General features: G+C 64.2%; 40 protein-coding genes and 1 tRNA gene. 14 read left to right on the plus strand and 27 right to left on the minus strand.

Features of this window, described 5'->3' with window-relative positions; genetic code table 11:
• Window positions 1-196: 196 nt before the first annotated feature.
• Both N5C88_RS29530 and N5C88_RS29535 read left to right on the plus strand, forming a co-directional pair.
• Window positions 197-376: a hypothetical protein gene (locus N5C88_RS29530; RefSeq protein WP_059375255.1), complete on the plus strand. Its 180-nt coding sequence runs from the start codon at window positions 197-199 to the stop codon at window positions 374-376.
• A 140-nt stretch (window positions 377-516) separates the two neighbouring features.
• Window positions 517-1,725 carry an FAD-dependent oxidoreductase gene (locus N5C88_RS29535; RefSeq protein ID WP_280016762.1) on the plus strand — a complete coding sequence of 403 codons (1,209 nt, stop codon included), beginning with the start codon at window positions 517-519 and terminating at the stop codon, window positions 1,723-1,725.
• 33 nt (window positions 1,726-1,758) lie between these two features.
• Here the strand turns inward: N5C88_RS29535 and N5C88_RS29540 are convergent, their stop codons facing one another.
• The 6 genes from N5C88_RS29540 to N5C88_RS29565 all read right to left on the minus strand — a co-directional run bounded on the left by N5C88_RS29540 (window position 1,759) and on the right by N5C88_RS29565 (window position 6,218).
• Window positions 1,759-2,325: a GrpB family protein gene (locus N5C88_RS29540; RefSeq protein WP_280016763.1), complete on the minus strand. Its 567-nt coding sequence runs from the start codon at window positions 2,323-2,325 to the stop codon at window positions 1,759-1,761.
• A gap of 41 nt (window positions 2,326-2,366) precedes the next feature.
• The gene (locus tag N5C88_RS29545; RefSeq protein WP_059375267.1) at window positions 2,367-2,636 is read right to left on the minus strand and encodes a hypothetical protein; all 270 of its coding nucleotides are present in this window, start codon (window positions 2,634-2,636) and stop codon (window positions 2,367-2,369) included.
• Window positions 2,637-2,752: 116 nt separating this feature from the next.
• Entirely contained in the window at window positions 2,753-3,928 is a 1,176-nt protein-coding gene (gene argE, locus N5C88_RS29550) for an acetylornithine deacetylase (protein WP_118931819.1), read from the minus strand.
• A gap of 42 nt (window positions 3,929-3,970) precedes the next feature.
• On the minus strand, window positions 3,971-4,936 hold the full coding sequence (locus N5C88_RS29555; RefSeq protein ID WP_059375270.1) for a LysR substrate-binding domain-containing protein: 966 nt from the start codon (window positions 4,934-4,936) through the stop codon (window positions 3,971-3,973).
• A 176-nt stretch (window positions 4,937-5,112) separates the two neighbouring features.
• Complete coding sequence (locus N5C88_RS29560; RefSeq protein WP_118931771.1) at window positions 5,113-5,784, minus strand: DUF1028 domain-containing protein; 672 nt, start codon at window positions 5,782-5,784, stop codon at window positions 5,113-5,115.
• Between the two features lie 20 nt (window positions 5,785-5,804).
• Window positions 5,805-6,218 carry a RidA family protein gene (locus N5C88_RS29565; protein WP_059375273.1) on the minus strand — a complete coding sequence of 138 codons (414 nt, stop codon included), beginning with the start codon at window positions 6,216-6,218 and terminating at the stop codon, window positions 5,805-5,807.
• Window positions 6,219-6,602: 384 nt separating this feature from the next.
• Here N5C88_RS29565 and N5C88_RS29570 point away from each other — a divergent pair, with 384 nt between their 5' ends.
• The 8 genes from N5C88_RS29570 to N5C88_RS29605 all read left to right on the plus strand — a co-directional run bounded on the left by N5C88_RS29570 (window position 6,603) and on the right by N5C88_RS29605 (window position 13,340).
• On the plus strand, window positions 6,603-7,400 hold the full coding sequence (locus tag N5C88_RS29570; protein WP_059375276.1) for an Asp/Glu racemase: 798 nt from the start codon (window positions 6,603-6,605) through the stop codon (window positions 7,398-7,400).
• A gap of 46 nt (window positions 7,401-7,446) precedes the next feature.
• The gene (locus N5C88_RS29575) at window positions 7,447-8,238 is read left to right on the plus strand and encodes a transporter substrate-binding domain-containing protein (RefSeq protein WP_059375279.1); all 792 of its coding nucleotides are present in this window, start codon (window positions 7,447-7,449) and stop codon (window positions 8,236-8,238) included.
• 84 nt (window positions 8,239-8,322) lie between these two features.
• Window positions 8,323-9,036 carry an ABC transporter permease subunit gene (locus N5C88_RS29580; RefSeq protein ID WP_280016765.1) on the plus strand — a complete coding sequence of 238 codons (714 nt, stop codon included), beginning with the start codon at window positions 8,323-8,325 and terminating at the stop codon, window positions 9,034-9,036.
• On the plus strand, window positions 9,026-9,715 hold the full coding sequence (locus N5C88_RS29585; protein WP_059375283.1) for an ABC transporter permease subunit: 690 nt from the start codon (window positions 9,026-9,028) through the stop codon (window positions 9,713-9,715). Before N5C88_RS29580 ends, N5C88_RS29585 begins: the two co-directional genes overlap by 11 nt.
• Window positions 9,716-9,753: 38 nt before the next feature.
• Entirely contained in the window at window positions 9,754-10,539 is a 786-nt protein-coding gene (locus N5C88_RS29590) for an amino acid ABC transporter ATP-binding protein (RefSeq protein WP_059375291.1), read from the plus strand.
• A gap of 25 nt (window positions 10,540-10,564) precedes the next feature.
• Window positions 10,565-11,590 carry a polyamine ABC transporter substrate-binding protein gene (locus tag N5C88_RS29595; protein ID WP_280016766.1) on the plus strand — a complete coding sequence of 342 codons (1,026 nt, stop codon included), beginning with the start codon at window positions 10,565-10,567 and terminating at the stop codon, window positions 11,588-11,590.
• Window positions 11,591-11,662: 72 nt separating this feature from the next.
• A complete protein-coding gene (locus tag N5C88_RS29600) occupies window positions 11,663-12,517 on the plus strand; it encodes an ABC transporter permease (protein ID WP_251877575.1) in 855 nt (284 codons plus the stop codon).
• Between the two features lies 1 nt (window position 12,518).
• A complete protein-coding gene (locus tag N5C88_RS29605; protein ID WP_118931768.1) occupies window positions 12,519-13,340 on the plus strand; it encodes an ABC transporter permease in 822 nt (273 codons plus the stop codon).
• Window positions 13,341-13,913: 573 nt separating this feature from the next.
• On the opposite strand, the gene N5C88_RS29610 is transcribed toward N5C88_RS29605, so the two are convergent.
• From N5C88_RS29610 to N5C88_RS29630, 5 genes are all read right to left on the minus strand, one after another.
• Window positions 13,914-14,873, minus strand: coding sequence for a glyoxylate/hydroxypyruvate reductase A (locus N5C88_RS29610; protein WP_280016768.1), 960 nt, complete (start codon window positions 14,871-14,873; stop codon window positions 13,914-13,916).
• A gap of 12 nt (window positions 14,874-14,885) precedes the next feature.
• On the minus strand, window positions 14,886-15,356 hold the full coding sequence (locus tag N5C88_RS29615) for a 3-dehydroquinate dehydratase (RefSeq protein ID WP_280016769.1): 471 nt from the start codon (window positions 15,354-15,356) through the stop codon (window positions 14,886-14,888).
• A 10-nt stretch (window positions 15,357-15,366) separates the two neighbouring features.
• Entirely contained in the window at window positions 15,367-15,981 is a 615-nt protein-coding gene (locus N5C88_RS29620) for a glutathione S-transferase (protein WP_118931764.1), read from the minus strand.
• Window positions 15,982-15,996: 15 nt separating this feature from the next.
• Window positions 15,997-16,995 carry an NAD(P)H-quinone oxidoreductase gene (locus tag N5C88_RS29625; RefSeq protein WP_280016770.1) on the minus strand — a complete coding sequence of 333 codons (999 nt, stop codon included), beginning with the start codon at window positions 16,993-16,995 and terminating at the stop codon, window positions 15,997-15,999.
• 86 nt (window positions 16,996-17,081) lie between these two features.
• Window positions 17,082-18,203, minus strand: coding sequence for an ABC transporter ATP-binding protein (locus N5C88_RS29630; protein WP_059375371.1), 1,122 nt, complete (start codon window positions 18,201-18,203; stop codon window positions 17,082-17,084).
• 409 nt (window positions 18,204-18,612) lie between these two features.
• Here N5C88_RS29630 and N5C88_RS29635 point away from each other — a divergent pair, with 409 nt between their 5' ends.
• Window positions 18,613-19,863, plus strand: a complete 1,251-nt coding sequence (locus N5C88_RS29635) for an NAD(P)/FAD-dependent oxidoreductase (RefSeq protein WP_059375379.1) — start codon at window positions 18,613-18,615, stop codon at window positions 19,861-19,863.
• Between the two features lie 110 nt (window positions 19,864-19,973).
• Here N5C88_RS29635 and N5C88_RS29640 read toward each other — a convergent pair whose 3' ends face one another.
• The 7 genes from N5C88_RS29640 to N5C88_RS29670 form a co-directional block, all read right to left on the minus strand.
• A complete protein-coding gene (locus N5C88_RS29640) occupies window positions 19,974-20,972 on the minus strand; it encodes a D-2-hydroxyacid dehydrogenase (RefSeq protein WP_280016771.1) in 999 nt (332 codons plus the stop codon).
• A 13-nt stretch (window positions 20,973-20,985) separates the two neighbouring features.
• Window positions 20,986-21,747, minus strand: a complete 762-nt coding sequence (locus tag N5C88_RS29645) for a class II aldolase/adducin family protein (RefSeq protein ID WP_059375472.1) — start codon at window positions 21,745-21,747, stop codon at window positions 20,986-20,988.
• 13 nt (window positions 21,748-21,760) lie between these two features.
• Window positions 21,761-22,723, minus strand: coding sequence for a tripartite tricarboxylate transporter substrate binding protein (locus N5C88_RS29650; RefSeq protein ID WP_280016772.1), 963 nt, complete (start codon window positions 22,721-22,723; stop codon window positions 21,761-21,763).
• A gap of 117 nt (window positions 22,724-22,840) precedes the next feature.
• Window positions 22,841-23,803 (minus strand): tripartite tricarboxylate transporter substrate binding protein, encoded by a 963-nt coding sequence (locus N5C88_RS29655; RefSeq protein ID WP_165867783.1) that lies wholly within the window; start codon window positions 23,801-23,803, stop codon window positions 22,841-22,843.
• 47 nt (window positions 23,804-23,850) lie between these two features.
• On the minus strand, window positions 23,851-24,342 hold the full coding sequence (locus N5C88_RS29660) for a 2,4'-dihydroxyacetophenone dioxygenase family protein (RefSeq protein WP_280016773.1): 492 nt from the start codon (window positions 24,340-24,342) through the stop codon (window positions 23,851-23,853).
• Between the two features lie 46 nt (window positions 24,343-24,388).
• Entirely contained in the window at window positions 24,389-25,519 is a 1,131-nt protein-coding gene (locus N5C88_RS29665) for a glycerol dehydrogenase (protein ID WP_118931760.1), read from the minus strand.
• Between the two features lie 32 nt (window positions 25,520-25,551).
• On the minus strand, window positions 25,552-26,445 hold the full coding sequence (locus N5C88_RS29670; protein ID WP_059375496.1) for an NAD(P)-dependent oxidoreductase: 894 nt from the start codon (window positions 26,443-26,445) through the stop codon (window positions 25,552-25,554).
• Between the two features lie 302 nt (window positions 26,446-26,747).
• Here N5C88_RS29670 and N5C88_RS29675 point away from each other — a divergent pair, with 302 nt between their 5' ends.
• The 3 genes from N5C88_RS29675 (at window position 26,748) to N5C88_RS29685 (ending at window position 31,540) form a co-directional block, all read left to right on the plus strand.
• Window positions 26,748-28,178, plus strand: coding sequence for an NAD-dependent succinate-semialdehyde dehydrogenase (locus N5C88_RS29675; protein ID WP_280016775.1), 1,431 nt, complete (start codon window positions 26,748-26,750; stop codon window positions 28,176-28,178).
• Window positions 28,179-28,283: 105 nt separating this feature from the next.
• The gene (locus tag N5C88_RS29680) at window positions 28,284-29,447 is read left to right on the plus strand and encodes an acyl-CoA dehydrogenase family protein (protein WP_059375500.1); all 1,164 of its coding nucleotides are present in this window, start codon (window positions 28,284-28,286) and stop codon (window positions 29,445-29,447) included.
• 8 nt (window positions 29,448-29,455) lie between these two features.
• Window positions 29,456-31,540, plus strand: a complete 2,085-nt coding sequence (locus N5C88_RS29685; RefSeq protein WP_280016776.1) for an acetate--CoA ligase family protein — start codon at window positions 29,456-29,458, stop codon at window positions 31,538-31,540.
• 16 nt (window positions 31,541-31,556) lie between these two features.
• Here N5C88_RS29685 and N5C88_RS29690 read toward each other — a convergent pair whose 3' ends face one another.
• The 9 genes from N5C88_RS29690 to N5C88_RS29730 all read right to left on the minus strand — a co-directional run.
• Window positions 31,557-32,456, minus strand: a complete 900-nt coding sequence (locus N5C88_RS29690; RefSeq protein WP_251877593.1) for a LysR family transcriptional regulator — start codon at window positions 32,454-32,456, stop codon at window positions 31,557-31,559.
• A 404-nt stretch (window positions 32,457-32,860) separates the two neighbouring features.
• Window positions 32,861-32,945: transfer RNA gene (locus N5C88_RS29695), tRNA-Leu, on the minus strand.
• A gap of 157 nt (window positions 32,946-33,102) precedes the next feature.
• Window positions 33,103-34,092, minus strand: a complete 990-nt coding sequence (locus tag N5C88_RS29700) for a tripartite tricarboxylate transporter substrate binding protein (protein WP_059375507.1) — start codon at window positions 34,090-34,092, stop codon at window positions 33,103-33,105.
• A gap of 100 nt (window positions 34,093-34,192) precedes the next feature.
• Window positions 34,193-35,368: an alpha-hydroxy acid oxidase gene (locus N5C88_RS29705; protein WP_280016777.1), complete on the minus strand. Its 1,176-nt coding sequence runs from the start codon at window positions 35,366-35,368 to the stop codon at window positions 34,193-34,195.
• The gene (locus N5C88_RS29710) at window positions 35,365-36,762 is read right to left on the minus strand and encodes a VOC family protein (protein ID WP_280016778.1); all 1,398 of its coding nucleotides are present in this window, start codon (window positions 36,760-36,762) and stop codon (window positions 35,365-35,367) included. Before N5C88_RS29710 ends, N5C88_RS29705 begins: the two co-directional genes overlap by 4 nt.
• Before the next feature lie 80 nt (window positions 36,763-36,842).
• Window positions 36,843-37,784, minus strand: coding sequence for a LysR substrate-binding domain-containing protein (locus N5C88_RS29715; RefSeq protein WP_059375512.1), 942 nt, complete (start codon window positions 37,782-37,784; stop codon window positions 36,843-36,845).
• Between the two features lie 86 nt (window positions 37,785-37,870).
• A complete protein-coding gene (locus N5C88_RS29720; RefSeq protein ID WP_280016779.1) occupies window positions 37,871-39,292 on the minus strand; it encodes a YadA-like family protein in 1,422 nt (473 codons plus the stop codon).
• 78 nt (window positions 39,293-39,370) lie between these two features.
• Window positions 39,371-41,626 carry a phospholipase C, phosphocholine-specific gene (locus N5C88_RS29725; RefSeq protein ID WP_280016780.1) on the minus strand — a complete coding sequence of 752 codons (2,256 nt, stop codon included), beginning with the start codon at window positions 41,624-41,626 and terminating at the stop codon, window positions 39,371-39,373.
• Between the two features lie 37 nt (window positions 41,627-41,663).
• Window positions 41,664-41,843: hypothetical protein (locus tag N5C88_RS29730; protein WP_280016781.1), on the minus strand; the 180-nt coding region annotated here is incomplete at its 5' end.

Raw genomic sequence — 41,843 nt, forward strand, 5'->3', positions numbered from 1 at the left:
CTGCCGGGCGGCCGCAAGCGCCGCTGGCATATGGCTGTCATACTCGCGGGCGATACTGGCGTTCGAATATCCGCCAGCCCCCGAATCCCGGGCGCGCGCCGGATATTCATATAAAAGGTAATTCGTTGGCCGCCACCCCCGGCCGCCTTACGATACCTGGCATCGACTGGGCCTGACGCCCGCAGGAATGCTCCACATGCAACGCTTGATATCCCCGATTCTTACCCGCCGCCCGGTGCTGCTGGCCGGTCCGCTCAGCGCGCGCCGCTACGACGCCGTGGTTTCCCTCAACGCCCACCGCGAAGCCCGCAGGCTGCGCGAATCCGCCCAGCGCATCCTGGCCGTTTCCGCCCGCTACATGCTGCCGGGCGCCTGAGCCCGTCCCCCAACGCCGCGGCCTGATCCTCTCCAGGCGCGCAGCGCCCTTCGCGTCCTGCATGCAGTTCCTCCAGCTGCCACCTGCGGTAGCATTGCCGATTCGGCCCGAGACCGGGCCAGGCAGAACAGGAGTCATGCATGCAGAAGGTGGTAATCGTCGGTGGCGGCCACGCGGCGGCGCAATTGTGCGCCAGCCTGATAGAAGGCGGCTTTCCCGGCAGCCTGACGCTGGTGTGCGAAGAGGCCTCGCTGCCCTACCATCGCCCGCCGCTCTCCAAGACCTACATCAAGGATCCGGAAGCTCCGATCCAGCTGCTGCGCCCCGAGGCGGTCTACGCCGACGCTGGCGTGCAGGTGCTGCTGGCCGATCCCGCGGTCGGCATAGACCGCGACGCGCGCACGCTCACGCTGGCTTCGGGCAAGCAGCTGGACTATGACGCGCTGGTGCTGGCCACCGGCACGCGCGCGCGGCGCCTGCCGGACGTGCCCGAAGAACTGCAGAACCTGATCTACCTGCGCAACGCCGACGACGCCGCGCGCCTGCGCGCCGCGATCGCCGACGCGCCGTCGGTCACGGTCGTGGGCGGCGGCTTCATCGGCCTGGAAATCGCGGCCACCGCGGGCGCCCTGGGACGCCCGGTCACCGTCTTCGAGTCCGCGCCGCGCCTGCTGGCGCGCTCCGTGTCGCCCGAGGCCTCGGAACACGTCGCCCGCGTGCTGCACGACTCCGGCGTCGACCTGCGCCTGTCCTCCGACCTGCAACACATCCGGACCGAGAACGGCCGCGTGCGCAGCGTAGTCGTCAACGAGGTGGAGCATCCGGTGGACCTGCTGGTCGCCGGCATCGGCGCCGTGCCCGAGATCACGCTGGCGCAGGCCGCCGGCCTGGACTGCCTGAACGGCATCGTGGTGGACGGGCTGATGCAGACCTCCGCGCCCGGCATCTACGCCATCGGCGACTGCACCTCGTTTCCGTATGCGCGCTGGGGCAAGACCCTGCGCCTGGAATCGGTGCAGAACGCCAACGACCAGGCCCGCACCCTGGCCGGCGTGCTGCTGGGCACGAAAACACCGTATCACGCCCTGCCCTGGTTCTGGTCCGATCAGGGCGCCTTGCGCCTGCAGATCGCCGGCCTGGCGCCGCCGGACACCGAGCGCGTCCTGCGGCCCGGCGCCAAGCCCGGCAGCTTCTCGATCCTGCACTTTGCCGACGGCCATCTGGTCTGCGTCGAATCGATCAACGCCCCGATGGACCACCTGGCGGCGCGCAAGCTGCTGGAGCTGGGCCTGAACCCGCCCCGCGACGTGCTGGCCGACCCCGCCGTGCCGCTGAAAAGCCACTATTGAAGCGGATAGGGATGATATCCGCGCCGGCGTGCCTCAGATAAAGCCGGCGGCGCGGAACATGCGTTCGTAGATCTGGCGCAGGACCGCTTCCTTGCGCTTGTTGTAATCCATGACCTGCATCATGCCGTCCGCCGCCATACGCTTGGCCTGGGCATACAGATCGCGGTCGGCCGCGTGCTGGCGCAGCCAGTCGCGGAACATCCGGTGCCGGATATTCTCGGGACAATCGGGGCCGAATACATGCAGGTTCACGCGCGGCGCGGCCAGCTGCAAAAGACGGTGCTGATGCCAGGACGGCTCGCGCAAGACCAGCACGTAACCGGCGGCTTCCAGCGCGGGGACATAGGCGTCCTCCTGCACGGGGTCGGCCACCGTCAGATCGATATCGATTACCGGCTTGGCCGGCAAGCCCGGAACCGCGGTCGACCCCATGTGCTCGACCGCCAGCGCGGCCGGCCCCAAAGCCTCGCGCACCTGCGTTTCAAGCTGGGCATAACGGGCCGGCCAATCGGGGTCATAAGGTACTACCGCGACCTGCTCCGGCGCAGGCTTGCCGCGAACCCAGGGATCCTCGTCCGGGTCCGAGTCGTAGTGCCGCATGATTTCTTCAGGCGTGGGCGCGCGCCGGTTCCCTGCCGGGGTCAATTGCCGAAAGCGCGGCGCAGGCGCTCCAGTTCGGCGATGTTCAGGCGCTTGGCTTCGGCTTCGGCGTAGTTCCGTTCCCCTGATTCATACGCGCCCTTGTAGATGCACTTGCCGCGGCTCGCGCACTCGCCGCCGGCGCGGGCAGTGGAGGAATACGACTTGGCAGCACCCTGCTCCGAAGTCTTGGGACCGCTGGAGGAGCAGCCGGCCATCAGCGCAGCCGCAAAAATCGCCACACCATAGCGGCTCAACGTTTGAATGGACATTTCCTGGCCCTACAGAAAAGCTGTAGCCGCTGTTATAGCAGGCTCTCGCAGCCCCGGCTCAACAGGCGATTGCTTCAAAACGTTGCCACGTAGCCAGCGATCCCGCGCTCCGGCGCCTAAACCATCAAATACTGCGTCAACTTCTCCAGCATGGCGTCGCAGGCTTGCAGCTGCGAAAGTTCGACGTACTCGTCGGCCTTGTGCGCCACCTCGATGCTGCCGGGGCCGCAGATCAGCACCGAGGTCTGCGCCCACAGCTGCTGGAACAGCCCGCCTTCGGTGCCGAAGGCAGCCTTGGTGAGCGGCGTGTCCGGCGGCAGCCACGAGGCCAGCAGCGCCACGGCCGCCGAGCCGTCCGCCGTGGCCAGGCCGGGATAGCTGTTGACCACTTCGACCCGGGGCGGTTCGGCCTCGGGCCGGGCGCCCGCGGCGCGCATCTTCGTCCGGGTCAGCTCCAGCACCCGCTCCAGGATCTGGTTAGGGTCGTCCTGCGCGACGTTGCGGATCTCGAAATTGACTTCGCATTCCGCGGGCACGATGTTCAACGCCGTGCCGCCCTTGATGGTGCCGGCATGCACCGTGGTGTATGGCACGTCATAGCCGGCCTCGCGCGGTCCGTGTTCGGCCAGGTCGCGCTGCACGTCGCGCAGCGCGCCGATCAGATCGCTGGCCGTATGGATGGCGTTGACGAAATGCGGCGCCAGCCCGGAATGGCCCGCCTGGCCGCAGCACACGGCCCGGTAGGCCGCCTTGCCCTTGTTGCCGGTGCCGATCTTCATCAGCGTGGGCTCGCCCACCACGCACAGCAACGGTGCAGGCTCCATGTCTTGCAGCGCGCGCAGCAGGTGGCGCACGCCGACGCAGCCGATTTCTTCATCGAACGACAGCGCCAGATGCAGCGGGCGCGCCAGCGGCAGGCGAGCCGCGCGGATCATGGCCATCACGGCGCAGGCGACGAAGCCCTTCATGTCGGCGCTGCCCCGACCATAGATGCGACCATCGCGCTCGGTCGCCTGAAAGGGCGGCGTGGTCCAGGGCTGCCCCGTCACGGGCACCACATCGGTATGGCCCGAGAGCAGGATGCCGGGTACTTCCAAAGGGCCGACGGAAGCGAACAGATTGCTGCGCCTGGCGTCCTGCGGGTCCGCCGCCAGCGTGGATGCGATGCCCGCCTGCGCCAGCAATTCCCGCACCCGTTCTATGAGGTCGATATTGGGCGTCAGCGTGACGGATTCAAAGGCGAGCAGTTCGCGCAATAGGTCTGGACTGTTGTCCGGGGTCGGTGAGCTCATGGCATGGACCTGCAAAAGACGGACGGCGCGCGCGCCGTCCATTCACTTGTTTTCAGGAGGCACGTAGGGATCGAAGAAGCTGCCTTCGCTCATGCCCGGAATGTACTGGTCCGAAATGTAGGCGCGGCAGCGCTGCATGAACACTTCAGTCAGGCGCGATGGCTTCATCGGTTTGTAGGTGGTTAGCCCGAGCAGCATGGGCCGGTGTTCGCCCACCAGGCGCAGCCGCACCAGGCGCTTGCCGTCCAGGGCCTGGGTGGACTTCGGCCGCACGTTGAACAGGGCGTAGCCGATGCCGTTGGCCACCATGGACCGCACCACTTCCTCAGAGCGCGAGCGCGCCACGATGTTCGGCTCCAGGCCGAACTTCGCGAACAGGGACATGAAGTAGTCGCGGCTCAGGGGCAGGTCCAGCAACACCATGGGCAAGCGCGCCAGTTCTTCCAGCGTTACCGCGATCTGCTGCGACAGCGGATGCAGCTCGCTGACCACCACGTGCGGCGGCAGGCGCGCCAGCGCCTCGAACGATATCTCGTCGCCCAGCCTCAGGTCGTAGCTGAGCGCAACGTCGATCTCCAGCGTATGCAGCTTGTCGATCAGCAACTGCTGATCGCCTTCGACCATGTGCAGCTCGACCTTGTCGAATGCGCGCGAGAACCCGAAGATCACCTCGGGCGCGATCATGGCCGTGAGCGACTGGAAGCAGCCCACGCGCAAGGTGCCCTGGATGGTGTTGCTGGAAACGGATGCAATCTTGTAGAGGCGCGACGCGCGCTCGAGCAGATCTTCGCATTCGCTCATGACCTGCTGGCCTAGCACTGTCAGCGCCAGGCCCTTGGACGGATGCCGCACGAACAGCTGCACGTCCAATTCGGTTTCGACATGTGCGATGGCAGCCGAGATCGACGGCGCCGAAATGTGGATCTGGTTGGATGCCGCGGCGATACTGCCATGCTTGGCAGTGGCGACGAAGTACTCCATCTGGCGCAGCGAAATGCGATTGAGCATAGTCCGAAGTGAGAAAACTGGAGCAGGCTGGAAGGAGGCGGCGGTCCGCTGCGCAGGCCGCCGGCGCGGCCCGGCGCCAGCGTCAACCGCACCGTGCAAAAGTGTATCCACTATGCCCTGACAGCGGGGCATGGCGCTCCTCGGGTTTTCTCGCACTCGCCGCAAGCCGCAAGCGCTCACGGATTGCCTGGCACGCCAAAGCTCGGCGCGGCGCGCGGGTCCCTGGCGCGGGTGATGTAGGCCTCGATCTGCGGCTCGTAGACCTGCCAGGCCTCGTACAGCCGTTCGACGGGACCTTGCTCGACCCAGTCCATGCGCAAATCGACGATGGGCCAATCCAGGTCCGCCACCACCAGCAGCCCGGCCGAATGCACCGGCCCTTCTTCGCCGCCAGCCGCCTGGCCCGCCAGCATGGCCTGCATCAGGCGCTCGGCCAACGAACCCGAGGCCTGCTCGAACGCCGACAACATGGCCGCCGGCACTTCCAGCGACGCCAGCATATTGCCCGCGCATGCGGCATGCTCGCCTTGCGCGTCGGCCAGGCGACCCAGCGCGTTCGAGCCCGTGAATATGGCCGGCGCCTGGGTGGCATCGATGGCCATCAGCTGCCGGTAGCTGATGAAAGGACGTTCGGCCAGCGCCTGCAGCGCGCCTTCGGGCGTGCGGCCCTCGGCCATCGCGTCGAGGATGAGCGGCCCCAGGGCGGGGTCGGTGATGTTCTGGCTGACCGCCGCGCCTACGCCCGCACGCGCACGGATGCAGCGCGCCGCGACCGCGGGCGACGAGGACGAAACAGCCGCGCCGAATTGGCCGGTGGCCGGGCAGCGGGCAATGATGGAGAAAGTCATGAGCTGGGCCTCCTGCGGCGTCAATCCGGAATAACGGCAGTCGCGTCGATTTCCACCAGCCACTCGGGGCGCGCCAGCGCTGACACCACAATGCCGGTGGACACGGGGAACACGCCCTTGAGCCATTTTCCGACCACGCGGTAGACCGGCTCCCGATAACGCGGGTCGATGATGTAGATCGTGATCTTGCAAATATCCTGCAGCTCGCCGCCGGCCTCCTTGAGCAACATGTCGATGTTCTTCATCGCCTGTTCGGTCTGGCCCGCCGCATCGCCGATGCAGACGCTCTCCGAGGTGTCCAGATTCTGGCCAATCTGCCCGCGCAAGAAGACGGTGCTGCCGCGCGCGACGACGGCCTGGCACAGATCGTTATCGAGGTTCTGTTCAGGGTAGGTTGCCTTGGTATTGAAGGTGCGTATGCGCTTGTGCTTCATGGCTCGTATCTGCATTAGGGTTTATCCGGAGACCCCGCGCCCGCCTGGCTGGCGGCATCGCACAAGGCCGTGACCTGCCCGCTGATGGTCGGTCCAAGCGGGAACGCAGCCTATTTGTTTTTTCCGGCGTCCCGTCTCGGAAATCCTGACGCGGGCGGCGCCCGCCGCCATGCGCATGCGCTCTGCCTCGGCGGCCTCGCGGGGCCATCAGGAAAATCGATCCATGCCAACGGAAAAGGCGACTTGGTGCCTCGGATGGCCTCTCGCATCATTGGTTTTCGCTGGCGTGGCCGGTGCGGCGGGCGGCGGCAACGCCCGGTCCCGGATCGACGGCCGACGTCACCAGATGCAATCCGCAGCAACCTCACCTTACAAGGGATCCGGATGAACACCGCCTCAACGCCGGCGCAAGCCGCCTATCCCCGATTCCGCTACGACGGCTCGGGCGACCTGGCCCGCATCGGGCTGATCTACATCGCTTCCAGCGTCGTGATGGAAGAAGAAATGTGGGCCATGTCCGCCCCAGGGGTTTCCACCCATACCGCGCGCATCAAGCTGCCCAAGGTCACGGTGCAAGGCATCGAAGAGATGATGAACGCGCCTGAACTCGAACAGGCCGCGCGCCTGGCCGGCGCCGCTCCCATCGACGTGCTGCTGTTCGGCGGCACCAGCGCCTCGTTCCTGCATGGCACCGCCTACGACCAGGCGCTGATCCAGAAGCTGCGGCAGTGGGTGCCGGGGCCGCAGATCACCACCGCCTCCACCGCGACGCTCGCGGCGCTGAAGAAGGTCAAGGCCGGCAAGGTTGCGCTGGCCACGCCCTATCTTCCGGAGATCCACGAGCGCGCCATCCGCTTCCTGCAGGAAAACGGCCACGAGGTCGTCAAGAGCGCCTGCCTCGGCATCTCTGACGATCACGCGCTGGCCGAGGTCTCGCTGGAAAAGGTCTACGACCACGTGCTCTCGGTCGATCACCCCGACGCGACGGCCATCTTCGTCTCGTGCACCAACTTCCGCACCGTCGGCGCCATCGAGGCGCTGGAACAGAAACTCGGCAAGCCGGTGATCTCGGCCATCCAGGCTTCGTTCTGGCATTGCCTGGATCTCACCGGCGCGGCGGGCGCCAAGCCCGGCTACGGCTCGCTGTTCAACGGCAACCTGAGCAAGGCCGCAGCGATGTAGACCATTCAACGAAGTGCATGACCAATAAATAAGCAAGGGGAAAATAATGCATCTACACCAAACCATCACGGCGCTGACGCTCGCAGGCGCCTCGCTGTTCGCTGTGACGCCCGCCCAAGCCGAGAAGCTGGTGCTGGGCAACGAAGGCAGTTATCCGCCCTTCAGCATGGTCGACCCGTCAGGCCGCCTGACCGGCTTTGAACCCGACCTGGCGCGCGAGATGTGCAAGCGGATGAAGGTCGATTGCGAGATCGTCGTCATGGACTTCAAGGCCCTGATCCCGGCGCTGCTGCAGAAGAAACTGGATGCCGTGGTCAGCCAGACCAAGCCGCTGCCGGAGCGCAAGGAAAAAGTGCTGTTCGGCCGACCGGTGCTGTTCAACCCGGACTCCTATGTGGTGCCCGAGGCCAAGAACTACACCTTCACGCCGGAGGGCCTGAAGGGCGTGCGCATCGGCCTGCAACGCGGCTCGGCCCAAGCCAAGTACGTGGGCGAGACATTCGGCAACGCGGTGCAGATCGTGTTCTACGACAACCCCGACCAGATCCGTCTCGACCTGGCCAACGGCCGGCTCGACATGAGCCTGGGTCCCAAGATCAGCTGGACCAATGAGTTCCTGTCCAAGCCCCAGGGCAAGGGCTGGAAGTTCGCTGGCGGCGATCTGTGGACTGGCGGCGGTGAAGCCGGATCGAGCTGGATCGCCCGCAAGGACGGCGGCGAACTGCTCAACCGCATGAACGTCACGCTGGACACCATCATCAAGGACTGCACCTTCACCAAGCTGCGCAAGCCGTACATGGAAGTAGAGCTGCTGCCCGAGGAAGCGGCCTGCCGCTAGCAGGATTCGCGCGCGCCGCCCGAGTCCCCGGCACGAGCTTGCCGGACCGGGCGGAACTCCACCCACGCTTGCCAGGAAGACCTCATGCCTTCGATGGGTTTCGTGCAGCAACTCGCGACCGGCGCAATGATGACGATCCAGGTCGCCGTCTGCGCCTACCTGCTGGCGCTCGCGATCGGGACGTTCTTCGCCCTGATCACGCTGCGGCCGACATGGCTGGCCAAGATCGTCTGGATTCCGTATGCCTCCATCTTCACGGGCGTGCCTTCGCTGCTGGTCGGTTTCCTGTTCTATTACGGCGGCTCGCAGATCGTCGCCAGCCTGCTCGCGCCGTTCGGCATCGACCAGCAGATCGACGTAACGCCGTTCATGGCGGCGGTAGCGGCGCTGGGCATGGTGTATGGCGCCTATCTGGCCGACCTGATCCGCAGCGCGATCCAGAACGTTCCCCACGGCCAGTTCGAGGCCGCGCGGGTGCTGCTGGTGCCGCGCACCGCCATCTGGCTCAAGGTGATCCTGCCGCAGATGCTGCGGCTGGCCCTGCCCGGCATGACCAATATGTGGATCGTCGTGCTCAAGGACACCGCCCTCATCTCCCTGATCGGCCTGAAGGAAATCATGGCCTACGCCAAGCTTGCCTCCGGCGTGACCAAGGAGCCTTTCGTCTATTACATGCTTGCGGCCGGCTTCTTCCTGATGATGACCTGGCTCACCTACTACGTGGCGCGCCGTGTCGAAACATGGGCTGCGCGCGGCTTTCATCCCGTCGTGACCAAGGGAGCGTCGCATGCACTTTGACTTCCAGGTAGCCTGGGACAGCCTGCCCAAACTGCTGGCCGGCGCCGGCACCACCTTCGCCGTGCTGCTGCCGGTGCTGGTCATCGGCCTGCTGCTGGCGCTGCCGGTGGCGCTGGCAAGCTTCCGGCCCGGTGCGCGCGCGCTCTTCGCCAGCAGCTACATCGGCTTCTTCCGCGGCGTCCCCAGCCTGGTGCTGCTGTACCTGATCTACAGCGGACTGCCGCAGTTCTCCATCGTGCGCGACACCCCCTTGTGGAGCGTCTTCTCCAACGCCTATGTCTGCGCTTGGCTGGGCCTGGCGCTGACCCATTCCGGCTTCATGGCGGAGATCATCCGCGGCGGACTGGCGGCGATACCCCGGGGCACGATCGAAGCGGCGCAGACCCTGGGCCTGAAGCCTGCGCAGATCCTGTTCCGCCTGCGCCTGCCGCTGGTGGCGCGCTATGTGCTGCGCGCCTATCAGAATGAATTGCTGATCATGGTGAAAAGCACGGCGGCCGTCAGCGCCATCACGCTGGTCGACCTCACCGCGGCCGCCAACACCGTGTTCGACTACACCTATGACCCGTTCACGCCCCTGATCACGGCGGCGGCGATCTACTGGTGCATCACCAACTGCATACGACTTGGCTTCTCGATCGCGGACCGCAAGTTGAACCGCTATCTCGCCAGGGCCTGAACCGCCCGGCCGACCGAACTATCAGAGCGCGAACCATCATGACTGCCATCCTGTCCAGCATCACGCCGCCTGTCTCCGCCACCCTGTCCGAGTGCGCGCCCGCGGTCTCCATCTCGGGTTTGAACAAGTTCTACGGCGCCTTCCACGCCCTGCGGGATATCCACCTGGAGGTCTCCAACGGCGAGATCGTCATCCTCTGCGGTCCTTCCGGATCCGGCAAGTCGTCCCTCATCCGCTGCATCAATCATCTGGAACAGCATGACTCGGGCGACATCCGGGTCAACGGCGCCGAACTGACCCGGCGTCCCGAAGACGTGGAGAAAGTGCGGCGCCAGCTCGGCATGGTGTTCCAGAACTTCAACCTCTTTCCGCATATGACGGTGCTGGACAACTGCACCTTCGCGCTGAAGATCGCCTTGAAGGTTCCAGCCCGCGAGGCCGAACAGACGGCGCGCGAATACCTGGCCAAAGTCAATGTGATCGAGCAGGCCGACAAGTATCCGATCCAGCTTTCCGGTGGCCAGCAGCAACGCGTGGCCATTGCCCGCGCGCTCTGCCTGCGCCCGCGCATCATGCTCTTCGATGAGCCGACCTCGGCGCTCGATCCGGAATCGGTCGGCTCGGTGCTGCGCATCATGGAAAACCTGGCGCAGACCGGCATCACCATGATCTGCGTCACCCACGAAATCGGCTTCGCCCGCAGGGTAGCCGACCGCTGCGTCTTCATGGAGCGAGGCGAAATCATCGAGACCGCGCCCACTGAACAGTTTTTTGGGGCGCCCCGCAGCGAGCGCCTGAAGAATTTCCTCGAGCAGGTTCTGTAGTCAACCATATAGACAAGGGGTTGTCATGATCAAGAAACTCATAGGCGCCGGCATGCTTGCCGGCGCGGCTCTCTCCGCCACGGCGCAGGCGCAGGATGCGCTGGTGGTCAGCACCTGGGGCGGCAGCTTCCGCGATCTCATCGACGAGAACATCGGCCGCGAATTCACGCGGCAGACCGGCGTGCCGGTGAAGTACATCACGGGCGGCACCATAGACCGGCTGAACAAGGCCAAGCTCGCCACCAAGCCGGAAAGCGACATCACGTTCACCACGTCGCATATCGGCTGGCTCTATGTCAACGCCAACCTGTACGAAAAACTTGACCTGAGCAAGATCCCCAACTACTCGCACCTGGTCGACCGGGTCAAGATCAGCCCGTACCATATCGGCAGCTGGGCGTACGTGTACACCATCGGCTACCGCCCCGACCTGGTTCCCGCGGGCGTCACCTTCAACAGCTGGAACGATCTGTGGAGCCCGGCGCTGAAAGGCAAGCTGTCCGCGCCCGATTTCGACCCCAGCCACATCATCGACATTTCGGCCTTGCTGTCCGGCGGCGACGCCAGCACCTGGGAAAAGGGGCAGGAAAAACTCAAGGCCCTGAAACCCAATTTCAAGGCTTTCTACACCAACGACGCCAACAGCCAGCAACTGATCGCCGCCGGTGAAACGCCGGTGCAGGTCGTGCTATCCATGAACGCGTACTACATGATCGGCCAGGGCGTGCCCATCAAGGTGGCGATGCCCAAGGAAGGCGCGGTGCTGGGTGTCGATACCATGGCCATCATGAAAGGCAGCAGCAAGACCGACCTGGCCCACAAGTTCATGGACATTGCGCTATCGCCCGAGGTGCAGGCCAAGATCGTGGCCGCCAAGAAGGCCAGCCCCGTCGTCGACAACGCCAAGGTCTCGCCTGAAGACGCTGCCCTTCCTGGCGTCTTCACGACCAAACAGCAGTGGGACACCCAGGCCATCGTCATCGACGACAAGCTGCGCGCGGAAAAAACGGCCGAGTGGCGCAAGTGGTTTACCGAGAACATCATGAATTGATAGCGCAAGGCCGCGGCCCCTTGGGGCCGCGGCGCCGCCACGTCCTCAACGTAAACCAAGGATGGGTTCACCATGGATGCGCGTTCCACCCTGAGGGGATGGCTGATATCCCCGGCAAGCTTCATCGCCCTGTGCATCTGCGTCGCCATGGCGGCCGTGCTGCAGTACAGCTTGCGCACCTTCATTCCGGGTTCGCTGGACGTCGGCGGCCTGACGCTGACGAACTTTTCGGGCATGGGCAAGCAGATCTACATCGATGCCTTCACCAACACCTTGCGCCTGAGCGTGGAGACCACGGTCTGCTCCCTGCTCGTGGCCTATCCGCTGGCGTATGCCCTGGTCCGGGTGCGCAACCGCGCCATCAAATCCTTCATCCTGATCGTGTCCATCACGCCGCTGTTCCTGGGCGAGATCGTGCGCACCTATTCCTGGATCATCGTGCTGGGCAGCACGGGCTTCATCAATTCGATGCTGCTCAAGACGGGCCTGATCGATACGCCGCTCACACTGATGTTCAGCCATCTGGGCGTGCTGGTGGCGCTGGTGCACGTCACCATCCCCGTCGTGGTGCTGATGCTGGCCACGGCCATCTCGCACATCGACCGCGACTACGAAAAGGCTGCGGAAAGCCTGGGCGCGGGGCCGGTACGCACCTTTCTGACGATCACCCTGCCGCTGTCCATGCCCGGCATCCTGGCCAGCATCACCACCTCGTTCGCCTGGACCTTCAGCGCCTTCGCCACGCCGCAGATGATAGGCGGGGGCCGCGTGCCGACGGTCTCGACGCTGGTCTACCAGCTGGGATTCTCGTCGATGAACTTCCCCCTCGCCGCCAGCCTGAGCGTCATGGGCCTGGGCCTGACGGCGATCTCGCTGATGCTGCTCGGCCAGGTCACGCGCCGTCTCAAGGTCATCGGAGGACATTGACATGAGCATCCGCAAATCCCTGCCCCTGTGGCTGCGCATCGGCGCGCCGGTGCTGATCACGCTGATCCTCGCCTTCGTGCTGCTGCCGGTAGTCGTGGTGATGCTGGCCTCCTTCAACGACAAGGCCCTGCTCACTTTTCCGCCGCAGGCCTGGTCCTGGCGCTGGTTCGAGCGCGTCTTCACCTACGCCGATTTCCGCGATGGCTTTCGCGCCAGCATGGTGGTGACGCTCTGGTCCTCGCTGCTGGCGCTGGTCATCGGCACCGGCCTGGCGATCGCCGTCAAGCGCATGGCGTTTCCGGGCAAGAACATCCTGCAAGCCATCCTGCTCTCGCCGCTGGTGATTCCCCATTTCACGGTCGGGCTGGGCCTGCTGATCCTGGCGGCGCAGCTGAACGTGGACCGCGGCTACGGGATCGTGATTCTGTGCCACGTCATCCTGGTCCTGCCTTTCGTGCTGCGCAGCGTCTATGTCTCGATGGAGAACCTGGACGAACGCCTGGAGCAGAGCGCCGCCAGCCTGGGCGCCTCGCCCGTGCGGGTGCTGTTCACGATTACCGTGCCTCTGCTGGCGCCCGGGCTGTTCGGCGGCTGGCTGTTCGCGGCCATCATGTCATTCAGCGAATTCACCGCCTCGCTGTTCGTAACCACCCAGAGCACGCAGACCTTGCCAGTGACCATGTACAACTATGTGCGCGAGTTCGCCGACCCGACCCTGGCTGCGCTGTCGGTGGTGTACATCGTGGTGACGGCCGCGCTGTTGATCTTCGCCAACCGTTTCCTCGGGCTGAGCAGGATCCTCAATATCGAGGACAACCACTAGAGAATTCTGGGGTGGAATGTTGCTGATTGGTTTGGTGAGATCAGGTTCTTGAGCCGCCGGCGTCCGGACTGCGGGATTCCGATGCTCGCCCCGATGGGGCTGCGCTTCGGATCCCTCCGCCCGGCCACCGGCTCACAATATCTACCCATGAACGGGGTCCAAAGCCGACGCATCAGGCTACTGTCAGCCGAGGTGGTCCGGAGCCATCCGAAGCGCAGCCCCATTGGGGCGAGCATCGGAATGGCGCAGGGCTGCCTCGGCGGCTAAAGAACGCTGACATCTGAGAGCTCGAAGCCCTGCCGCTTCGGTTTTGTGAGGCTGGGTTCTTGAGTCGCCGGCGTCCGGACTGCGGGATTCCGATGCTCGCCCCGGTGGGGCTGCGCTTCGGATCCCTCCGTCCGGCCACCGGCTCACAATATCTACCCATGAACGGGGTCCAAAACCAACGCATTAGGCGACTGTCAGCCGAGGTGGTCCGGAGCCATCCGAAGCGCAGCCCCATTGGGGCGAGCATCGGAATGGCGCAGGGCTGCCTCGGCGGCTAAAGAACCCTGACATCCGCAAGACCCAACGTCAATAGCCGCGCGCGGGATCTACGCGGTTGGCGGGCTCCAGGCCCTGGTTGACGCGCAGTATGTTGTCGGCGATCTGTCCGGCGGCCGATGCTGGAATGGCCACCGAAGCCAGGTGCGGCGTGATCAGCACGTTGTCCATCGCCCAGAGCGGGTCGCCAGTGGGCAGGGGCTCGCGCTCGAACACGTCCAGCGTCGCGCCGCCCAGATGGCCGCTGCGCAGCAGATCGGTCAGGGCGGCCTGGTCCACCAGCGCGCCCCGGGCCACATTGATCAGGGCTGCTCCGCGGGGCAGACGCTGCAAACGTTCGCGATCCAGCAGGCCGCGAGTCTGCGGCGTCAGCGGCAACATCACCACCAGGATGTCCGCGCGCGACAGCACCGTGTCCAGCGACTCCATGCCGGCGTGGCACTCGACGCCTTCGATGCTGCGCGGGCTGCGCGACCAGCCCAGCACCGTCAACCCCTGGCGGCGCAGCTCCTGCGCCGCGCAGGCGCCCAGCTCGCCCAGGCCCAGCACCGCCACACGCACGCCCTCGGGCGAACGCGGATGGCGGTAGGCCCACTCGCCGCGCCGCTGCGCCGCCTCGAAATACGGAATATCGCGCGCATAGCGCAGGGTGGCGAACAGCACGTAGCCCGCCATCATGCGCGCCATGTTCGGATCCGTGATGCGCGTGATGGGTACGCCGGCCGGCAGGTCCTCGCGGCCCACCAGCGAATCCACTCCCGCGCCCAGGGTCACGATAAGGCGCAGGTTCTTCATGCGGTCGAAGAAGCCCTGCGGCGCCTTCCAGGCCAGTGCGTAATGGATGCTGGCCGGGTCGTGCGCCTCGCTGCCGTGCACCATGCGCAGGTCCGGCAGGCGCGCCTGCATGGCGTCGCGCCAGGCCGTGTAGTCGTCGAACTCGCTGTAGAAAACCATCGTGCCCGACACGGCCGGGCGGGAGGATGCATGCATGGCGGGGCGACCTCAGGCGCTGCGGTTGATCAGGCGGGACATGGCCTCGATGGCCAGCTCATAGCCATCGCCGCCCAGGCCCGCGATGACACCGTCGGCGGCCTTGGAAATGTAGGAATGATGGCGGAAGGCCTCGCGCCGCCAGATGTTGCTCATGTGGACCTCGATGATCCTGCCGGGAAAGGCTAGCAAGGCATCGAGGATGGGCACCGACGAATAGGTCAGGCCGGCCGCATTGATGATGACGCCCTGCGCGCTGCCGCGCGCCTCTTGTATCCAGTCGACCAATTGGCCTTCGTGGTTGGACTGGACGAAATTCAACCGGATGCCCAGCGAGGCGGCCTTGCTTTCGCAACGCTGCTGCAACACGGGAAAGCTGTCGGAACCATAGGTCTTGTTGGCGTCCAGTCCGTAGAGATTGGCGTTCGGCCCGTTGAGAAACCAGACCGTAGAGGAGGAGGAAGGTGCGCTCGGCGTCGTCATGGCGGCGGTCTCAGGCTTCGTTGGGAAGGGTGGCCTGCATGGCAGGCAATTGATTGAACACGGCGAACCAGGCTGTGGCGCGCGGATGCGCGGCGCGCCAGTCCAGCTCGGGAAAGCGGAAATCCAGATAGCCCAGGGCGCAGCCTATGGTCAGGCTGCCGATGTCCGGATGCGCTTGCGGCAGCTCGTCTGCCTGCGCCTCGATTTCCGCGAGACAGGCCCGTACCTTGACCAGCTGCGCCTCGCGCCATTGCGGCCATTGGATTTCGGCCGGCCGGGCCGTGTGTTCGTAGCGCGCCAACAGCGCGGCATCCAGCAGGCCGTCGCCCAGGGCCTGGCGCGTCAATGCCAGCCAGCGCGCCTCGCCCGCCGGAAACAGCTGCGCGTCGCCGGCGGCGCCGGCCAGGTATTCGCAGATCACGCGGCTGTCGTAAAGCGCCCTGCCGTCCGGCAGGATCAGGGTCGGCACCTTGGCCAGCGGATTATGGGCGGCGATGCGCGCATCGCGGTTGACCGGATGCGCCGCGCTGGGCAGCCATTCAATCCGTCCGGCCTGGCCGGTCAGGTGGGCGCAGATCATCACCTTGCGCACGAAAGGGGACGTCGGGGCGTAGAGGAGTTTCAATCCAGTCTCCGATTGTCAGGGTTTGAGGACCAGCTTGCCGAACACCTTGCCGCTTTCCAGCAACTGGTGCGCGCGCACGGCCTCGGCCAGCGGCAGGTTTTGCGCCATTCTGGGCCGGATGCGGCCGGCGGCCACCAGGGGCAGCACGTGGCGCCTGAGCGCGGCGGCCATGCGGGCCTTCTCGGCATCGGTCTGCGGCCGCATGGTCGAGGAATGCAGGCTCAGCTGCTTCTGCATCAGGGTCAACAGCTCGACATTGACGGCCGATCCCTGCAGGAAGGAAAGACTCACGTGACGCCCGCCGAAGGCCAGCGCCTGCAGATTGCGGCGCACGTAATCGCCGCCGACGATGTCCAGCACCACGTCCACGCCGCGGCCCTCGGTATAGGTCTCGCAGGCCTGCACGAAATCCGTGTCATGAAAGCAGATCACCTCGGACGCGCCGAGTTCGCGCAAGGCAGCGCCGCGGTCGCGCTCGCCATCCGTCACGATGACCTTCGCCCCGGCCGCATGCGCCATCTGGATCGCCAGCGTGCCGATGCCTCCGCCGCCGCCGTGAATCAGCACGGTCTCGCCCATGCGCAGGCGGCCCAGCTCGAACAGGTTGTGCCAGACGGTGTACAGGCCTTCCGGCAGGGCGCTCGCCTCGGCGTCGCCCAGCGCCGGAGGCACGGCCAGGGAATGATCCACGCGCGCCACGCACCACGGCGCATAGCCTCCGCCCGCCAGCAGGCTCATGAACCGCTGTCCGAGCAGGGACTCCGGCACGCCGGGGCCGCAGGCGGCCACCTCGCCGCAGGCCTCCAGCCCGAGCACGTCCGTCACGCCCAGCGCTGGCTTGCTCAGGCCCTGGCGCTGCATGATGTCGGGCCGGTTGATGCCGGCCGAAAGCACACGCAACAGCACTTCGCCGGGGCCTGGCGTGGGGACCGGGCGCTCGGCCAGCGCCAACACCGTGGCGTCGCCGGGCTCGCGGGCGATGATGGCTTGCATTTCAAGGGGGATCTGCTTCATGGAGTTTTGCCTCGCGAAAGAATGGAAGCTGGGCGGCTGCGCTGGCGCGGCCGCCGTGCAGGATGGAACAGCGCGGAACCCGTCTTTCAGGACGACGCGTTGAAGACGCTGACCCCGTGACCGGGCAGAGCAAGTCCCGCCACGGCGCCCACGGGCCATTCATGGATGCAGTTCAGGTCGGAGGTGCGCACCATCACGTGCTGGCGTCCCTCCACGGGAATGTGCACCTCCAGGTACAGATCCACGTGGTCGCCCTGGAATACGTGGTTGACGACCGTGCCGCTCAGCACCGACCCGCTATGCAGGGTTTCCAGCTTGATGTGTTCGGGCCGCACATAAAGATCGAGCCGGTGCCCCTCGTGCGAGCCGCCCACCAGGCGGTGGCGGGGAATATGCGTCAGCCCCGCGCCCAGGCGCAGCTGGATGGTCTCCGCGCCGGAGCCGTGATAGTGCGCGGGCAGGATGTTGACGTCGCCCAGGAACGAGGCCACGAACGGGTCCTGCGGATTGCGATACAGCTCGTCGGGCGCCGCGACCTGCCGGATCACGCCCTGGTTCATCACCGCAATGCGGTCCGACATGCTGAGGGCCTCGCCCTGGTCATGGGTGACAAAGATTGTCGTCACCCCGAGCTTGCGCTGGATATCCCGGATTTCCACCTGCATGGCGCCGCGCAGGCCCTTGTCCAAGGCGGAAAACGGCTCGTCGAGCAGCAGCACCTTGGGGCGGATCACCAGGGCCCGCGCCAGCGCCACCCGCTGCTGCTGGCCGCCGGACAACTCGCGCGGCTTGCGCTCGCCCAGTCCATCCAGCTTCACCAGGGCCATGGCTTCGCCCACCCTGCGCTCGATCTCGGCGGCCGGCACGCGCCGCATCCGCAGGCCATAAGCGATATTGCGCGCCACCGTCATGTGCGGGAACAGCGCGTAGTTCTGGAACACGATGCCGATCTGGCGCTGATACGGCGGCAAGGCCGTGACCGGGGTGTCATCGATGAAGATCTCGCCCTCGTCCGCGTCGGCAAAGCCCGCGATCAGGTTCAGCAAGGTGGTCTTGCCGCAACCGGACGGGCCCAGCAGCGTCAGGAACTCTCCGCTCTCGATCTTCAGGGAGACCTTTTGGAGCACCGCATGATCGCGGTATTTCTTGATCACGCCCTCCAATCGGAGCGCGCTGGGAGTATCGGAGGCAAAGGGGCGATTCGGCATGGCTGCTGCACTCACAAAGTTCGACTTCCCGGCGTGTATTGCTCGGGAAAAGCAGGCGGTGGCCGCATGGCACGCAAGAGAGCGTCCTCAGCGTTCTGGTGCGTTCAAGAATACGGCAAGGCCCTTTTCCCAGTGCGTTGCCGATGCTGATGGGGGCCATCGGAAAAAAGAAATCGCGGCATCCCGGACGCCCCGAAGCCCCCCTTTCCGCGCAAACCTGCTCCTTTGCTTTTTCCTAAGTCAGCCGTCCGAAAAACGAAGTTATCAACTCGGGGCTTCAGGGTCACACTGCGTGCCTATCGTTCAGCGCGCCCTTTGATCAAGCGCGCGGTTCGCCGGTCTTCTGTTGCTTGATCTTCGTGTCAGCCTCGAGACGCACCAGGGTCTCGGTAATTTTTAGGATCTTCAAATGTCAATTGAAAAAACCAATACGCTGGTGATCGGCGCCGGTCAGGCCGGCATCGCAATGAGCGAACACCTCGGCGCCATGGGCATTCCGCATATCGTGCTCGAGCGCAAGCGGATCGCCGAACGCTGGCGCTCCGAACGCTGGGACTCGCTGGTCGCCAACGGCCCCGCCTGGCACGACCGCTTTCCCGGCCTGAAGTTCGATGACGTCGGGCCCGACGTCTTCCCGCCCAAGGAGCGCATGGCCCAGTACTTCGAGGACTACGCCAAGATGCTCAAGGCGCCGGTGCGCACTGGCGTCGAAGTCCTGCGCGTGCAGCGCAACGACAAGCGCCCGGGCTTCACCGTCACCACCTCCGCGGGCACCATCGAAGCCCAGCACGTGGTCGCCGCGACCGGCCCCTTCCAGATCCCCACCTACCCGAAGATCGTGCCGCAGGACGCCGGCATCCAGCAGCTTCACTCCTCGGCCTATAAGAATCCAGGCCAGCTGGCCGAGGGCGCCGTGCTCGTCGTCGGCGCAGGCGCCTCCGGCTCGCAGATCGCCGAAGAACTCCGCCAGGCAGGTCGCACCGTCTACCTGTCGGTGGGCGAACACTATCGCCCGCCCCGCTCCTACCGCCAGCGCGACTACTGCTGGTGGCTGGGCGCGCTGGGCATGTGGGATGAGGTCAAGAAAAAGCCCAAGCGCGAACACGTCGCCTTCGCCGTGAGCGGCTACGAAAACGGCAAGACCGTCGACTTCCGCCGCCTGGCGCGCGACGGCATCCAGCTGGTGGGCATCACCACCTCCTATGAGAACGGCGTGCTGCATTTCGCCGACAACCTCGGCCGCGACGTCGCCCAGGGCGACGCCGACTACTTCGAGGTCCTGCGCGAAGCCGACGCCTACATCGAGCAGAACGGCCTGGACCTGCCGCCCGAGCCCGATGCCTGGAAACTGCTGCCCGACCCGGAATGCCTTACCTACCCCATCCTCAGCCTGAACCTGGCCGAGGCCGGCATCAAGACCATCCTCTGGGCGACCGGCTTCAAGGTCGACTTCAGCTGGATCGACGTCGACACCTTCGACGAAAACGGCTACCCCATCCACAAGCGCGGCATTTCCGCCGAAAAAGGCATTTACTTCCTCGGCCTGCCCAACCTCACCAACCGTAGTTCCTCGTTCATCTGGGGGGTTTGGCACGACGCCCGCTATATCGCGGACCATATCGGCATCCATCTGGATTACCTGGCGTACGAGAAGGAATGAGGGAGGCGGCGCATGGCCGGCTTCCAGGTCAGCCAGAAAAAACCCGCACGCTCGTGGGAGCTGCGGGTTTTTTGCGGTCCTGGCCGGCCTACCCCATTCGGGCACTGTAGCTAGGGCTGGCTAGCGCTGGCATACCATTGCAGCAAGCGCTGCCGAAAACGCTCGTCCAGTTTCCCGTATCGGGTCTGCGCATCGCCCGCCGCGTGCGGCGTGAGAATCACGTTGTGCATATTCCACAAAGGCGACGCCGGCGGCAGGGGTTCCACTTCGAAAACGTCCAGGTAAGCGCAGCGGACCTGCTCCCGTTGCAACGCCTCGATCAAGGCGTCCTCATCGGCCACCGGTCCCCGCGCAACGTTGATCAGTCCTGCCTCGGCCTTCATCTTGCCAAAGGCATCGGCATCCATGAGATGAAACGTCTCGGGCGTCAGCGGGCATGCAAGGAATACCCAGTCGGCGCGGGGCAATACCTCATCCTTCCTGTCCAGGGTGACGACACTGTCAAAATTCGGCAGGGGGCCGCTGGAAGTTCGCCTCACGCCTATGGTTTTCATGGACACGGCCTTGCATAGCCGGGCGATTTCAGCCCCGATACTGCCGACGCCCACGATCACGGCCGTATTGTTTTCAATTCCCCTCGGCTCCAGCGGGCCAAAGCGCACCGGAAACCATTCAGTTTCGTACTGCTTGCGAAAATGGACATGCATGTTCCGGGCAAGCATCAGCATGCCAGTGAATGCGCTCAGGGCAACCGTCGTCCCCGCGATCCCCCGCGCATCCCAGATTTGCACGCCACGGGCGCTCAATTCGTCGTAAAACGGCCGATCCAATCCGGCGGAGGGAACCTGCAGGAACCGCAATCCTCCGCATTTCCGCATCAGGTCGCAAAAATCCGACATCTTCCTTGTCAGCTCCGTTTTGGAGGACAGTTCCAGAATATCTGCTGACAGATACGCCCCCACGACCCGGGCCCTGTCCTCCTCCGCAACACTGTGCGCGCCCTCGTAAAGCAGCCAGTCGAATACCTCGCCACAACGGGACCTGAGCAGGGCGTACCCGTCCACATCGCGCGCATGCACCTCGCGGGACAAAACGATAAGCGGATTCATGCAATGCCCCGGGTCAATCTTTGTAGTCCGGACATTTCTTATCCAGGAGCCGCTTCAAGGCAGGCCATTCCAATATTCCGTAGGGCTTTTGCTTGCCAGGGCTGTCTGCGCTGGGTTGCAGCTTCAATTGCTGTCCCGTGCGACGTATCACCTCGTCATTTGGAAGGTTGATCTCGGCGCCGGACGACATGACGCGCAGCTGCACGGCGCACGATCTTTCTAGCCTGTAGATATTGTTGAAGGCTTCGGGGATGGTCCGGCCAGTGGCCAGCAAGCCGTGATTCCGGAGAATCATCACGTCGGCCTCCCCCAGGTCGTTCACGAGGCTTTCCTGTTCCTCGGTATCGACCACGACGCCTTGATAGTCGTGGTAAGCCACATTCACGAACCGCATCGACGTCTGCGTCAAAGGCAACAGCCCGCATTTCATTGCCGACACGGCCATGCCGTCCAACGTATGCGTATGGATGATGCATTCGACATCATGGCGAGCCTTGTGTATGGCGCTGTGGATGACGAACCCCGCTTTGTTCACACCATAGGTTTCATGGGGGTTGTAGAGAACATTGCCGTCAACGTCCACCTTTATCAGCGACGAGGCCGTAATCTCCGAATAATGATATCCAAACGGGTTGATGAGAAATGAATCCTCGCCCGGCACTCTGGCGGAAATGTGGTTGTAGATCATGTCCAGCATTCCGAACATGTCCACCAGGCGATAGCAGGCGGCCAGATCGACTCGCAGTGCCCACTCTTCATCAGAGAACGTATGCATTGTGCCTCTCCCTTTATCGAGCCACGTTCATCGTGGCCAACAACTTCTCGATGCGCACTTTCTCGCTGGCCTGCAGTGCCGCCATCTCCTGCGGAGTCGACCCGACCGGCTCGCTGCCCTGAGCGATCAGCCGCTCACTGACCTCCTTGTCCCGCAAGGCATCCTGGACCGCCCGGGACAGTACGGCCGTCCGTTCATCCGAGACATCGGCCCGCACCGCGATGCCGAACCACAGCGGCAACTGATAGCCCTTCAAAGATTCATTCATTGTGGGTACGTCGGGCAGCACGTCCGACCGGACATTGGTGGTCACGGCCAGTGGCCGGACATTGCCTTCCTTGACCTGGCCGACCACCTCATTGATGCGCGAAAAAACGAAGTCCAGCTGGCCGCCAAGAAGATCCGTCAGCGCCGCGGCGCCGCCTTTATAGGGAATGTGCGTCATCTCGACCGACGCCATATCGGCCAGCAGGCTCGCGGACATATGTTGAACGGTGCCGTTGCCGGCGGAGCCATAGTTCAGTTTTCCGGGATTCTTCCTGGCGAATGCGACGAGATCGTCGACCGACTTGAAATCCGATTTCGCATTCACGACCAGCACGATCGGAAGATTCGTCAGCTGCGATACGGGACGAAAATCGCGCTGCATATCGTAGTCCACGGATTTGTCCATGACTTTATTCACGATATGAGATGCCGACGTCACCAGCATGATATAGCCGTCGCTGGGCGCGCGCTTGACATACAGAGCCCCGATCCCGCCGCCGGCCCCTGGCTTATTCTCGACGATGACGGGCTGCCCGATCTTCTTGCTCATGCCTTCGGCAACGAGGCGCGCGGTGGCGTCCGTGCTGCCTCCCGCGGAATAAGGAACAACCAGCGTCAGCGGCTTTTCGGGGAAATTCTGAGCCTGGGCGCCGACGGAAACGCCAAGCATGGACACCATAAAAACAAGGGAAGAGAACGGCACTTCCATGGAGCTGTCTCCTATTTTCTATGTTCACTCGCAACGGAATCCGGTATTCCGGTAAGCGTGCGTCGACGTATCGGCTATTTCTTCCGACAGCTCTCCTTACGTCGAACCGCAGCCTGGTCAGTCCAGCTTCTCGAGTTCCGAGCTTTTTATGACCTCTGCCCAGTGGTCCTGCTGCGCCTTGATGTAGTTGCTGAAATCCTGGCCTGAACCCAGGAAGGGATACTGGCCGTGCCCCAGCAGGGTCTTCTGCGACTTTTCGGTTTTCAGGATTTCCTGGACGGCCGTCTCGATTTTCCCGGCAATCGCGGGATCCATGCCGGCCGGGCCCACGATGCCGTTCCATGGCCCGATGAGGAAATCAGCTTGGCCAGTGGCCTCGATGACCGTCGGGACCTCCGGCAGAAAAGACACGCGTTCCTTTGTTCCCACGCCGATGGCGCGCAGCTTGCCCACCTGCACCTGCGGCAGCGCCACGGCGCCGCTGATCAGGGCCATATCGATGCCTCCGCTCAGCATGCCATTCACCAGGGCGGCGTCTCCCCCGCTATATGGCACGTGCAGCAAGGGCACCCCCATTCTCTTGGCGAACCACTCCCCGGCCAGATGATTGTCCGCCCCCATGCCGGCGGAACCGAACGTCAGCGGCTGTTTGGCCGCCTTTCCGGCCGCGACAAGATCGGGGATGGATTTGACGCTCGACTGGGCATTCACCGCCATCACATACGGATACTGCGCGACGGGAGCAATGATCGTGAAGTCCTTGAAGACGTTGTAATCGATCGATTTGCGGTACATGGGTTCGATAGCCAGGGACCCGCTGCTCGCCAACAGCAGGGTGTAGCCATCCGGTTTGGCCTTTTTCACATACTGCAGGGCGATCAGGCCATTCGCGCCCGGCCGGTTCTCCACCACCACGGCCTGCCCCAGCTTGTCGCCAAGCTGCTGCGCCACATACCGGCCAATCACGTCCGTGGGGCCACCGGCGCCAAACCCGATGACGAGCGAAACGGGACGAGCGGGATAGTCAGCGGCCATGGCCTGGCCGCCGCACATGGCCACCGACATCGAGGCCAGCAGCAAGAAGTTTTTGATCTTTTTCATTTGTCTTCCTCACCCTGGGAATCGCATCAGCGGATGATGCTTTCGAGGTAGTCCTCGCTCAGGCCCACGCTCTTGTAATGGGCGCGACATTTCTCAACACGATCGAATACGTCCGTGTAACCGGTCTGCTTGCCGTTCTCGTCCACGTATATCAAGGCGCCATTGACCAGAAACCACGTCAGCATCTCGCCTTCCTCTTCCGATACCAGCGTATGGGTCTCGCCAGGTGGCTCGAAGACATAGCTTCCTTCCTTAGCCGTCCAGTCATGCTCCAGATAGCGCCACGACCCCTTCAGCACATATCCATGCACCGTCGCGGGATGGCGATGACAGCTGACGACGCCCTTGCGCCGCACTCGCAGGACGCTGGTCCAGTACCCGTGCGTGATGTTGAGCAACAGCGGCTTGAACCACACGTTGTCATGAATCGGAACCCACAACCGGTCATCGCCTTCCAGCACCGGCGTCACGATCTCCTGGCGTATGCCCTTGGGTTGAAGTTCTTTCGGGAATGGCAAAACTGAGTTCATGGTTTTTCCTTCGGTTTTCCGTTTGGATGAAATTTCAGGCGGTGCGACGCTCGAGTTCGAGCATCGCCTGCACGATGTCGTCTTGGAATATCTGCTGCGCTCCACCCGCCAGATAGGGCGCGGTCAATGTCTGCGCCGCCACCTCCGACAGCCGCTCCTTCGAGATGTCCGACACGCCGAAATCCCGCAGGCAGGAGGGCAAGCCGACTGCCTTGACCACTCCCAGCAGTTCGTCGAATTCGTCGCGCTGGCGCTGGCAGGCCAGCACCTGGACCAGGGAGCCATAGGCCACCAGTTCGCCGTGCAGGAAGCATTCGGTTTCCGGCATGCACGTGAGCCCACGAAGCAAGCCATGCGCCAGCGACAGGCCGCCTCCCTCGAATGCCAGTCCCGAGTACAGGACACAGGCCTCCACCAGTCGCTCGAAGTTCTCGCCCGGCCGTTGCGCCTCGCATTCGCCAATGGCGCTTATGGCGTGGATGCGGATCAGTTCATAGCATCTGTCGGCCAGCGTTCGCGAAAGCAGCAGGCTTTGCATGCCGAAGGTATTCGGGACGGAATTCGCCACCGAGCAATCCACTTCGAATTTCTTGGACAGGGCATCCCCGATACCAGCGACAAGCAGCCGCCTGGGCGCCTCGGCCAGGATCGACGTATCCACGAGCACCAAGTCCGGATTTCGCGCCAGCACCCTGGAATGCTTGAAGACATGTTCTTCGTAGATCGCAACCAGGCGGCTCGTCGGAGCATCGTTCGAAGCCGCCGACGGCATGATCACCATGGGCAGATTCAGGTTTGCCGCTACGGCCTTGGCGGTATCCAGCGTTTTCCCCCCGCCGAAACCGATCACGCAATCCACGGCGATATTCCGGGCAGCTGCGGTCAGGTCATCGATGGCAGCATCGGAACAGTTTCCCGGGAAGATGAAGGCATGGATCGCCACGCCGGACTGGTTGAAACGAGGCATGTATTGCTCAAGTGCCGCGTCGTAGATCAATAGCGCCGAGTCCGCGCCCAGGCAGTCCCGGAGTATGCCTTTCAGTTCGTGCAACGCGGCAGGCCCCTGCACATATCGCGCAGGAAAGCCCGTCCCATATAGATTTGAGTATGTATTGGCCATGAGTAACGGAAGCAATGGTGTTCCGGGGCGCCTGCGGCCCGGCATCCACTTGGCTCTAGGTTCGCGACGAGACGCGCCTAGCCGAGCCTGGGTTTGGGGCAGTCGTTGATTTCGGCCCAGAAGTCAGTCAGGCTGGACGTGTCCTGCCCTGCCTTGCCCGCCGCCAACGCCATTCTGAAGATGTTCCTGGTCGTGTCGCACACGGGCAGAGCCACCCGACTGCTGGCGCCCGCGTTGGAAGCCAAGGAGATGTCCTTGTATCCCAGCGCCAGATCGAAGCCCGGCGACAAATCTCCTTTCAGCACTTTGTTCGGCCATTTCTCTTTCAGTTGACCGTTGCTGGCAGTCGTGCTGGTGAGCACATTGAACGTATTGTTCAGATCCAGACCCAACGATTGCGCCAACACCAAGGCTTCGGAATTGATTTGGCAATAGCAAAGGACCATCATGTTGTTGATCAGCTTGGTACGCGTGCCGTGGCCCGCCGCACCGCAGTGATAAACGGTGGTCCCCATCTTGTACAGAACGGGCTCGACCTTTTCGAGATACCGCGCGTCGATGCCCAGCATGAACAGGGATTCTCCCTTGTCCGCATGTGCGGCCAGCCGACCCACGGGAGCATCGCCGAACACGATTCCCTTTGCCGTGAACGCCTGGAACAGCGCATCGACGGTATCGACATCGACAGTACTCATGTCGATGTAGATGGCTCCGGGGGCAAGGTTTTCGAGGATGCCGCCCGAGCCGAGCGCCACCTCCTTGACTTGCCTTGGGCCAGGCAGCATCGTGAAGACGATATCGGCATTTCTGCACAGATCGGCCACGTCCGCCGACATATGCGCACCTTCGGCCTGGAGTCTTTTCGCTACCTCTTCGTTCAGGTCGAAAACCCAAACCTGCTCGCCCTTGCCGACCAGCGAACGTGCCAGCGAAAGTCCCATCCTGCCCAAGCCAATAAAACCGATCCTCATAGCCCACTCCTTTAGACGGGCAAAGTATATCGACGATCAAAAATGCCAGAGGACGACATTTTTTCTGGCAGATAGTCGTTTTAGGCATACATCCGATCACGCTCCAGCCGCCTGAAAAACAGCCGCGTTGATAGTCGAAAAACGCATGTTTGCCAGAGAAAAAGTGGACGCTCCGCACAGTCGTTGGTTGATAGACTGCGACGAACTCCCGCCCCGCGTTCAACCAGCTGGCCTGCTCGCGCAGATTGCCGGTGCCGCGGCGGGCAATTCCAAAAACCATATCGAGACGCGGAGATTGAGACATGAAGTATTCGCAATACATAGACGGCGAGTTCCGCGCAGGCACCGGCCAGGCAGAGCTGGTCCTGGTGTCGCCTGCAACGGAAGAGGAACTCGGACGCTACCGCGCCGCTTCGCCAGACGACGTCGAACGGGCGATCGGCGGCGCGCACCGCGCGTACGGCACGTGGCGCAGGACCAGCCCCACGCTCAGGTCTGAACTGCTGCGCAAAGTGGCGCAGGAAATGCGCGGAGACAGCGACAACTTGTCTCGCCAGATCACCCTCGAGCTTGGCAAACCCCTGTCCGAGGCGCGAAAGGAGGTCGACACCGCCGCGGAAATGTTCGAATGGGCCGCGGAGGAAGCGCGGCGCCTGTATGGCCGCCTGATTCCGGCCAGGACGCAAGGCGTGCAGCAGCTGGTCAAACTGGAGCCATATGGCGTGGTGGCAGGGTTTGCAGGATGGAACGCGCCTGCCATCACCCCCGCTCGCAAGATCAGCGGAGCCCTCGCCGCCGGCTGCACGATCGTGCTCAAGCCCTCCGAGGAAACAGCCGGCGTCGCCTTGCTGATTGCGCAGGCCTGCGAACGCGCGGGCCTGCCGCAAGGCGCTGTGAACATGGTGTTTGGCGACCCCGCGTCCATTGCTGATCAGCTGTGCGCCTCGTCGCGGGTGTCCATGATCACTTTCACTGGCGGAACCGAGGTGGGCAAGCAGCTGGGCGCAAAGGCGGCCTTGCACATGAAGAAAGCAACGCTGGAGCTGGGCGGCCACGCCCCCGTCGTGGTCTGGCACGATGCCGATATCGACGAGGTAGCCGCGGCAGGCGTCGCAGCCAAGTTCCGCAACGCCGGCCAGGTATGCACTTCGCCCACGCGCTTCCTTGTGCACAAGAACATCTTCGATGACTTCTGCGAAAGATTCGTCGCGCACACCCGCGCCTTGGCCGTAAAGGACCCTTTCGATCCCCAGTCGAGGATGGGGCCGCTGAAGAACAAGCGCCGCCTGGCCGCCATCGATGCCCTCGTGCGCAACGCGGTCGAATGCGGCGCCACGCTGCTCGCCGGGGGCCGCGCAATCGAGGGGCGCGGCTATTTCTATCAACCCACCGTCCTGGCGCTGCGAGACAGGCGCGCGAAAGTCAGCCGCATGGAGCCTTTCGGTCCTGTGGCCCTGATGATGCCCGTGGAGGACGCCGACGAGGCCATTGCCGAGGCAAATGCGCTGCCCTTTGGGCTGGCCGCCTATGCGTTCACCAACGACATGAAACTGGCGCACCGGCTGGTCAACGAGATAGAGAGTGGCGTCGTCTGCATCAATGATCTGCAGGCCTCGCTGCCGGAAACGCCATTTGGCGGCTTCAAGGACAGTGGATTGGGATCTGAAGGCGGCGAGGAAGGACTGCGGGAATTCCTGCGCGTGAAGTGCGTGCGTCAAGGCGGGTTGGCCTGACGCCTGATATGTTTTTTTGGCATGTTTGTCGGCGCGATTGGAAAAACTGCGCGTACATGCCCCGACTTAAGATCCCCGCACTAAATAGAAACCATTGGGACCGTCATGAATTTCAACCTTTCGGAAGAGTACCAGGCGTTTGCAGATAGCGTCGCGCGATTCGCGCAGGACAAATTGGCTCCTGGAGCGCTGGAACGGGCCCACTCCAATCAGTACCCCTGGGAAACCGCGGCGCTGCTGGCGGAACAGGGTTTGCTGGGCATTGTTTTTCCCGAGGAGGACGGAGGCCAGGGCGGCACCTTGATGCACGCCGTGCTTGCGATCCAGCAAGTGGCGCTGGCGTGTCCGAAAAGCGCGGATATCGTGCAGGCGGGCAACTTCGGACCTATCCGCACCTTCGTCGAGTATGCCAACAAGGAACAGAAGGCCCGCTTTCTCCCTGACCTGCTGTCTGGGAAGAAACTGATTTCGCTAGGCATGACGGAGCCGGGCGCCGGCTCCGCGGTGACCGACTTGAAAACATCGGCGGTGCTCGAGGGAGACCACTACGTCGTCAATGGCAGCAAGGTTTTCTCCACCCACAGTCCCGACGCGGAGCTCTTTCTTGTCTATGTGCGGTTCGGCCCTGGCGTGGAAGGCATCGGGTCCATTCTGATCGAACGAGGCGCGCCGGGTTTCGAGATAGGAAAGCCCTCAAGCTTCATGAACGGAGAGCAGTGGTCTCAGCTTTACTTCGAGCAATGCCGGGTGCCGAAGGAAAATCTGCTGTTGGGTCCGGGCGGATTCAAGAAGCAGATTTCCGGATTCAACGTGGAACGGCTGGGCAATGCCTCGCGCGCGCTGGCCCTGGGAAGGTACGCCTTCAACATGGCCAGAGACCATGCCACATTGCGCAAGCAGTTCGGCCGCGAGCTGTGCGAGTTCCAGGGCTTGCAGTGGAAGTTTGCCGATATGTGGATGAAGCTCGAGCAAGCTCAGCTGCTGCTCTACAAGGCCGCTCTCGAAGGCGAGCAAGGGCTGCCCTCGGCGCAAAGCACCGCCATGGCGAAACTCGCCTGCAATATGGCAGGCTGGGACACATCCAATGATGCCATGCAGATCATGGGTGGAATGGGTTTCAGCCAGGAAGCATTGGTAGAGTATTGCGTTCGCCGGACCCGCGGCTGGATGATCGCGGGCGGGTCCATCGAAGTACTGAAGAACCGAATTGCCGAGGGTATTTTTGGCCGCTCGTTTTCCCAGCGCGCGCCCAGAGCCTCGCATCAATGAGAGTACGCATGTCCATCATCGAGCATTCCGAGCAGTTGATCAGCCAGGCACTTTTGCATCCGCGCAGCATCGCATTGGTGGGCGTATCGGATGATCCCGGCAAGACGGGCGGCCGCCCCCTGCAATTCCTGCGGCGCTCGCGGTTCGCAGGAAAGATCTACCCCATCAATCCGAATCGCGATCAGGTCCAGGGTGAACAGGCTTGGCCCAGTCTCAGTGCCTTGCCAGAGGTGCCGGAGCATGTCTTCATCCTGTCCTCCACCGATACGGTGCTTCCCGCCGTCAGGGAATGCGCGGAACTCGGCGTGAAGCAGGTGACCATCCTGGCGACGGGTTTCTCGGAATCCGGAGAAGAAGGCTGCCAGCGCGAACGGGAACTTCGCGACTTTGCGCAAGCCTCGGGCGTCAGGATCCTGGGGCCAAGCAGCCTGGGCGTCGTCAATCCCCACAACGGCCTGGTCCTGACCGCGAACGCCGCGTTCGCGGAACCTGACCTGCCCAAGGGAAACCTGTTCGTCGCCTCGCACAGCGGCAGCATGATCGGAGCCCTGGTTTCAAGAGGCAAGGCGCGCGGCGTGGGTTTCGCCGGCCTGGTGTCCGTCGGCAGCGAAGCGGATTTGTGCGTGGGAGAGATTTGCCAGGCGACACTCGACGATCCGACGATCGCGGGCTACGTGCTCTTTCTTGAAAGCCTGCGTCACGGAGACAAATTGAGAGCATTCGCCGCCGAGGCCGCCCGCCGGGGCAAACCCGTGATCGCCTATAAATTGGGCCGTTCGAACGCCGCGGCGGAAATGGCCGCCACGCACACTGGCGCCTTGGCGGGCGAGGACGACATTGCGGACGCGTTCCTGAAAGACCTGGGCGTGGTCCGCGTCGAGATGCTGGAAACCCTCTTCGAAGCTTTGCCGCTGGCAAAAAGAATGCCCGCGCCTGATTCCCGCGCCAAACGGGTGGGCGTGGTTGCCACGACGGGCGGCGGCGCCGCCATGGTCGTCGATCAACTGGGCATTCGGAACGTGACCGTGCAGCCGCTGTCCGAAGCCACGCAGCGCAAGTTGAAAGAGGCACAGATTCCCGGCTCCGCCGGCCGCGTGCTGGACCTGACCTTGGCAGGAACGAAGTACGAGGTCATGAAGAAGGCGCTGCAGATCATGCTGGAAGCGCCGGAGTTCGACCTGGTGGTCGCGGTCGTGGGCTCATCCGCAAGGCTGCAGCCTGAACTGGCCGTCAAACCCATCCTGGAATTCACCAGCGCGGACAAGCCTCTAGCCGTGATGCTGGTACCCGACGCCCCCGAAGCTCTGGGCACGCTGACGCGTGCAGGCATCCCCTGCTTTCGCACGCCAGAGACGTGCGCTGACGCCATTTCCTCGGTGTTTGCCCGACGGAAACTCTCTACCGCCGCCGCGGCCGGATCGCCCCAATTGGCGCAAGCGCAGGCCCTGAGCGAGGCGCAAGCCTATGACGTGCTGGACCGCTTGCAGGTGCCTCATGCCGACTACGCAATCTTCCCATTGAACGGCCAGATCCCGACGCTGCCTTTCGAGTATCCAGTGGTGGCCAAGCTCTGTTCGGCGGAAATTCCCCACAAGACAGAAGTAGGCGGCGTCGTGCTCAACATTCAGGATCCCGCGCAGCTGTCCCGGGCCTTCGAAACGTTACGCACGAATCTGCGGCAGAAAGCGCCGCAGCTCGTGTGCGAGCACGTGCTGGTTCAACCTCAGTTGCAGGGAATGGCAGAGGTATTGATCGGCTACCGGGTCGACCCCGATGCAGGGCCCATCGTCATGTTGGCCGCCGGAGGCGTCTGGGCTGAGGTCCTGCGCGACAGGAGCATCCGCCTGGCGCCGGTATCGGTCGAAGGCGCACGGGAAATGATCGAAGAGATCCGAATCCTGAAAACCGTATCGGGTTTGCGCGGCAAACCAAAGGGTGACCTGGAGGCCCTGGCACACGCCATCTCCAAGCTGTCCATGCTCGCGCAACGACCCGAACTGAAGCTACGGGAGGCCGAAGTCAACCCGATGCTGGTGTTGGCCGAAGGACAAGGCGTCCTGGCCGTGGACGCCCTGGTCATGCAAAGCGCGTGACCAGCATGGATCGCCGTCAGCAATCCGGCAACAGGGGCCGGGTCGCTGCGGCTTCCGACAGAATCCAGTCCCGGAACAGAGTTATCTTCCGGGCTTCGCGACGGACCTTGGGTCGCAGCAGGTAGAAGGAAAGGCCTGTTCTTACCGGCTGCTTGAACGGATACAGCAGGCTCCCTTCTTCGATGTCCCCCATCAAGAGCGCCACCTGACCGATCGCCACGCCCAGGCCGTCCATGGCGGCCTGCCACGTCAGCACCGAGCTGCTGAAATTCATCTGGTGGGTATCGGCAATATCGGCCAAGTGCCCGTGCGCCTTTGCCCACATCTTCCACTCCCCCTTGGGCCGATAGTGCGAAACCAGTAGCCGCGTGCGCAGGATGGCTTGGGGATACGCGGTTTCCGGAGCATGCTTTCTCAGAAACGCGTTGCTGCAAACCGGCTCGATGATGTCGTCGAACAATAGATCGGCTTCGGTGTCGGGGTTGCCGCCGCTACCCAACTGGATGCTGAAATCAATGCGGTCCCGCTCGAAATCAATGTCCTTGACCAGATTGATGATCAGGACTGAAAACTCTGGGTATTTCTTCTGGAAGCTTTCCAGTCGCGGGATCAGCCACTTCGCGGCAAACGTCGTATAGGTATGCACGCGTATCTTGTTGTCGTTGCCCTGCTCCATGATGCTATGGGTCGCATCCGCGATCTGGTCGAAGGCCGGAATGATCCGCTCTCCGAGCTCTTCCCCGATATCCGTCAGACTGATGCCCCGCTGTTCGCGCCGGAACAGCTTTACCCCCAGATACTTCTCCAGCACGTCCAGCTGCTTGCTGATCGCCGACTGGCCGACGTGAAGCTCCTTGGCGGCCTTGGTCAGACTCTTGGTGCGCGCGACGACATAGAACGCGCGCAGAGGATTCATGGGGGGAATTTTCTTTGACATGGAATGACTACTGACGATTCACATGGAATGGACGGCCCGCCCAGCTATCGTGAAAAGGTCAGAGACGCGCATGCGATCCGTACCGGCCATGGAGCGCGTTGCGCCCGGCACTTTGCGAGTGGTTCGCATTTTGTCTCCGTGAGTTTTGTTTTGCATGGCGAGCACGAATCATACACAGGGGCCCGGAGTCTTTCGTCGTCTCCCCTCTTGACGTCCGCCCCATGACTTTCCGGCGCAGGTGCGCTGCCGCCAGCAAGCGTGCAAATGCAACATTCTTGGCTCGCCGCCTGTCCACGATCGGATGAAGCAAGCGACAAAAAGCCCGTAAGAAATGGATTCTTACGGGCTTTTTACTTTCCAGGCGTATGCCTGGAACAAATTCTTGGTGCCGACGGCGAGACTCGAACTCGCACAGCTTTCGCCACTACCCCCTCAAGATAGCGTGTCTACCAATTTCACCACGTCGGCTAACTTCAACCAGAAAAGCGTGCTTTCCTGGAAAGTCGAACATTCTATCACGCAAATCAGGAATCGGGTGGTTCCGTGCTGCTTTGTCGCTGCAACGCCACCAATCCGTCCCCAAGAACGCTTCTGAGGGGCCTCGGACGGCCCCATCCCCAGCCTATCAGTTGATCTGCAGGTTGGTCGCCTTGACGACCTCGCCCCACTTGCGGGTTTCGCTTTCCATGAAGGCCTTGAACGCTTGCGGCGTGTTGGGCGGCGGGGGCATGAGGAAGCCGTTGGTCTGGTAGCTGGCGGCCAGCGCGGCGTCGGAGGTCAGGGCCTTGTTGATGGCGGCGTTGACCTTCTGGACGATTTCCGGCGGGGTGCCAGCCGGCGCATACACGCCGAACCAGGCCGCCACGTCAAAGCCTTCCACGCCGGATTCGGCGATGGTGGGGATTTCCGGGGCGAACGGCACGCGGCTGCCGGTCGTGACGGCAAGACCCGTCAGCTTGCCCGCGCGCACGTGCGGCAGCAGCGGCGGCAGGTTGTCGAAGATCGAGTCGACTTGTCCGCCCAGCAGGTCGGCCACGGCCGGGCCGCTGCCGCGGTACGGAACGTGCAGGATGTCGATGCCGGTCTTCATCTTGAAGAGTTCGCAGCCCAGGTGCGCGGACGAGCCGTTGCCGGGCGACGCGCAGGTGAGCTTGCCGGGGTTCTTCTTGGCGTAGGCGATGTATTCCTGCACCGACTTGACCGGCACGCTGGCGTTGACGGCCAGGATGTTGGGCACCACGTTCAGCAGGGCGACTGCGTCCAGGTCCTTGAGCGCGTCATAGGACATCTTGGAATAGAGCGACTGGTTGATCGCGGTGGAAATCGATCCGACGAACAGGGTGTAGCCGTCGGGCGCCGAACGGGCGACGGACTCGGCGCCGATGTTGCTGTTGGCGCCGGGCTTGTTCTCGACCACGAAGGTCTGGCCGAACTCCTTGCCCAGCACGTCGGCGATCATGCGCGCGCTGATGTCGGTGGTGCCGCCTGGGGCGTAACCCACGACCAGCCGCACCGGCTTGGTCGGATAGGCGCCGGCCTGGGCCTGCGCCGGTCCGCTGGCGAGGCACGCCAGCACTGCCGCCACGCCGGCCAGTTTGGTATAGATCTTCTTCATGTTTCCTCCTGTCGAAAACGGATGGGCGCGCATGGAAATGCGCGCTTTTTTTTTGTTGTTGTGCGGGTGCTCCTGCCCGGGGTGGCTGGCGCCGCCCGCGTCAGGCGGTCGCCGCCGGCCGCAAGGGCGCGATCAGGTCCGGTGTGAGGTCGGCCAGCGTCGCGCAGCCGAGCAGCGCCATGTTGGTCGAGATCTCGCTGCGGAATATGTCCGCGACTTTGCGGATGCCGGCGCTGCCGGCCACGGCCGCGCCGAACAATTGGGGCCTGCCGGTGAAGACCATGCGCGCGCCCAGGGCCACGGCCTTGAGCACGTCGGAGCCGCGGCGAAAGCCGCCGTCCACCATGACCGGGAAGCCGGGCGGCACCGCGGCCACCACGTCGGGCAGCGCCTGCAGGGGCGAGATGCAGCCATCCAGCTGGCGTCCGCCGTGGTTCGACACGATCACGCCGTCGGCGCCTGCCGCGCAGGCCAGGCGCGCATCGTCGGGATGCATCACGCCCTTGAGCACCAGCTTGCCCGGCCAGTTCTCGCGGATCCAGCGGATGTGCTCCCACGACAGCTTGTCGCGTTCGCCGCGAAAACCGTTGGGCGGGTCTTGCGTGATGGGCGGGCCGATTTCTTCGTACAGGTTCGAGAACCTGGGGATGCCGCTGCCCAGCAGCGTGCGCACGAAGACGTTGAAGCTCCAGCGCGGATGGCGCATGCCGTCCAGCATCACGCTGGGGCTGAGCTTGAAGGGCACGGTGAACGAGAGCTTCTGCAGGTTCTCGCGGTTGGCGCCCACGCAGGTGTCGATGGTCACCACTAGCACCGGGATCTCGGCCTGGCGCAGCCGCGCCAGCAGCTTGGCGATGCGCTCGGTATTGCCTGGCAGATAAGCCTGGTACCAGCAGCGCTTGCCGGTGGCTTCCTGCAAACGTTCCAGCGGTACGCTGGAAGCGCCGCTGATGATGAACGGAATCTCGGCCTGCTGGGCGGCCTGCGCCAACGCCAGGTCGCACTCATGCATGACGATGGCGGAGAACCCGGTAGGCGCGAACCCCAGCGGCATGGCGTAGCGCTGTCCGTAGAGTTCGACCCGGCTGCTGCGCTGGTCGACCACGCGCAGGCCGCGCGGCCGGAAACCCACGTCGCCCAGCGCGCGCACGCTCTCGGCCAGCGAAGCGCCGTCCTCGGTGCCGCCGCAGACGTAGCCTTCGACGCAGCGCGGCATGATGCGCCGCGCCTCGCGTTCGAAGTCGCGCACGGACAGGCAACGGTCCAGACGGCTCATGCGGCCACCGGCGAGCCGGCTTGCTCGCGCAGCGCCTGCATGCAGGCGGCCAGCGAACGGTCCTGCGTATCCTGGTAAAGCGCCAGTTCGTCCCGCACCTTGGCGCCCAGGGCCTGCTCGAAAGCGGCCTGGCTGGCGTTCTGCGCGTATTCGGCCTGGGCCTTGTCGCCCAGGTTCGACTGGAAGATGCCGGCCGCGCTGACGGGCAGGAAGTCCTCGTACACCAGCGGCTCGAAGCGGATGTGGCCCTGGGCGATCAGGTCCTGCAGGCCGGCCTCGGGATCCGCGCCTTCCTTGCCGGTCAGGAAATAGCGGAAATAGGCCAGCCCCTGCGCATGCAGCGCGTCGTAGTCATCCGGGAAGGCGGCGAAACAGTCCTGCAGGTTCTGCATGTAGGCCGCGGCGTTGCCTTCGTTGGGCGCGCCGCTGATGCGGCTGCGGGCCAGGTCCAGCAACTGGTCGTACAGCGCCCGGCCCTTGCGGGTCAGCGCGACGCCGCGCTGCTCGATCTCGCCGAAGCGCGCCGTGTGGCTGCCGGCCGCGGACTGGCCGTCGGCGCCGGCGAACAGGACCGCTTCCTCCAGCGCCTTGAAGCTGGTCTGGCGCAGCAGGATCGGGCACTTGCGCGGCGGCGGGCCTTCGATCACGGCCTTGGCGGACACGCCGCGGCGGGGCATCTCGGCCTGGGCTTCATCGATGTCCAGCGTGCGCGGGGTCAGGTGGTTGATGTGCGGGCCCTTGAAGGCCACCACGTCGGCGATCAGGCGATGCTGACCATGCAGTTCCTCGTAGTCTTCAAGGCTGACGGTGGCCTCGCTATGCCAGCGGAAGGTATGCAGGGCTTCTTCCACGAATTCGCGGGCCGCGGCTACATCCAATCCGCCCTGCGCCTCGAAGCGGGCCGCGAGTTCCAGCGTGCGCGCGGTGAAGATCTGGCGCGCGGCCAGGATGCGGGCCGCCTTCTCGCGCAAGGTCTCGTCAGCGATCAGTTCCAGCCGCAGCAGCGAAGTGAAAACGCGGAACGGGCTGGCCTGCAACGAGGCTTCGTGGGTGGCGCGAAAGGCGGTGGAATGCACCGGCACGCCGGCCGGCGACAGATCGTAATAGCCCACCGGCTGCATGCCCATCACGGCGAACACGCGCCGCAGGTTGGCCAGTTCCTGCGCGGTGCCGACGCGGATCGCGCCGTGGCGCTCGATGTCCAGGCGCTCGATCTCGCCGGTGCGCGCCAGCTGCGCGGCCAGCTCGGGCTGCTCGGCCAGCGTCTTGGCGTTGACCTGTGCGACCAGGTCCAGCAGCGTGTCGTACAGCGGCACTTCCGACTTGTACATGTCGGACATGGCGCGGGAGAACCAGGCGCGGATCTGGTCCGGATTGACGAAATTCTGACTCATGGCGGGCTCGGCACATCGGTAAACAAGGATGGCCGCATGAAATCATGCGCTGCGCGCGCAATCAAATGAAAAAAATCGGCTTAATCAGTCCGTTTTTTCATGGATCGCGCGCGCTGGGCGTCGCGCTCGCGCTTGCGCGCGGCCTCTTGTTCCACCCAGGCGACGAACTGCTTGATCTTGGGCACTTCGGCCGAATGCTCGGAGTAGGCGACGAAGTACGCGCCGTCGCTGGGCTGCACATAGTCCCAGGGAATCACCAGCTTGCCGGCCTGCAACTCCTCTTCGGCCAGCAGGCGCGGCGTCAACGCCACGCCGCAGCCGCCCTCTGCCGCACGCACGCACATGTAGAAGGTATCGAAGCGGGGACCGTGGTAGCTGCGGTCGGACTGGAACTGCTGACGCGAGAAGTAGTCGTGCCAGGCTTCCGGGCGCGAAGCGCATTGGATCAGCGCCTGCGCGCTCAGCGCCTCCAGGCTGTCGACCCTGTCACCCGGAAGAAAGCCGGGCGCGCACACCGGCACCACCTCTGCACCGAACAATTCCCGGCACTGGGCGCCCGGCAAGGTGCCATGCCCGAAGAAGAAGGAGATGTCGATCTTGGCCTGCATCAGGTCGAAGGGCCGGGTTTCGCTGCGCACCTTGACCTGGATGTCCGGATGCGCGGCCATGAAGCCTTGCAGGCGCGGGATCAGCCAGCGCGCGCCGAAGGTGGGCTGGGTGCCGATGGTGAGCACCTGGGTCTCGCTGCCGTAGGTCAGGATGTAGCGCGAGGACATGTCCACCTGGTTCAGGATGGCCCTGACCTCGGACTGGTACAAGGCTCCCGCAGGCGTCAGTTGCAGGCGCCGCCGCACCCGCAGGAACAGCGGGTTGCGCAGCAGCGCCTCCAGCTGCGCGATCTGCTTGCTGATCGCGCTCTGAGTCATGTGCAGTTCCTCGGCGGCGCGCGTGAAGCTCATGTGCCGCGCCACCGCCTCGAAACATTGCAGCGCCATCATCGATGGCATCAAACGCTTTTCCATGGGGCCGATCCGGGTATGCCTGTGCTGGCCGCGGCCGGCGTCCCATCGCCGGCCGCAGCGCTTGCGGCATTATCGCAGGCCCAGGCTCACCACTGGTATCCGACCCCCGCCGCGCCGCCGAAATCACCGCGGGACGTGCCGTTGGCCGATACCTTGTAGACCCAGCGCCCGCCGCTGGAAACGCGCGACAGGCCCATGGCGTAGCCCGATTCGCCATTCCAGGTGCCGCCCGCCATGGACAGCATGTTGCGGCCCGGCAGATAGGCCTGCGGCAAGGAAGCCGTCGCCATGGCCGCGGCCACGCCCGCGCTCAGCATGCGCTCCTGGGAATCCAGGTCGTTGCGCAGGTTCTGCACGGAATGCTCGACGGCGCCCACGCGCGCCTCGCTTGCGCTGCTGGCGGCGCGCAGCTGACCCACATTGACGGCATCGGTGTCCTCGCTGCCTGCCGCCACGCCCGTCATCTGGCGTCCGCCCACGTTCACCTCGCCGGTGGAGTTTTGGGGCCGCGCCATGCCGTAGGCCTCGTAGCCTTCCTGCGCGCCGCGCGCCGCCGAGGACCCCGCCCCCAGCGCCACGCTGTTGCCCGCGCTGGCTACCGCGCCGGCGCCGACCGCGACGCTCTGCGTAGCCGCGGACGAGTCCGCGCCCACCGACACGCTACGTTCCGCCACGGAACCGCGTCCGGCATTCGAGCCTATCGATACGTTGTCGCTGCCGCGCACGCCCGACCCGGCGGCCGTGCCCTGCGCCACGTTGTTGTTGCCGACGACGTCGCGGCCGGCGGCCAGCCCGCTAGCCGTATTGCCGTCGCCCTGCACGCCGTAGCCCGCGTAGGCGCCGGCAGCCATGTTGTTGGCGCCGGTCACGTTCTGCCCGGCATTCTTGCCCTGCGCCAGGTTGCCCTCGCCCTCCACGTTCTGGCCCGCGTTCTGGCCCAGCGCCAGGTTGCCGTCGCCGACGACATTGCGGCCCGCTTCCTGGCCGAATGCCGAGTTGCCGTTGCCGGTGACGTTGCGGCCGGCGTTGGTGCCATAGGCGGCATTGTTGTTGCCCACCGTGTCCGTGCCGGCCCAGAAGCCAAAGGCATCGTTGTAGTCGCCCGTGACGTTCTGCCCGGCGCTGCGGCCGAACGACTGGTTCCAGCCGCCCTGCACGTTGGTGCCGGCGTAATAGCCGATGGCCTGGTTGGCGTTCTTGCCGCCGACCTTGGAGCCCGCGCCCTCGCCGATCGCGAGGTTCCAGTTGGTGCTCACGTCCTGGCCCGCGCCATTGCCCAGGCCGATGTTGTTGCTGCCTTTCACGTTGACGCCGGCGTTCTTGCCTATGGCGTGATTACCTTTGCCCGTCACACCCTGGGCGGCGCCCGGTCCATAGCCGAGATTGCTGCCGTCCCACATCACGGGCGGCGCGGTCTGCGCCTGCGCGGCCGATCCCCCGGCCAGCGCACCCACCAGAACCGCCACCGACAAGCCGTTGGCGGCCAGAATTGCGTATGTGTTCTTCATGATCATGTTGGTAGTTTTTTGTTGCGGACGGCCAGGCGCGCACCCCGATGCGCGCCTGGCCCGCTCATGCCTGGGCCATCACAGATGCAGCGCCATGGCGGGGTCGCTGACGCTCGCGCGGCCGTTCTCCATGCGTCCGGCGAAGCGGCGTTCGAAGCCTTCGGCGGTGACGGTGAAGTCGTACCAGTTGCCGCTTTCCTTGATGGACAAGTGGTGTTCGGCGACCTTGCCCGGCTCGACCGCCAGGGTCCAGGGGCCGTCCTTGCGGTAGGCGTTGGATTGCAGGTTCGCCTGCAGGCTGGCCGTGCCGCGGTTGGACACCTTCACGTAGAGCGCGCTGCCGGCCGGCTCGTAGCAGACCTGCACTTCCAAAGCCGCGCCGCGCTGGGTGTTGCCGGAGAAGGTCCGCACGAAGCCGTTGCTGCTGTACACCCACAGGTCATAGTCGCCGCCGGTCCAGGTGTCCGACAGCGTCTTGCCGGCTTCGACGGTGTAGCGCCGCGGGATCAGGTCCAGGTTGCGCTTGTCGTACACATGGAACACCGCGCCCGCTTCGCCCGTGTTGCTGAACAGCAGTTCGACGGCGCCGTCCGCGCCCAGCCGGGCGCTGGTGTGCAGTTCATAAGGCAGCGCGCGCGACAGCCGCGTGCCGGTCTCCTGGAACAGCGGCTGGGGGATGGCGGGCGCCTGCGTCACGGCAGTGGTGGGCAACAGCTTCTGCGCCGCGTTGATCGCGGGATAGTTGCTGGTGTCGGGCAGCGTGGGCACGCGGGGATCGTTGGGGCTGACGAAGTCGAAGCAGGAGGTCAGGTCGCCGCAAACCGCGCGGCTCCAAGGACTGATGGCGTCGACCTTGATGTCGAAGCGCTGCTCCAGGAACCGGCCCACGGAGGTGTGATCGAACACCTGTGAATTGACCCAGCCGCCCTTGCTCCACGGCGACACCACGTACATGGGCACGCGCGAGCTCAGGCCCCACGGCCGGATGTTGCCGGTGATCTTGTCATCGGCCTTCAGGTAGCTGCCCACCGAGGCATCGAAGTACTCGCCGTCCAGCGGCACGGTGGACTTGCCCATCAGCACGCCGTTGGCGTCATAGGACGGCACTGCCGGCATGGCGGCGTGATCGAAGAAGCCGTCGTTCTCGTCGAAGGTCACGAACAGCGCGGTCTTGCTCCAGACTTCCGGATTGGAGGTCAAGGCGTCCAGCACGTCGGCAATGAAGTCGGCCGCGCCGGCCACGCCTTCGCTGCTACCCGGATGCTCGGCCAGCGCCTGGGTGGGCAGCACCCAGGACACCTGCGGCAAGGTGCCGTTGGCCACGTCCTGCTTGAGCTGCGCCAGGAAATTGACGGCGCCGTCGTTCTTCTCGGGGCCGCCTGTCAGGCCGTGTTCATAGATCGGCGAACCCGGCTGCGCGGTGCGGAAGCTCTTGAAGGCCAGGCAGCCATGCATGGCGCCCGTCCAGTTGTTGTTCATGTTCTGGTAGATGTGCCAGCTGACTCCGGCGCGCTGCAGCAGGTCGGGCAAGGTGTCCCACTTGAAGGCGCTGTTCTTGTACTTGTAGTTGTAGACGCCCGTCACGGGGTCGACCTGGCCCGAACCGTCGGCCAGCTGCGCGCGGCCCGCGACCCAGTTGGACGGGCTGGGCCAGCAGCGCGAGTTGACGGGCTCCGAATCGGTGTCGGTGCTGTTCACGCCCAGCTTGCGCAGTTCGGGATTGGCATTGGCGCCCGACCAGAACACGATGCGGTTGGGATCGGTGCCGGTCAGGATGGAACAGTGATAGCCGTCGCAGACCGTGAAGGCGTCGGCCAGCGCGAACTGGTACGGAATGTCCTCGCGCATGAAGAAGCCCATGGTGGCCTGGTTCTTGTACTGGATCCACTGGTCCATCTTGCCCTGGTTCCAGGCCGCCTGCTGGTCGGGGAAATTGTGCGGCGTGCCCGATCCGATCAGCGCGTTGCTGGTCCTGGAATCGCGGCGGAAGGGCTGGATATCCTGGCCGCCCTTGGGGTCGGGCTGGAAGAACACCGACTTGCCGCTGGCCAGCGGAATCGGGAAGCGGTCGCCGAAGCCGCGCACGCCGCGCATGGTGCCGAAATAGTGGTCGAACGAGCGGTTCTCCTGCATCAGGATCACGATGTGCTTGATGTCCTTGATGGTGCCGCTTTCGACCGCCGCGGGAACCGCCAGCGCGCGCTGGATCGAGGCGGGCAGCAAGGCCATCGCCGACAGGGCGCCGGCCGCCTGGGCCGAGGCGCGGAAGAACTGCCGGCGGCCCGGCAAGGCCGGGGACACGCTGGCGGAATGCGAGGGGTAGGTCTTGGTCATGGGGCTACTCTTGCGTTGGGTTGAGCGGATCGGGCGTTCAGGGCGCGCAGCGCAGTTGCGGCGCGGGCGGCGGCGTCTCGGGCTGTCCGGTCTCGGGCGGCGCGGTCGCGCCGTCATCCGAGTCGTCATCGCCGCCGCAGGCGGCAAGGGTCAAACTCAAGGCGATGGCCGCAACAAGGGCGCGGCCCAGTGCAAAGTACGGGGTCATGAAAACTCC

The sequence above is a fragment of the Achromobacter sp. GD03932 genome (assembly GCF_029839485.1).
Taxonomy (GTDB): domain Bacteria; phylum Pseudomonadota; class Gammaproteobacteria; order Burkholderiales; family Burkholderiaceae_B; genus Achromobacter; species Achromobacter bronchisepticus_A.

Coding starts and splice junctions, on each gene's coding strand:
- N5C88_RS29725 (WP_280016780.1), bottom strand. CDS start 41,626: ATGACCAAGACCTACCCCTCGCATTCCGCCAGCGTGTCCCCGGCCTTG.
- N5C88_RS29680 (WP_059375500.1), top strand. CDS start 28,284: ATGAATTTCAACCTTTCGGAAGAGTACCAGGCGTTTGCAGATAGCGTC.
- N5C88_RS29715 (WP_059375512.1), bottom strand. CDS start 37,784: ATGGAAAAGCGTTTGATGCCATCGATGATGGCGCTGCAATGTTTCGAG.
- N5C88_RS29720 (WP_280016779.1), bottom strand. CDS start 39,292: ATGAAGAACACATACGCAATTCTGGCCGCCAACGGCTTGTCGGTGGCG.
- N5C88_RS29670 (WP_059375496.1), bottom strand. CDS start 26,445: ATGAGGATCGGTTTTATTGGCTTGGGCAGGATGGGACTTTCGCTGGCA.
- N5C88_RS29630 (WP_059375371.1), bottom strand. CDS start 18,203: ATGCCGAATCGCCCCTTTGCCTCCGATACTCCCAGCGCGCTCCGATTG.
- N5C88_RS29645 (WP_059375472.1), bottom strand. CDS start 21,747: ATGCATACGTTCTCTGATGAAGAGTGGGCACTGCGAGTCGATCTGGCC.
- N5C88_RS29600 (WP_251877575.1), top strand. CDS start 11,663: ATGGATGCGCGTTCCACCCTGAGGGGATGGCTGATATCCCCGGCAAGC.
- N5C88_RS29565 (WP_059375273.1), bottom strand. CDS start 6,218: ATGAAGCACAAGCGCATACGCACCTTCAATACCAAGGCAACCTACCCT.
- N5C88_RS29575 (WP_059375279.1), top strand. CDS start 7,447: ATGCATCTACACCAAACCATCACGGCGCTGACGCTCGCAGGCGCCTCG.
- N5C88_RS29625 (WP_280016770.1), bottom strand. CDS start 16,995: ATGAAGCAGATCCCCCTTGAAATGCAAGCCATCATCGCCCGCGAGCCC.
- N5C88_RS29700 (WP_059375507.1), bottom strand. CDS start 34,092: ATGAAGAAGATCTATACCAAACTGGCCGGCGTGGCGGCAGTGCTGGCG.
- N5C88_RS29615 (WP_280016769.1), bottom strand. CDS start 15,356: ATGACGACGCCGAGCGCACCTTCCTCCTCCTCTACGGTCTGGTTTCTC.
- N5C88_RS29685 (WP_280016776.1), top strand. CDS start 29,456: ATGTCCATCATCGAGCATTCCGAGCAGTTGATCAGCCAGGCACTTTTG.
- N5C88_RS29640 (WP_280016771.1), bottom strand. CDS start 20,972: ATGAATCCGCTTATCGTTTTGTCCCGCGAGGTGCATGCGCGCGATGTG.
- N5C88_RS29580 (WP_280016765.1), top strand. CDS start 8,323: ATGCCTTCGATGGGTTTCGTGCAGCAACTCGCGACCGGCGCAATGATG.
- N5C88_RS29530 (WP_059375255.1), top strand. CDS start 197: ATGCAACGCTTGATATCCCCGATTCTTACCCGCCGCCCGGTGCTGCTG.
- N5C88_RS29585 (WP_059375283.1), top strand. CDS start 9,026: ATGCACTTTGACTTCCAGGTAGCCTGGGACAGCCTGCCCAAACTGCTG.
- N5C88_RS29595 (WP_280016766.1), top strand. CDS start 10,565: ATGATCAAGAAACTCATAGGCGCCGGCATGCTTGCCGGCGCGGCTCTC.
- N5C88_RS29710 (WP_280016778.1), bottom strand. CDS start 36,762: ATGAGTCAGAATTTCGTCAATCCGGACCAGATCCGCGCCTGGTTCTCC.
- N5C88_RS29560 (WP_118931771.1), bottom strand. CDS start 5,784: ATGACTTTCTCCATCATTGCCCGCTGCCCGGCCACCGGCCAATTCGGC.
- N5C88_RS29705 (WP_280016777.1), bottom strand. CDS start 35,368: ATGAGCCGTCTGGACCGTTGCCTGTCCGTGCGCGACTTCGAACGCGAG.
- N5C88_RS29610 (WP_280016768.1), bottom strand. CDS start 14,873: ATGCATGCATCCTCCCGCCCGGCCGTGTCGGGCACGATGGTTTTCTAC.
- N5C88_RS29675 (WP_280016775.1), top strand. CDS start 26,748: ATGAAGTATTCGCAATACATAGACGGCGAGTTCCGCGCAGGCACCGGC.
- N5C88_RS29650 (WP_280016772.1), bottom strand. CDS start 22,723: ATGGAAGTGCCGTTCTCTTCCCTTGTTTTTATGGTGTCCATGCTTGGC.
- N5C88_RS29545 (WP_059375267.1), bottom strand. CDS start 2,636: ATGTCCATTCAAACGTTGAGCCGCTATGGTGTGGCGATTTTTGCGGCT.
- N5C88_RS29535 (WP_280016762.1), top strand. CDS start 517: ATGCAGAAGGTGGTAATCGTCGGTGGCGGCCACGCGGCGGCGCAATTG.
- argE (WP_118931819.1), bottom strand. CDS start 3,928: ATGAGCTCACCGACCCCGGACAACAGTCCAGACCTATTGCGCGAACTG.
- N5C88_RS29605 (WP_118931768.1), top strand. CDS start 12,519: ATGAGCATCCGCAAATCCCTGCCCCTGTGGCTGCGCATCGGCGCGCCG.
- N5C88_RS29690 (WP_251877593.1), bottom strand. CDS start 32,456: ATGAATCCTCTGCGCGCGTTCTATGTCGTCGCGCGCACCAAGAGTCTG.
- N5C88_RS29590 (WP_059375291.1), top strand. CDS start 9,754: ATGACTGCCATCCTGTCCAGCATCACGCCGCCTGTCTCCGCCACCCTG.
- N5C88_RS29555 (WP_059375270.1), bottom strand. CDS start 4,936: ATGCTCAATCGCATTTCGCTGCGCCAGATGGAGTACTTCGTCGCCACT.
- N5C88_RS29665 (WP_118931760.1), bottom strand. CDS start 25,519: ATGCCGGGCCGCAGGCGCCCCGGAACACCATTGCTTCCGTTACTCATG.
- N5C88_RS29635 (WP_059375379.1), top strand. CDS start 18,613: ATGTCAATTGAAAAAACCAATACGCTGGTGATCGGCGCCGGTCAGGCC.
- N5C88_RS29570 (WP_059375276.1), top strand. CDS start 6,603: ATGAACACCGCCTCAACGCCGGCGCAAGCCGCCTATCCCCGATTCCGC.
- N5C88_RS29540 (WP_280016763.1), bottom strand. CDS start 2,325: ATGCGGCACTACGACTCGGACCCGGACGAGGATCCCTGGGTTCGCGGC.